The organism is Enterococcus sp. DIV1421a, assembly GCF_051711025.1.
GTDB classification, from domain to species: domain Bacteria; phylum Bacillota; class Bacilli; order Lactobacillales; family Enterococcaceae; genus Enterococcus_B; species Enterococcus_B hirae.
In genome coordinates this window covers 518,015-575,685 of the sequence record NZ_JBIOLU010000001.1, presented here as the reverse complement: position 1 = coordinate 575,685, position 57,671 = coordinate 518,015, and the positions used below count along the sequence as shown (strand labels likewise).

Here is a 57,671-nt window from a genome sequence, read left to right as displayed (position 1 = left end):
TTTCAAGTGAATTTTTTTTGATCGTCAAATTTCTTCAACTTTTAAATCAGAAGGTCATGAAGCAAGATCATACAGACCATCGTTTATTTCAATATAAAAATACAACTACAGAACTAGTTCGCTATCATTAATAACGACAAATAAATAACCAATAAAAAAATCGGTATAACATTTTAAAAATTAGTAATCTATATTTACAGTGAAAAAAAAGGCGACTTAGATAGCAAAAAAAGGAATAATGTGCCAAATAATTGACTTGATTTAAGAAAAAAATCATTTCCTATCCGCTTTTTTCCTAACCATAATTTTACATTTATTAGAAATCCCACTTAGTTTTTTTATAAAAAAGAACGAAACCTCTAGTTGTGCCAAACTCCTTTAATTTTCAACAGTTTTATGAGTCCATCTGTTTTAGCACTTGGTGGCTGTCATTTGTTCAACAAAAAAACCTCAAAACTAGTAGAATCTACTAATTTTGATGTTTAAAAATTGGTTGAAGAACCAGATCTTGATGCTTCTTCTCAGTTATTGAATAGTAAAATAGATCCAGAATCGACATCCCCGTATCCGCTATTTTTAATGATGTTCCTTCCTCTTCTTTTCAAATTCCTTACGAAAAAAAGCAACGATCTCAAAATAAAAAATCTTTGAGATCGTTGCTTTTATAAATGATGCCAGCTGCAGGGATCGAACCTGTGACCTACGCGTTACGAGTGCGTTGCTCTACCAACTGAGCTAAGCTGGCGTTTCCATATGAAATTATATACGTATTTTAAAAATTTGTAAAGGCACAAGTGTAAATTTCGTTCTATTTCATGATTTTTTTCATAAAACGTGGTATAATTGATATGAAAGGCAGGTTTTATGAAAATGGCAACGTTTGGAAAATTTGATACAACTATCGTACCGTCAGAATTTGGGGAAAAATTTACGATCGACACTCACGTGACATTTATGATTCATGGAACACCGCAAACTGGAACAATTTCAAAACAACTGAAAAACTCGGCTGTGGTTGAAATTGACAAAACAGATGAAAATGCCAATTTAATGACGCAAAGCAAAGGTGTAATCATCATCAATTACAAAGAATTGAAGAAAATTTAACACTGACCATCTCTGCGTTTTTTGGGATGGTTTTTTTTATTTGAAAAATTTCATCAACTATCTAGGATCACTTATTCCATTCATGTCATCATAAATGTGCCTATTGTTCTCTCTAACTTAAAAACAGTTTTTTCTCACATCAATAAAGACTTATGAGATGTCAAAAACTATCCTCTATTCTTTTGCTGTTCCTCTTGTTCACTTAAGATTCCGGAAGACTCAATCCGTTTTTTCAAATTCCGTATATTCTTTGATCCATCTTCTTGCAGCTATTCTTTGAATAAACTACTTTCTATCAAAACCATGATAAATTACTAGAATTAATAACAAACAAAAAACCATAATAGAATAAGAAATCCTACTATGGTTTGGTGCCTTAGCGTTTATTATTTTTATTTCGTACCAAATAAACGGTCCCCTGCATCGCCTAGACCTGGAACGATGTAGCCGTGTTCATTCAATTTTTCATCTAATGCAGCTGTGTAGATGTCAATATCTGGATGTGCTTCTTGTAAAGCTTTTACACCCTCTGGAGCAGCTACTAGACAAACAAATTTGATATTTGAAGCGCCACGTTCTTTTAATGCATCGATCGCCATGATCGCTGAGCCACCTGTCGCTAACATTGGGTCAACAACAAATAATTGTCGTGCATCGATATCTTCAGGTAATTTTACGAAATATTCATGAGGTTCAAATGTTTCTTCGTCACGGTATAACCCGATATGTCCGACTTTCGCAGCTGGGATCAATTCTAAAATACCGTCAACCATCCCAATACCTGCTCGTAGAATCGGAATGATCGCTACTTTTTTACCAGATAACGTTTTTTGAGTTGTTTCTGTAATCGGTGTTTCGATTACGATATCTTCTAATGGCATGTCACGTGATACTTCATATGCCATCAACATAGCAATTTCGTCGACAACCTCACGGAAAACTTTTGTTCCACAGTCTTTGTCACGAATAATAGTTAGTTTATGTTGGATCAATGGATGGTCGATTACTTGGAATTTGCCCATTTTTCTGGTCTCCTTTGTTCTGTCGTTTCTTTTTAATTGTAAAACAAAAAGACCCAATTGACTAGTCAAACCAACAACTTTTCAAAAGAAAATAAAATAAATAAAACAACAGTAATCAAAAATAAAAAAAAGCAGTAAAAAATAACAAAAAAGCTTTAAACAATGAATTTTTTTGTTATTTTTACTGTCTTTTAGTCAGATTAATATTACATATATCTGGTTATATAAATAGGATCATCGATCCTTCTGTAACCACTGAGTCGCTAAAAGCATCGCTGCTCTGGTAGCATTGGTTTGGTCCAATGAATTGACCATCACAAAATCGTGGATCATCCCTTGAAAACGAACCTGGGTGACTGCCACACCTGCATCACGTAACTTCCGAGCATAAGCTTCTCCTTCGTCTCTTAAAACATCCGCTTCACCAGTTAAAATCAAAGCTGGTGGTAAGTCTGCCAACTCTTCAGAAGTCGCTCGTAATGGTGATGCTGTGATTTCTGACCGCTCTGAATCATCAGTTGTATATTGGTCCCAAAACCATTTCATTCCTTCTTTTGTTAAAAAATAGTTTTCGGCAAATTCTTGATAAGAATCAGTAGTGAAATTGGCATCCGTCACCGGATAAAACAAAAGTTGTTTTTGGATGGGCAACCCTTGGCGTTCTTTGGTTAAAATAGTCATTACAGTTGCCATATTACCTCCAACTGAATCGCCCGCTACCGCTAATTCAGATAAATCTAACCCTTTTGATTCCGCTAGTTCACTTAGCTTTTGTAAGACTGCATAGCTTTGTTCGATCGCTGTTGGATATTTTGCTTCCGGCGAGCGGCTGTACTCTGGAAAAACGACGACCGAGTTCGTGCGAACGGCTAATTCACGAATCAACTTGTCATGAGTTTGTGCGCTACCAAAAACCCAACCAGCTCCATGAATATAGAAAATCACTGGTAATTTATCAGTATTTCCTTCTGGACGGACAAAACGAACGTTGATGGACCCCCATTGACCAGTATCAACCGTTAAATCTTCAATGTCGACTGGTAGTTTATCAACGGGCGATTCTTGGACTTTTTCTAATAGCGCTCGTCCTTCTTCAGGTGGTAATTCGTAGATTCTTGGGTGGGGAGCATTTGCATCACTAAATTCGATTGCTGCTTTTTCTAATGAGATTCGTTCGGTCATCATGGTTCCTCCCTAGATTATAATAAAAAGCCAAATTACACCTCATATACTAGTGAGCCCCAATGAAAAAGTCAAAAAATCAGTTTGTTTGTTTTCTCTCAAACTCAGTCAACATAAGCATTCCCCATACGTCCCCCAGTACCTCCGTCTTAGTTTATCCCTTCATTAAAACAAAACCTCAACACTTCCATACCTAATCCATCTCAGTCCTATATCTCAGGCTATTTTAAATAGATCTCACCAATGTATTCGTGCTGCATCGATAGAAGAAAACTTTTGCCTAAATAAAACTAAAACACCCAAAAGAAGCGATTCCAACAACTTTCCCTTGAAAAAGTACCCACACACAATAAGCCATTTCAAAAAATAATCCAAAGAATTCCAAAAACAGGAGAAGCGATTTTGGATTCTTCGGATTATTTTTAATACACAGTAAATTTCAGCAAACTAAGAATTTTGAAACAGTTGCTTTTTTATGTCTGCTGATGGTACTTCTTGCGTTAAGCGACTCGTTTTGTAGTGATTATTCCTTTTATTTATTATATAAAGGATATTTTTCAGTCAATTCACGCACACCAGCTTTGACTTCAGCTAATTCGGCTTCATTCTCTTTGGCTTGTAAAGCTTTGACGATCAATTCCGCCACCTTCGCAGCATCTTCTTCTTTGAAGCCTCTTGTAGTAATTGCTGGAGTACCGATACGGATACCGCTAGTCTTGAACGGGCTAAGTGTTTCAAATGGAATTGAATTTTTGTTAACCGTAATATTCACACTATCTAAAATACTTTCGGCTTCTTTCCCGTTTAACTCTAATCCACGGACATCAATTAAAACTAAATGATTATCCGTTGCGCCAGAGACCACTCTTGTACCGATTGCTTGATTGAAGACTTTTGCCATCGCTTTGGCATTAGCAATAATCTGTTCACTGTATTCTTTAAATTCAGGTGTCAATGCTTCTTTGAATGCTGCTGCTTTCCCTGCAATGACATGCTCTAGTGGTCCACCTTGGATGCCAGGGAAAACTGCACTATTGATTTTTTTCGCTAATTCTTCATTATTGGTCAAAATCATACCACCACGTGGTCCACGTAATGTTTTATGAGTGGTTGTCGTAGTAATGTCCGCATAAGGGATTGGACTTGGATGGACACCAGCTGCAACTAAGCCAGCGATATGTGCCATATCAACCATTAATTTCGCACCTACTTCATCAGCGATTTCTCTAAATTTTTCAAAATCAATGATTCTACCATAGGCACTTGCTCCGGCAACGATCAATTTTGGTTGATGTTTTCTAGCTAAAATCCGCACAACATTGTAATCAATAACTTCTGTTGTTGGATCAACGCCATAGGCTACAAAATGGTACGTTTTTCCACTAAAGTTCACAGGAGAACCATGAGTCAAATGTCCACCTGCTGAAAGATCCATCCCTAAAATCGTGTCACCAGGTTCTACTAAAGCAAGATATGCTGCCGTGTTCGCTTGTGAACCAGAATGAGGTTGAACATTGACAAATTTTGCACCGAATAATTCTTTTGCACGATCGATCGCTAAACTTTCAACGATATCGACAAATTCACAGCCACCATAATAACGATGCCCAGGGTAACCTTCTGCATATTTATTTGTCAAGATACTTCCTTGAGCCGCCATCACTGCTTCAGAGACAAAATTTTCGGAAGCGATAAGTTCCAAATTATTTTCTTGTCTTTCTTCTTCTTTTGCGATTGCTGCCCATAAATCTGGGTCAAACGTTTTGTAGTCTACCACACACAACAGCTCCTTCTTATTGTTTACTAAGAAATCATGAATCAACTAGCAATCTAGGCACGATCAGCTAAAATCCTTAACTGGTCATTCATGATTGCTTTAAAATATTCTTTCTTACGAATGATTGCTGATTCTTTCTCTTTTGAACATGATCTCTCAGTTTTATTCAAATTTATTCAAGTAGAGTTTACTTTATTGCATTGTATCATAATAAAGTATGGGTACAAGCTACCTACGTTCTTTTTTCAAAATATTTTTGTCCCGCTGATTTTTTTAAGCGATTCATATAAGCATTTCCCAGACCTTCTTCTGGAAATACTGCAACAAAGATCATATCAAGTCCAAGGTTCTTCTCATCTAACCCACGTAATCCTGCAAATAATCCTTTCGTAGCGGCTTCTACTGAATCATCAAAATACATGTAGACTGCTGCTACATCAAAACGAACAGCTTCAGCAATTTTAGGACCTGCAATTACTCCAACACGCAAATGTTCTTCTTTCGCCCATTTTACAGCGGCTTCCCAATCATTTTCTTGGACCATCATGACTTGCGTATCAGGCGAATAGTGCTTATATTTCATTCCTGGTGATTTAGGTGTTTCAGTACTTTGGACTAAATGACGATCAACGGCTACCTTTCCACCGATCACTTTTTCAAGCTGTTCTTTGGTCACCGCTCCTGGACGTAAAATCATGGGTTCACGCTCCGGATCACTGAGATCGATCACGGTTGATTCCACACCAATTCGGGTTGCACCATCATCAATGATCCCATTGATTTTTCCTTTTAAATCATGGTAGACATGTTCCGCAGTCGTTGGACTAGGTTTTCCCGAAGTATTCGCACTAGGACCAACAATTGGTATACCAGCTAATTGGATGACTTCAAGTGTTTTTTTGTTATCTGGCATACGAAAAGCAGCTGTGGATAACCCACCTGTTACAATAGGTGGTAAAGACCCTTTTTTGATCTCAAAAATAAGTGTTAAGGGACCTGGCCAGAAATGATTGACGATTTTTTCCGTTAAAGGATGAAAGTTATCCACAAATTGTTTTACTTGCTCAAACGATGAAACATGGACAATCAAAGGATTATCTTGTGGACGACCTTTGACCGAAAACACTTCGGTTACCGCTTCAGGCAAAAGTGCATTAGCGCCTAGTCCATAGACAGTTTCAGTTGGAAAAGCAACGAGTTCGCCACTTTTTAATGCTTGTGCTGCTTCTGATAATTGTTCTTCATGATAATAGTTTGTTTCCACAGTCTATCCACACCCTCATTTTTCAATATGCTTGATTTATTCTACTTTATCCTCATGTTATCAACAGAGTGTTGATAACTATTTTGTCAATAGTGGATAAGTATGTTGATAAGTCAATAACTCGTTTTCATCCTTGTAAAATCAATGTTTTTTTATGATAAAAAAACATAAAAAATATTTTTCATCCACAATCAGCTCATCAAAGAAACTATTCGTTCATTTCCAAATAAATCTTTATGAATACTTACTTGTTTATTGGGGAATGCCGTTTGAAAGATTTGTTTCACGATCTCCCCTTGGCTAAATCCTATTTCCAAAAATAGTTTTCCCTCTGGTTTCAAACATTGTTTTGCTTCTTTTGCTATTTTTTTATAGATGGCTAATCCTTCATCTTTGGCAAATAATGCCATTTTAGGTTCAAATGTCCGAACACTTTCATCCATCAATTCCCATTCATCGAAACGAATATACGGCGGGTTGGAAATAATGACGTCAAAGGTTTGATCACTGACCGGTGCCAGTGTATCTCCATGATAAAAATGGATCGCCAGTCCAGCTTGTTGCGCATTCTCTTTCGCTACTGAAAGAGCTGCTGGAGATAAGTCCACAGCCGAAACGTCCCAGTTCTTTCTTGCAGCTTTTAAACTGATCGCAATTGCCCCTGTTCCTGTTCCAATATCTATGACCTTCAAGTTTTGTTCTGACGTTTCTTGTAAACATCGTTCAACTAATTCTTCTGTTTCCGGTCTAGGGATCAAAGTGTCCTCTGTCACTTTTAAGCGGTGACCATAAAAGTCAGCATATCCCAACAAATATTGAGGCGGATAATTGTTCATCAAATGCTCCAGATCTTGTTCGATCATCTGTTGATCTTCGCTAGAAATGGGCTCATTCATCTGCAACAACCAATCAAGTTTTTGCCAACCTTTACGTTCAAGAAAAAGAAATTGGATACTATGACCTTCTTTTCCATGATCTTCTAAAAAAGAAGAAGCCCGTGATAGGACTTCTAAATACGTGGTCTTACCCATTTTGCATTTCTTCCAATTTTGATGTTTGGTCATACATGATCAACGCATCCACGATCTCATCCATTTTTCCAGCAAGGATTTGATCTAATTTTTGGATAGTTAAACCAATACGATGGTCTGTCACACGGTTTTGCGGGAAATTATACGTACGGATCCGCTCAGAGCGATCACCCGTTCCAACGGCTGATTTACGGTTTGCATCGTATTCACTTTGTGCTTCTTGTTGGATTTTATCATAGACACGGGCACGTAAAATCTTCATGGCTTTTTCACGGTTTTTCAGCTGTGAACGTTCATCTTGCATTGCTACCACGATTCCAGTAGGTAAATGAGTTAGACGAACTGCCGATGCTGTTTTATTGACGTGCTGACCGCCAGCCCCTGATGCATGATAGATATCTGTTCTGATATCTTTATCTTCAATATCGATTTCTACTTCTTCTGCTTCTGGCATGACCACAACGGTTGCTGTTGATGTGTGGATTCGTCCTTGTGATTCTGTAGATGGCACTCGTTGTACACGATGCGCACCACTTTCATATTTTAATTTTGAATAGACATTTTCTCCAGAGATCATCATGATGACTTCTTTATAGCCACCGATACCAGTAATACTTGCCTCCATCACTTCCGTTTTCCAACCTTGTGATTCTGCATATTTCTGATACATGTTGAATAAGTCACCAGCAAATAACGCTGCTTCATCTCCACCTGCTGCCCCGCGGATTTCCATGATGATGTTTTTATCATCGTTCGGGTCCTTTGGTAGTAATAAGATTTTGATTTTTTCTTCTAATTTTTCTTTTTCTTTTTTCAAATCAGATAATTCTTCTTTGGCCATTTCAGCCATTTCATCATCCAACTTTTCACCTAATAGCTCTTCTGTATCTTTGATCCCTTGTACGACATCTTTGTAACGACGGTAGACATCAACAGTTTCACGAGTGTTTGCTTCTTCTTTTGACAATTGCATAAAACGTTTCGTATCTGAAATTACTTCTGGATCGCTTAGTAGCTCGCCCAGTTCTTCATAACGGTCTTCAATTGCTTGTAATTGATCGTACATCTTTATTCTCCTTCTGTCATAATTGATGGTTCAAAATAGTGTTTCCGACAAACGGGGTAATAGGCTTCATTTCCACCAATTTGTACCTGATCCCCCTCGTAAACTGGTTGACCATCGATATAATGTAAATTCATGATTGCTTTCTTATGGCAGAACCAGCAGATCGTTTTCATCTCTTCGATTTTGTCTGCATAAAGCAATAGATATTTTGATCCTTCAAATAACTCATTTCTAAAATCATTCTTCAAACCAAATGCCATCACCGGAATGTTTAATTCATCAACAATTTTCGTAAACGCAATTACGTGTTTTTTCTTTAAAAATTGCGCCTCGTCGATCAATATACAATATGGCTTATCCTCCATTTGAAAAATGACATCAAAGACATCTGTTTCTTCAAAAATCGGCGTGGCTTCTCTTTTTAACCCAATACGACTAGAGACAACACCAACACCATCTCTGGTATCGATCCCACTTGTCATCAAGACAACTGGTTTATTCTGTTCTTCATAATTATGTGCGACTTTTAAGATCTCAATTGTCTTGCCGCTATTCATTGCGCCATACTTAAAAAATAGTTGTGCCATTTACTTGCTCACCTTCCAGTTTGTTCCTATGGTATTATACTTGATTTTCATTATTTTTTACAGTGAGAATTTTTCATCTGGTAAAAACGTTACTTTATATTAAAACACTCATACATTTAAAACAATAGCTGCGTGTCTTTCAATTCTTCAAGATCAACTAGTGATTTGGGAAACCAGATTTTTTTGCTATACTTAATAAAATTCATCTAACTTATGAAGTCAGGAGTGACCTTATGTCAGAAATCTTCAATCAAATCGCAAACCATTATGATACTCCCGAAAGAAAAGCACTAGCAAAAATTATTCAAGACGAACTAATTTCTCAACTACCTTCCTCCACCAAAGAACTGACTTTTATGGATTATGGCGGAGGTACCGGATTGGTTTCGTTAGCTTTAGCTGACCAATTCAAGCAACTTCTTCTAGTTGATTCCTCTGATGCGATGCTAACAATTGCTGAAGACAAAATTAAGACTAGCGGATTAACAAACGTCTCTTCGGTAACGTTCGATGCCACAACCGAATCCATCGATCAAAAAGTAGATCTTATTTTGATGTCATTAGTCCTACTGCATATTCCTGACACACGTTTGATCTTAGAAAAACTCTACCACATGCTTACGCCAAACGGTCAACTTTTGATCATTGATTTTGATCACAATGATGCGATCAACCATCCAAAAGTCCATAATGGGTTTGACCATGAAGCACTTATGGCTCTACTTGAACAAATTGGGTTTCATTCCACGAATATCTACACTTTTCACTCTGGTAAAAATTTATTCATGAACCAAGATGCTTCTTTGTTTTTTGCTAGCGGAAAAAAATAAAAAATAAGCCACAGAATCCTTAAAATAGGAAAAACTATTTCGGATTCTGTGGCTTATTTTCTGGGCTAGACAACTTGGTCATGACCACTATTGCCTGCATTTTTGCTCATGCTCTTTCTGATACCTGCTCAGAAAGAGACTTAAAAGATTTTGATTTCGTTCAAAGGCCAGTAACGGAAAACTACTTTTCCTTGAATCATGTCTGCATCCACCAAACCAAATATTCGGCTATCTTTAGAGATCAAACGATTATCTCCTAAAACTAAATATTTTCCTTTGGGCACGACATATTCAAAATCACTTGTGAAATGCTGCGAATTTTCAGCCTGTGCTTGGAAAGCTTCACTGTAAGAATATTCATTCTGCAATTTATCTTTCGCAAAATCTTTTTTAAACTCATTTAAATAAGACTCATTATATTTTTTACCATTAATCGTCAATTGATCATTTTCCATTTTCACGGTATCGCCCGGCATGCCAATGATTCGTTTAACGATCATTCGTTCTTCATCTCCAGGTTCTTTCGTCGTGATAATATCAAAGCGTTCATACTTTGAGATTTTCGACGAGATCAATCGTTGACCATCACTCAACGTCGGATCCATTGAATGTCCATTAACGGTAACTGGCGTAAATACATAGACCCGAGCTAATAAAATAGCTGCTAGTACTACGATCAAAATACCCCAATTTTTAAAAAATTCTTTCACAACATACCTCCCGCTTTACTTTTGTTTTCTCTTCGTATTATTCAATTGATTTTTTTATTGTTCTTTTTTATTTTACCTTTTTTAGAAAGTAAAGGAAAGAATAAGAATACATCACGTATAACTCTATTTTTTTCTTTTATTATTCAAAGGGAGATTCTGTCATTTTTCATCCACAATTTTCCAACCTGTCTTGATCAACGTGATCCATTAACTTCGTGAATGCTTTCTTCGTTGACTTCTACTGTAAACCATTGCTTCATTTTCTGGTTGTTCTTTTTTCACGATAAGTTTTAAACGATAAGGCTCATGATACCTTAAGCCTTCTTTGACGAAGTCACCACCTACAATAAACAACCCAACTGGTTCGAGCTTTTCATCCGCCGAATCCATAAGAATCGTTCCAACAGGGGCTAAATCCGAGTAGCTGCGCCCAATACTCAACTGATATTCTTTTTCTGCTACTTTTTTAACGTAATAATAAGGATAAAGTGTGTTACGATCCACAAGATAGCCATCCATTCTTCCTAGATCATTTGTTTTAATCTCACCATTCCCGATTAAATAACGCATGTTTTCAGCTAATCGCAATTGATAATCTTCATCATAAGAAACACTGACTTCTTTCGTGTTCACTTTGTCGATTGCACCGCTATTCAGCATCGCTTCTTCTGTTTGAATATTGAATGCTTCTTCCGGTAAATATTTGACAAACAATTGTGTCACATCCGCTTTGGTATTCTTATCCAGAAAGTAATAAAACACATTCAAAATGATAAAATACACTAACACTAAAAAGCCGATTCCATACAAGAAAAATTGTAAGTAATTTTGGTTTTGCCAAAGTCCATAAATAATCCGTAAAAGATACATCGTTGGGATCACACTTAAAATCGTATAGCCTCGATTTAAATATTTAGGACTAATATCTAAATAACCTAAAAACTTATGCACGCTATTGATAATATCTAATAAAATTGTCATTGTGAATCACCTGCTTGCTGATTATACACTTGTTTTCCATCTGTATTTTGGGTTGGCGTTACATTTTTCACGGTAGCCTCTCCACTATCTTGTCCTTCAGTACTTGGTGTCGTATTACTTGGTACTGTTGACGAACTTGAGCTTGGTTCTGTATGATTTCCTCCATTGATCGCATTCGTATCACTGGTTTCGGATGAACTGCTTCCTTGCTTGTCAGACTTTTCTTTCGAACTACTTGGTTGCTCTGTAGAATACGTATTTTCATTGGTTGAACTCGTATTTTCTTCCCATGTGCTCGATGAATCATTCGTCTGATCCAGTGTTGTCGACGTTTCATTAGATGTGGTCTCTGGTGTTGATGTTGGTGTTGTTTCTTCCACCGAACTTGAACTAGGGGTACGATAACTTGAGCTGTTGACAACACCGGTCGCAGTAGCAACGATTGTTGAAATAGTTAAGACTGCTATTGGTTTCAAAATAGGTGCTACTTTTCGCATCATATCTCTTCCTTTATGTTTTATTTTTCATCACTATTATTTTTTATGCTTGGTCTAAAATTCATTTTTCCACCAAACTGAATATTCGTTTTCAATCGAATCAATCGCTTTTATTTTGACACTTAATTATACTTAACATAAATTTCTTATTTTTTTCTTACGTTTTCTTGAAAATTTTATAATAGAGCTAATTAATTGAAATTTTTGAACTTGCTAAATAATCCTTTGCTTCTTGGTTTATTTTCTTTAAATCACAACCTTGCTGTTTAGCTGCAAAGACACAGCCACAGTAACACTGACGAAAAATGTCATACTCTTTACACATCTGGATCGATCGCTCGTATCCTTTATTTTTCTTAAAATCACTTGGTAAGTAATGAGTTCCATAAATTTTTTGGATATCCATCCCGATTTGGTTGATCAGAGCAGCATTTTTCTTGGGTGAGATCGTTAATGCACTCCCAAAATAATCATAACCAAGTTCTTGGGCTTTTTGTGCTACCAGGTCTAAACGCATATTAAAACAGGCACTACATCTTGCGCCACCTTCTTTTTCTTCCGTAAGGCCTTGCGTAATGACCATTTTATTAAACTCGCTGGGGCGGTACTCATCAACGATCAGCTGAACATGATGATTGGTTTGCTCGTTAAACTGATCAACAAATCGCTTTTGTTCATGGAGTCTTCTTAAATATTCATTTTTAGGATGGATATTAGAATTTGAAAAAAATAAAGTAACCTCTGCAAATTGGCACATAAATTCTAACGTATGTGTGCTGCAAGGAGCACAACAAGTATGGATTAATATTTTTGGTCGAGTTTCTTCTTGTTGCCATTGTTGGATCATTTTTTGTAGTACTCGATCATAATTTATTTTCTGGTTTTTCATTTTTTCAACAATTACCTTTGCATCAATCATTGGGAGACCTCGCTATTCTTCAATTCTTCCATAATTATATGCTATTTGATAGCAAATCAAAAGAAAACGTACATTTTGTTTAAGATTTCTTTGAGTATTATTTATAACCTCGGTATACTGAAAGAAACAACTTTTAAAAAGGAGGATAGTTTCTTGAAATTAACCCTTTTCATGCGGAAATTAAGACGTCGAAGCGAACGTTACGCTTCTAGTCATTTTTCTTCAATCCAAGTCATTGTTTTTTACTATCTTATTATGACCATTGTCTCTTTAGGATTGTTTTACATTCCTTTTTTTCGTGAACCAGATAGTCATGTACCTTTTATCGATATGCTTTTCATGGCGATCAGTACAATCAGTGTAACCGGATTGTCCACATTTGATATTAATTCGGCTTTTAATGATAACGGGGTAATCTTACTTGAAATACTATTCCAAGTAGGTGGATTAGGGATTATGATGATCTCTACTGCTTTTATTATCTTTTCTAAACGAAGAATCACGTTACGACAGCGACAACTGATCATGACGGATATGAATCAGCCACGATTATCTGGTATTGTTCGTTTGATTCGTATCACCTTTGTAATTTTGTTGTGGTTCCAAGTCCTTTTTGGCGCTTTCTTTTCCATTTATTTCTATTATCGAGGCTACTTTGATCATTGGCGGGATGCACTTTTCTATGGATTTTACCAATCGATTTCTGCTGTGACCAATTCGGGTTTCGATGTCACAGGAAACTCAATCGAGCCGTTTGCACATGACTATCTGTTCCTATTTGTTATCATGTTTTTGATTTTTATTGGTGGGATAGGATTTCCTGTTTTGATGGAATTTCGTGAATGGATTTTGTATAAACGCTCAAAAGCAAAATTACCGTTTCGCTTTTCCTTATTTACAAAATTAGCGGTTTTAGCCTTTATCATCTTATTTGTTGGTGGGACGCTGTTAATCTTTTTACTTGAAAAAGACCATCTTTTTCAAGATTCTAGTTTAAGTGTCAAGTGGATCAATTCTATGTTTTACTCTATGACTACTCGTAATGCTGGCTTACAAATCCATGATTTGGGTAATTTCCAAATCACTACATTGATCGTTTTTTCTTTATTAATGTTCATTGGATGTAGCCCCAGTTCGGTAGGTGGTGGGATTCGTACAACGACCGTAGCAATTATTGGTCTTTATCTCTACTCTTTCCTTAAAAGCGAAGACAACATCAATATTTTTGGTCGTCGAATCGATAATGATGATGTGCGTAAGTCAGTCGTTGTATTTATGTTATCTCTTGGTATGTGTTTTTTCTGTATCGTCTTTTTATCAGCTACAGAAAATCAGCCTTTAATTGCAATTATCGTTGAAGTAACTTCAGCCTTCGGAACCACTGGCTTATCCCTGGGAATTACTGGGAACTTGTCAGTAATTGGGAAAATCACGATCGCAGCTTTAATGTTTATCGGTCGTATCGGTATGTTGTATACTTTGATGTTATTTGTTCCAAAAGAAACACGAGATTTAGGCTACGAATACCCTACTGAAAAAATCATCATTGGGTAAAATTTCAGACAATCGACAAACCTTGAAAGGCTGAATCTGTATTTAGTATACAAAAATGCATCCTGTGTCGCTCTAATAAAAATAACCCAAAGTAGTCAGAAAATAGAAAAGCTATTTTCGGCCACTTCGGGTTATTTATTTGTACTGAAAGCTTTGTTCTTATTTGTCTAAGAGGATAATAAACTTCCTAAAACAAAAGCAATTAAATCAAAAGCATAATGCACTGCCCAACTAGTATTCAATGACTTTGTTTTTAAATAGGCTTGGTTAAACCAAAGTCTAATTCCTCCTTGAACTAAGATGACTTGCACAATCGTGAACAACGCTGAACTTCCTAGATAAGTTTCAAAATGAATCAGTCCAAAAATAATTGCTGTGAGCAATGATGCCACCTTAGTATTGATCCTCATTTTTTTACGTAAAGTATCAAAAATAGTGATCGAAAATAGTTCTTCTCCCAGTAAAGCAATTGGTAAAATAAATACAAAAAACCACCAAGGATTATCTTGCGCACTATTTGCTTTCGTCTGAATATCTAACAACTGTGCCAGTATTCCCATGATCATCGAAGCCAACATACCATAAATTTGTGAACCAACTAAAATCAGCAAGAATGTTTTTATCAATCGTTTAGGTGTACTAAATAATTGCCTCACACCAACAAAACCAAATACCAGTAAATAGCTTACTAAACCACTAATAACAAGAAAACTAAACTGAATATAATAAAAGTCAACCTGAGTCAACCCATAGAACCCTGCCCCTAATACTCCAAAAGCAATCATTATTCTAAGGACTTGATTATTTGGTTCTGTAATTCTTTTTGTCATATTTCTTGTTCCTCTTCCCTTAAATAATTATCATTTGTTCATTGATTAGTCGCTGACGACCCTTCACATGAGTATTGTTTACGTGTCTTTTATACTGCCCCATCTCCTCAAACAAGCCTTCATCATTGACAGATTTCCAATGATTTATCACGAATGTTTTCCTTTAATTTTCCATAGTATAATCATCTACGAATGAAAATTCTTTTATAGTCCTATATTTAAGACTTTTGGTACTTTGTATCTAAAAATAACCTGACCATAAACACAATAAATATGCGAATAATTAGTTTTTTTGAACTCCACTTAACCTTCATTCGTACTTATTTGTTATAAGAAACGTGCGGATAACACCCCTCGTCTGATTTTACTAATTTCTCTTTCTTTCAGTCGCTTTTCTGGTCACTTTTCCAAAAGTATCTTTCTTAGAATTTTGACAATTTTTTTGCTACTATTACTTCATTACATAAACACATAAAATAATTTTGATGGAGAGATACTATGGAGTATGGTCAGTTAGTACGAAAAATCCGATTAGATAAAGGTTTTTCTCAAAAGGAAATCTATTCAGGAATCGTAACAAAATCTTATTGCATTGAATTTGAAAAAGGAAACCATGACTTGTCTTTCCGACTTCTAGCTCAAGTGTTGGAGCGATTGCTGGTAGATGTGGAAGAATTTATCTTTTTATATGACTATTATCACTCTTCTTCACAAAATTTATGGAAACAATATGAATTGGCTTCTAATACAAAGGACTTAGAAAAGCTCTTTGAGATCTATCAAACGACAACCACTTCAAAAGATATAAAAAGTCAGCTCCTAAACGCTTTAACTAAAATTGGCCATGATCAATTGAGCGACCATCAAATAGACAATGAGACCTTGGAGTTCCTTGTTGATTATTTGAAATCTATCGAAACATGGACACTACAAGAAATCAAAATTTATACCAACACCTTGAATTACTTTTCAGAAGAACAGCAACAAATTTTCTATAAAAATTCATTAAAAAAAATTCAGATCTATCAAGAATATCCCGCTGGCAAAAAAATTTATTTGACGTTGCTTCTTAATAGTTGCGGTCATTTTATTTCCTATGGGAATTTCTTTTTAGCAAAAGATGCGCTTAGTCATTTAAAGGAATTAACCACCGGAACTGAAGATGCAATCTTTAAATTATATCGTATTTATTTTGAGAACATTCTGATTTACTGTACAGAAGAAAAAAGCACAAGTGAAACAATGATCCACTTTATTATCGAAACCTTAGACAAACTGGAGTATTCTTTTTTAAGCGAACAATGTACACTCTTTTTTCAGACGATCAAAAACAACTATTAATTCACTATAGTTATTCCTAAAAAATCAACTGTTATCCGTTGGGGCTATTCTTAGACTAAACGAAACTTCAAATAAACAATCAAGCCTAGTACCAATCGTTGTTAGACAAGAGAATCGCAACCATTTCTTAAAAAAAAGAAAAGCAATTTAACCTTTTTTTGAACATATGGTATGATTAATTGAATTTACTCGTCGTTAAGACGTTTTATGGAGGTTACATAATGGGAGTACGCAGTCAATTTGCGATTGCTGTTGGTAAAACATCACAATGGGCATTAAAAACCTTCTTTAAAGGAGGATCAAGTTTACCGGGTAAACTTGCACTTAAAATCGACCCACACATTTTAGACAGTCTTGCAAAAGATTATCAAGTGGTTGTCGTTACTGGAACAAACGGAAAGACATTGACAACTGCTTTGACAGTTAATATATTACGGCAACAATTTGATGAAGTATTAACCAACCCAACTGGGGCAAATATGGTTCAAGGAATCGTTTCTACTTTTTTGCAAGCCAAACCTAAAAAAGGGCAAAAAAAATTCGCTGTTTTAGAAATCGATGAAGCAAGTTTGAGTAAAGTAACTGAATACATGAAGCCTGAACTATTTTTATTTACAAACATTTTCCGTGATCAAATGGATCGTTATGGAGAAATCTATACCACCTACAAAATGATTGTGGACGGAGCAGCGAAATCACCTGATGCCACAATTATCAGTAATGGAGATTCGCCAATCTTCAACTCTGTGGAAACAATCAATCCTCGCCAATATTATGGGTTTGATCATGAAGAAGACCATGAACAAATGGCTCATTATAATACGGATGGTGTGCTCTGTCCTAAATGTCATCATATTTTACATTACAAGATGATCACGTATGCAAATTTAGGGAAATACTATTGTCCAAACTGTGACTTTAAACGTCCTGAACTTGATTATCGACTAACGGATATGTTGCGCATGGACAATGTCTCAGCTGATTTTACGATTGATGGTCATAACTATGGAATTGAAGTTGGCGGGATGTACAATGTCTACAACGCGTTAGCTGCCACAGCGGTAGCTGAATATTTTGGGGTAACCCCTGAAAAAATCAAGCAAGGCCTAGGATACGACGAAAAAATATTTGGTCGTCAAGAAATCATTGATATCAATGGTAAAAAATGTACACTCGTACTTGTTAAAAATCCTGTTGGGATCAATCAGGTCATCGATATGATCGGCTTAGCCCCTTATCCATTCTCATTAGTTGCTTTATTAAATGCAAACTATGCAGATGGAATTGACGTTAGTTGGATCTGGGACGGGAATTTTGAACATTTTGCTGATATGGATATTCCTGCAGTGATCGCTGGTGGGGATCGTCATACCGATATGTCGTTACGTCTAAAAGTTGCAGGAATCCCTGAAGATAAGATCATCGAAACAAAGGAACTGAATGAAGTCATTAAAAATATCAAACAATTACCGACCGAACACGTCTACATCCTAGCTACCTATACAGCAGTTCTTCAATTACGAAAAGAATTAGCGAATCAAGGATTTATCAAAGGAGGGATGAATCATGCCTAATTATGAATTGAATATCGCCCATCTCTACGGTAATTTGATGAATACTTATGGAGATAACGGCAATCTATTGATGCTTAAATATGTCGCTAAAAAATTAGGTGTGACCTGTCATACCGAAATTGTCAGTCTGCATGAACCATTTGAAGCAGATAAATATGATTTAGTCTTTTTTGGTGGCGGACAAGATTATGAGCAACTGATCATTTCAAAAGATATCCAAGAAAAAAAAGCAGCACTAACAAACTACATTGAAAATGATGGTGTGATGTTAGCTATCTGTGGCGGGTACCAATTCCTTGGACACTATTATGTGGGTGCCAATGGAGAAAAAATCCAAGGAATCAGTGCATTAGACCATTACACCTTAAGTCAAGAAAATAATCGTTTTATCGGCGATATCGTTATCTATAATGAAGAGTTTAATGAAACCTATTATGGTTTTGAAAACCACAATGGGCGGACATTCTTAGGGGAAGGCGAACGACCTTTAGGAAAAGTCGTTCAAGGTCACGGAAATAATGGTGAAGACCAATCCGAAGGTGTCATATATAAAAATGTTTTTGGCTCTTATTTCCACGGACCGATTCTTGCCCGAAATGAGAATCTTGCGGAACGATTGATTCGTTTAGCACTTAAACAACGTTATGGAACAGAACTTGACTTTCCAGTCGAATCTTTAGCATAAAACATAACTTTTGTTACCATAAATATTTGCTGGATTGTGATTGGAAATAAATCAATAGTAACAAGCGCAACATCACAACAGAAATAGCAAACTTTAATAATTGAGCCAAAGAATACGAAAATCACTGCTCTGATTTCTGATATTCTTTGGCCTATTTTTGATCAAGTAATGATTATTACCTTGGGATACGATTGGAAAAGCAAATGACTTCACTGACGATAAGAAAGAATCGTTTGAAAAAACGAACTAACTTTTCTGCCGTTACCTCTTTTCATTAACACTTCAACACTATCTTTTAACTAATGATTTTAGCTAATTTGCCAATCTCTTTTTCTTCTTTATTATTTTTATTATCTTACTCCCCTTAATTAGTTATCATTCGACAAATAACAACTGAATCCAAGACCACTCATTCCCTATCATTGATATCTGATTGACCAATCATTTCTAATCGTTGTTCCCACAATAATTGATTTTCCGGATCTTCATTTTGCTGGTATAACTCAATAAAATCAATAATGATGGAAGCTTGTTCGATATAAGTTTGTAATATTTTTTTCACTTTTTCCTCTTGGATCAATTCTAAATGTTTCGTTGTTTCTGCAATCTTCTTCTGTTTTAAAAAAAACAGCCCTTTCTGTAAATAATTTTGGTCTAACTTTTTTGATAATTCTTCACTTTCTAAATATTTATTTAATATCTCTGCTTCGGCCAATTGTTCTAATTCAATGTAAGCAAATGCAAGCATCACTTTTCTTTTGTCAGATAAATTTTCTGGGGACGTTTCAATAACTACTTCCCAATTTTTTTCAAAAAAAGCTAAATCAAATTGTGCATCTGCGGTGGGGTAATATTCATTGATCTCTTTCAACCATGTAAATTCTTGTTGCTCTGTCAAATAGTCGATCAATTCATGACGCTTTTCTGGATATTCCGTTGCTGCTTGAAGATAGGCTTGCTCTTCGATTAATTTTGCCCATTCCTGCTCCTCTGTCGTGGTAATTTCTTTTTGATCTACTTTCGTAATAAAGTGTGGCCACATTACGCTAATGCCTATGAAAAGACTGAAAACAATCACCACAATAAACCAGATCCTTTTGATCGTGGGAATCAAAGATAGTAATTTTCCTTTGGTTGATCTGCTAGGTTCACCATACTTAATTGCTTTTTTCGTGCGTATCGCTGCTTTACTTTTTGTCGTCTTCTTTTTACTTCGGACTATCTGATATTGCCCACTGATTATTTCTTCTATGGCATCCTTTAACGGAAATTGTAATTCCATTGAATGAAGAAGGTGATTTTTATGATTGTAAATCCGAATACGACAACTACCTATGCTTTTATTAAGGATCGTTTGTTTATTGACCTCTTCTAATAAAATGAGGGCCTCGAAAATCGGTAGACGCTCTTCTTCGATTTCTAGCCTTTTGACATGATCAATCAGTACAGTTTCTCTTGCCATGGATAGACATCCTTTTCATTTACCAAAAGTGATGGACAAAACCGGTATTTTCATTCTGCGTATTCTTTCGATTCCTTTTCAGCTATCTCTATTGGTTGATACCTTTCCACCAAAAAGTGTTTTGTAGCTGAATCAAACACATACCAAATTTGAAACAGCCCTTCATTCTCAAGCGTTTTAGTAGACTTACCTTCTTGATTCAAACTATCAATCGTCCTTGTGACGTTGGCAATCACTTCAATTTGTTGTTCATTCACGTGACGTATAAAATTCTTACTTTTTATAAAACGAGAATGACCAAAAAATTGTGGAAAAAAATCGCTTTGCTTTCTGTTTTCTTCTTCAGCAAATTTCGCTTGTTTTGCTAAAAATTTCTCATAATTCAAATAATTATCCCCGTACTCTGTGAAAGTAAAATACGAGCGTAAAAAATCATTGACCTGTTGTTCCGAGAAATGAGCAACAGGTATACGGTTATTTGTTTCTTGTTGTGTGTTCTTTTTACCAAAAGTATATCCAATACTTACGGCTATACTGCTGCTGATAACCAAACAAGCAATCGTTGTAAATAATTGATGTTTATTTCTGATTTTTACCCGCTCCCTACGATTCGATAAAAGTAAACTGGTGCCAGTTGTGGATCACCATAATACCCTGCAAATGGAGTAATGACGACATCACCATTTTGACTAAATCCTTTTTTCGTAGCGGGTGTACAGTGAATAATCGTTTTTCCACCAGCATCTAAAAAGAATCCTGTATGCCCAAAATCGCCCGACGAATTACCTTTTTCTCCCCAAATAAATAAGTCACCTGCTTGTACTTCGGAATAGTTGATCGGATAGAGAAGTTGTCCTTCCAAACCATAAAGTGTTTCTGTATTTCCCAACGGTACATTTAGTCCCATTTCATTCAACACCCAAATTACGTAAGACGAGCAATCGTGATAAGGAAATACGCCTCTTTGGTTTCCCTGAGAATAATACACACCTTTTTGATGAAGACTTTGTGCTTTAGCTAAAAGAGCCTCATGAAAGTCAGAAAATCGCTCCCACAGCAATCCCATCTCTTGCTTTCCACCCAATTGCACCATTAATTGTTTGATCGCAGGCACCCAATAACGATTGAGCCCCATGGGATCATTTGTCGCATCAATAGGACAATAGACCGCTCCTAATTGTTCGACAATAACTCGTTGCTGGTCAATAATCAGCTTTTTAAGTGTTCGACCAGTTGCTTCGATTCCTTCGTCTAACGTACGATATGAAATTAAACCTTGATCATTCATTAGACCAGCAGGGTTATTTTTTTCTAGGATTCCTTTACTAGTCCCCCAGGCACTTTCATGAATCATGATCGCCGCTAAGATCACCGGTGAGATGCCGTTTCTTTTTGCTTCTTGTAAAATTTTATCTGCTCGATCGCTAAACGCATGACACTTAAGCAGAATTAATTGCCGAAATGTCCATTCATCAAATGACGTGTTTTGATTACCAGAGTCTAATTGGAATGTTTCCGAATATGCTACTTCTTCAAAATAAAAACTTGGATTTACTGATTGTCCATTTTTGGAATATTCAATGGTTACTTCATTTTCTTTCGCTACAGTTCCAATCAATTCCCCCGAAACGACTTCTTGGTCATGATTGACTAATGGTGAAACATTCTTTAAGACAAGCTGTCGATTATTGAATTGGATCACGATTGACTGATCAGTCACAGTCGTTTTCCCGGCCATCGGAGCATATAATTCTATATTTTTCTCAGCTTGTATTTGGATTCCCTGAAATAGCTTTTTTTCTTGGCCATCGAGAAAGTAACCATATCTTTGATTGACCATTAATCGATGATCTTCCTTAAATGGCGATTGTAGTTCCATCAATTGACGATAACGACCAATCGTTGAACCAGCATTCAATCGTTCTTTCAATTCTTCTGTCCATTCAATGATCTGAGTAAAATATTTTGTTGTTAATGTTGCTTCGTTCCCTTTTGCATGAAGGGACCATAAGTTATCATGGATCTCATGGATTTTCGCTTTGATTACTGGATTTTCGAGTTCCATATTCTCATAACAAATACCCAAATAAGACAATACTTCATCAATATTAGAAACCAAATTCATGTCTTGTGTCATCCCTATCTGTCCGTTGATTTTAATAATGTTATGCTGCTGACGAAGCACTCGATTTTTTTCAACATCCAAATGAGTCATGTACGTCCAAATATTTGTTAATTCAAATTCATTGATATTGGGTACACTCGAATAAATGACACTGGTTATCCCTATCGTCAGTAAGAATAGTAATACACAACTAAGAACCATGAGTGATCTAAAAAAATGCCATTTATTGGGCTGAACAGCTAAGAACTTACGACGCTTTTTTCTGAAGGGAACTAACATTTTATTTGTAACGCTCCGTTTTATCGATTGATTCAAGCTACTTGATAGAAAAATTTTCCGATACTCGTTGTCTCGTTTGTTCCAATTAGATTTATTCATCGGATTGTTCCTGTTTTCTTTTTATCCGTTCCTCGGGATCAGTCGTGATTAATTCATATAATCTTGTGGTTGAATCAACGGTATTAGAAAAAGGCACGATTGCATGACCTGCACGTATCAACCCTGCACCTTTTGGCGGATGGATCAAGTGTTTTTGTTGTTGAGTAGAAAGACGAAAAAGAGTAGAAAGTTCGTCCAGATCACTTTTAGCCTGTTTTAGCATAATGATAAATTCAGTGTTGCTTAGCATCCTCCGTGCTTTATCTGAAAGCAGTAACGTCTCCACATTTTGCGTGATCCCTGTAGGAATTGCTCCCCACTTTCGGATACGACTCCATAATTCAAAAAAATAATTTTCACAGTAAGGATCATTTAGCATCAACTGCATTTCATCAATGTAAATCCACGTAGTGATCCCTCGATCCCGATTACGTACCACCCGATTCCATACTTGCTCTAAAACCACCATCATCCCAAATGTTTTTAACTGACTTCCTAACTCTTTGGTGTTGTAGATGATAAAACGCTTATTTAATTCAATATTTGTCGTATGGGAAAAAATCGCTAAAGAACCTTCAATATATAATTCTAAGTCTAATACTAGTGCCTGCGCTTCTTTTTCCGGCTGTTCTTTGAGCAACGTAAACCATTCCTTCGCTAATGTTGGCATTTGCTTGTCCTGAGAATGAAAATAGTTAAAATAAGTCAAGCGAGTCACACGATCAATGATGGAACGTTGTGCGGAATTCAAACCCGATTGTCCACCGATCAAAGCTTCAAATGCTGTTAACAAAAAGTCGGATTTTAATTTTACTGGATCAACTTCCCCACTTAAATCATCTGTGATATCCAATAGATTGATAAATGTATCGGTGTTTGGTGCAATTTTAACAATTTGCGCATCAAAAGTTTGCCCAATTAATGTATCTTCATCTTCAGGATCAATCGAGATGATTTCGTCTGTTGGATTTTTTAGTAGTGTAGTAATTTCTTCATATTTTTTGGCTACCCCTTTTCCTGAGCCTGAACTACCTAAAATCATTCCACTTGGGGTATTCAACCGTTTCCGATTGATCCGAACTACATTTTTCGTTAGCTCATTCATTCCATAGTATTTACCCTCCTCGTGGTCAAGTTCTTGCGCAGTAAATGGAATAAAGATAGCTACACTTGCTGTAGTCAATGTTCGGCGGGTTGTTATCCAATTTTTTCCAAATGGAAGGACGGAGTTCATCCCTTCTAGTTGTAGATAATCCAAATAATGAAAGCCACAACCATTTTTTCTGGCAATACTCAAAACTCGTTCGGCTATATCAGTCAATTTTTCTTTTGTGTTTGTTCTGAAATAGACAAAAACCGAAACGAAAAATAAATTCTGTCCTTCTTTTAACAAATCATCTAATAATAAATTAGCTTCATTGATACTATTGGTTAATTCATATGGAATACTTGTATAAGGATCGTAGCCTTTTTGAGTTGCTTTTCTTTGTGCAGCGACTTTGTCTCCTTCCATATAGGCTTTTTTTATTTGAACCAGATGATTGGCTTGCTCAGCCCCGACTGGATCAATGTGGATCGATAACGTGATTTCTTCAGGTATTTCCATCAATTCTGCCATGAGTTTATCTGACAATCTAGCTGGATAGTCTTTTAGGTAAAGAATCTGGGCATATTCCTCATTGATTTCAAAATAGTTTTTCTTTTTAAAATTAAAACTGGAAGGAGCAATCACAGCTTTTGTTGAAAGATGATTAAAGACTAAATCGGAATAGTTAAATTGAAAGTGTTCCGATGTTTTCAACAACTGATTGACCAATTTTAAACGCTTTAAACCGTCTAATGGGTCAACCGTTGAGCCAATTTCTTCCAAATTTCCGATTAAATTCTTTTCGATTCGTCCCAATAATTGTTTTGCCTGCTCTAAGTGATTGGCTGGAGTACTGAAAGTCAAATAGTTTTCTTTTGTAAAACGATTCTCCCCTTCATTGATTTTTTGAAGAAGCATCTGATTGACTTCTTCACGATAGCTATCATGTTGATCGCCTTTACTCTCATAAAAAAGCTTATCCGTCATCTCATCAAGCTCAACTCTTTTTTTTAAGATCGTGATTGTCAGATGGATCGTATCATCAAGACTGTTCAATAGTTCGCCATATTTTTGGAAAATCAACAATTGTTCGTCTTGTTGAGCAATTTGATAATTCACATCTGAAAATCGAACACTTTTGGAATAATAATTAGGCACAATTTCACAAATGCCACTTTCAAACATTTTTTCATAACGCAACAAATCTTGGACATTACGCTTTGGCGCTAACTTTTTTTGATATTGCCCTCTTTTTTTCTTTTGTTTTTGCATCAAACGAATAAATTTTTTATTATTAGTTTCCGTACTCAACTTGTTTTCTTTCGGCACGCTTACTCCTTTGACCCACCATGGCATTTGAATACAACTCCTCTACAATAGGATAAGTATAATAATTCGCCAATTGAAAATAATTCCATCGAATCTGCACATACTTTTCTAAAGGTAAGTGATTAGGTGTCAGCCAGCCCACTGACAAGATAGGGGCACTGAGTACCATAAAAGCGATCCCGATATCATCAATCGGATACTTCCAACTGACATAATTTAAAATGCCCAGAGGAACGATCAAAAGCAACGTTACAACAGCAGAGATAAATTGTCTTAACGAAACGCCAAAAAACAATTTTTCTTGGTAGGTTAAAATTTCTTTTCGAATTGGTACTTCAATCATCGATTTTATTTCCCTCCAGTTAAAAATGATTCTCTAGGCAGTTGCAAGAATGATTTTTGCCCATTTATTGGTATAAAATAAACTAGCACATAATGTTAGACAATTCCCTGATATCCCACTGATCACTGCAATCATTCCCTGTTTTTCATCAATTGAAAACACAGAATGTACGAGCAGTGGATAAAAACTTAATATAATAAATAAGAGGATCCCTTGCAGGGAGGAAGCACAAACTAATTTCAAAAAATTTTTACCAATCGAACTAACTTCTTCATTAAGAAACGTCACAAGAGGTAATGGAGAAATGCTAAAATACAAATAAATTTCAAAAAAACGCATAAAAATAACCAGTTTTGTTAGCACACTTGTTAGTACGGATAAAATCAACGGGATCAACAAAATAATTAACAACGTAAGTTTTTCAAAAAAGCCCCAATGGTAGATTCCCTCAATCAATGAAAGAACATCAACAGCCTTACTTCCACCTTCTCGAATCCCAATTTGACTGATACCATTACTGATTGTTGTACTAATTTCAACGATCATATGGATAAATATTGTTAAATGGCGCATGATCAACAGGCTTACTCCTAATTTAAGAAAGAGCGGGAGGAACAACTCCATGCCACCAAAACCGGAATAATTTCCATAAATTTTTTGTGCCATTTGTTGAAACTCCAGCAATAGTAAAAAGCCTAGTACAGAATAAGCAATTGGTTTGATCACTCCATTCATAATTAACTCACTGTATTGATAGATATCAGGTAGATAAGTTTCTAGATTTTGTAGTAGCATATTTTTAGGGTCGTTTGAAAAATTTAATTGATCAGCAATTGTTTGTAGTAAAAATTTGATTGCACCGTCCAGCTTAGCCACTTCCTTAGATTGAAATAGTTGCTACCCAAGCGCCAGCTGCAACGATAACAGCCCCACCAACGATCTGAAAAAGAGCATTTTGCATTCCGGGACCATTATGTTCTTTGATAGCCGCACCGAGTTGAATAATCCCCCATACAGTGAGCAGACTGCCAGAAGCAAGTACTCCTTTTGAAAACAACGACATCGCTTGCTCAAAATAGTCCATATTATTCTTTCTCCTTTTCTATCGCTTGTTGATTCATAATGGTTACTTGGTAACTAGCATGTACCCGCTCAAAAGAATCACTGATACTCAAACTGACAGTGTAAGTTCCTGGTTTGTTGACATCGACGTTTTCAGTCACTTCGACATCTGTTAAAGATAATGTTTCTTCTTTGTCGTAAACCTCAATTCCTGCTAGCGGATCAAATGCCTCTCCAATAGCTAGCACCTTATCGGCTATGCCTATAAATCGTGGTGGTTCATTGATGACCGTGATTTTCCCATAACCACTGGTTGTTTTGCCATTTGTATCAGTGACTTTAAGAGGAAGCAAATATTTTCTTAATTTAGATGTATCGATCCGATTCCATGCTGCTTCATCTATTTCAATATTTAATCGTTCTAACGGATCTTCTCGATCTGAAACAACCAGTTGTGCAAAATAATCTTCTTTCTTCAAAGCAGAGAAAACGTTGACTTGAAGATCCGCCTGGATGATTTTAGGGGCTTCATTCGTTACTTGTACGAGAAGTCGTCTCTCCTCTGCATATTTTCCATATCGATCTTGCACATTGCCAATCCTAAAGAAATATTTTCCTTCTTTATTGGAATCAAAATTAGTTTCTAAGATATTGGTTTTAGTTAATGAGATATCTCCGTCTTCCCTATCCCAAGCTTTCACATAGTCGAAAATATTCAACTCTTGATTTATCTGATGGTCAATCCATTCGGGTATATGGATTACCGGTGCCTCATTTTCAATTTTGACAAACGCTTTCGTTTTCGCTTGAGCCCCATGTCGATCATTGACAGAATAAAGCACCTCATAGCTTCCTTCTTTGTTGATATCTAGATTTGTTTCGACTTCAATCTTTGCGGTTAGATCCCCATCTTCTTGGTCCATTGCGGATACTCCTGCTAACAAATCAACTGGTACACCGATCTGCTGGTACATTGTCGTCTGCTTCAAGTTGATTTTCGGTAAGCTATTAACAAAAAAGTAGATGGTGGCATCTGTAAACATTCCTGCCGAGTCGGTGACACGGATCGTAAATTTTTGCTCGCCTAGCTTCGACGTGTCAATAAAATTATGTTTGACTGTGGGAAAAGCGTCGTTACCCGTAAGAATCTCAAAATAGTCTGCTGGTTCAAATTTACTATATTGCTCAATGACCATGTAAGTGGATGCTAGTGAAATTTGTGGTTTCTGCCAAGTCGTTTGGTCACTCTCACGATTCTTTTCTTTTTCAATAGAAACTGGAGGGGCCTCATAGACTGGGACTTGTTTACTATCCGCTCTTTCTTTTGAAGTTTCTAAAGTTGTGACTTCTGTTTTCTTTTTTTCTTTAGCAAAGGCAACGACTAATTGCGCTACCTCATGCTCTAGTTGTTGAAGTGGCAATTCCGTTCCCTCAGTTTTAGAACTAAGATAGTCAAATTGTTCCATGACTGCGATTGCCGGATCATGATCCTCTTCAAGAAAATAATGAGTGGGTATTTCTTCTTTTTCTATGTTTTTTGTATCAATGATATTTGCTACTTGTTTTTGTTTACTTGCTACTGTTTTTTCCTGATTGTGACTTAGGTAGATGCTAGTAATTCCTGTGATACTTCCACTGATAAAAAGGAACAAAAGTCCATATTTTATCCTGCCTAGATTCTTTTTCGATAACTGATCTACAACGATTGAACGTTTCACCATTCTTTAGACCATCCTTTCTTTTATCTTCTAAACACTTGATCGTTCTTTTAGTAAAAATAAGCGAAATCAGTTTTTCACAACTTTATATGTTTCTGCTTTTTTTGAAGATAGAGATAACTGCTAACGATAATAACCAAGCTTATCCCAAGAACAACCATCTCTAGCGAATGTCTTTCATTCGTTTTTGGCAATATGCTTTGCTTTAATAATAATTTTTCTTTTTTTAATGTAATTGTCTGATCTTTGTTCCTTAAATCATCCTCACGTCCTACTTCATTTTTTTGCTCTTCTTCGTAATATAAGACGTGAGTCGCTGTTAATTGATCGCCATCTTTGAGGATATTTGCCTTCAACTCAAGAAATACTTCAAATGTATCTTCTTTGCTTTTCGCAGTATAGGTAGACGTTGATTCACTGACCACTTCTCCTGTTTTCGTATTCTTATATTGCGTAAAAACAGTATAAGTGTGTCCGATTTCGATTGCCTCGCCTTTGACCCACACCACATCTTTCAACTGATTATCTATTGTTGGATCAAGTATTTTTTCGCCAGCAATATCGGTAAATAAAGAGGTCAACTCTAATGGTTCCCGTTCATTGTAGGCTTCAAGAACAAGTAGCTCGCCATCCTTTTCAACCGTGACAGAAAAATCCATTGGTTCTTCTAATGGTAAATAGCCTGCCAAAGGTTCCACCTCAACAAATTTATAGTTACCATAAGGTAGTGCCTCTACATTGATTTTCCCTTCTTTATCAGTCAAATATTTTTCAATTAAGGTTTCAGTAAATTCTCCATTTTCATCCGCTACTATGTTGTATAAATGAAATGGGACATTTTCTATTGGTTGTTCATTCAACCGATCTCGCTTGATCAATTGAATATTTTGACGAGCTAAGCGATTCGGAATTTCTAAACGAATCAAGGCATCCGCATTCTCTTTTGTGACACTAAAAATGAGTGGTTCTTCTAGTGGTACATATCCTTCTGGTGCTTTGATCTCATGGAGTTCATAGCGATCCACACCCCAAGGCAAACTTTCTGTGGTAATGATTTCGCCTTTGTCATTGGTTTCAAAAATCTCGGTCTGTTCCGTGTCATTTGGTCGCACCATCGAAACAAATTCGCCTTCTCTTTCATTTGCCCAAGTATCAAAAATTTTGAACTGAGCGCCTGCGTAAGGTATGTTCTCGCCTGTTTCTTCATCCACTTTGATGATATGCAATCGAGATTCAATCACTTTATCTTCCAATAAAAAGAAATGGGTATAACCGTCTTCCGTGATCGTCACTTCAAATGGTTCGATCAATAAATAGCCATCCACACCTTTGGTTTCTTCAATGGTGTAGGTGTCATAAGGTAGATTCTCAAACTTGAAATACCCGTTCTTACCAGTGACTTGGATATATTCTTGTCCAGTGGTGTGAGAAGTAGCTGTCAGTTCAACGCCTTCTAAAGGTGGCTTTACCCCCTGTTGCTCTTTCGCCAGTCTGGCAATTACTTCAAAAACGGTTTGAGGAATCAAGGGGCGTGAACCAAACTTATAGCCTTCTACATTTCCTTTGATGACTCGATCAGTCACCGTTTTACTGTGAAGCGCTACGGTTTCATTTTGTCCAGCATACGTGAGGTTAACGGTATGTTTTGTATCATCCAAATTGTAGCCTTCTGGCGGTTCGATTTCTTGGAGATAATAGGTTCCTAACTTTAATCCTTTCACCTCTGCTTGTGCTATGCCATTGACATCTTGCATCGTTAGTTTACTAATAGAAGTCCCATTCTTATCGGTTAATTCGTAAACAGCTCCTACCAATTGAGAAGCCCCTTGTGGTTTACTGCCTGTTTCTTCATCTTCTTTGATCACTTTGAGATTTGCTAGTTGCTCTTTATTATCTAAACTGATCGTGGTGGTCTCATTGGCTTTGATGGTCACTGTCTGAGGTGTGGCATTGAGGACATAGCCATTCGGTGCTTTGATTTCTTGTATCGTGACTTTTGTGTCGACTAACAAATCATTCCAGGTAGCATAGCCATCAGAACCTGTAGTGATTTCTTTGGTTTTTCCATCAGACGTAGTAAAACGAAAAACGGCACCTGCCAATGGTCGCTTGGTCGTTTCATCTACTTTGCGTACACGGGCATTACCGTTTTTTAAAACAGTTATGGTTAAAGAAATTTTTCTATGTTCATTTAATCTGCCAACCATCATATTTTGAGTATATGGGTGTTGATAAATTAGCGGAACACCTTGAAAAGTAGAGGCAATATCATAGTCAAATTCAACTCGACTAGTCGCTTCTGCATTTTTGTTGGCAAGAATCGTTAATTGATTTCCTTTTTTAGAAATACTTAGTCCTTGTGAGACGAAAGATGGTAATGACTGATAATTACTAAAGGCATGGGTCGTGTCAGTTAAGGTGATACTTTCTCCAACTTTTAAGTTTATCGTTTGTTTGTCAAAAGAAGGTGATGTATAGAAATAATTGACATTTTTCATGACAGCAGATTTAAAGGTTTGATAGTCCGTCATCGAAAATACCCCTGAAATACTCAACGGTGTAATCCCTTGTTGTTCCCATGCCAAAATTTGAGTCATCAATTCTTTTTTCAACGTGTGGCCCGAAACCATCAGCCCGTAATACTTAATCAAAGAAATTTTTTTCATCTGTTCAGTGTTTCGCTCAGCGACTGTATAGCCAGAGTTATTTCCAAGATTAAGTGCAGCACCTGGTTCTATGCACAAGGCAATTTCATTGTTGATCCGTTTACCGTACCAGTCATATTCACGTACACCGTTCGATAAGCGAATATCAATATTGGAGATATGAGCATTGGGGTCAACATAAATCGTTTGATTGTTTCGTTGGTGAGCTTGAGTTTCTCCTAAAGCAGCATGAATCGAGTGAGTGATGTAATTCGAAGGAGTTGTCGTATATAATTTGCCGTCTTCAGTTTGAATCAACTGATTCTCTTGAAGAAAACTTATTTTACGATCGTCTTGATCTGTATTTTCTAAATTTCCTGCTAAAACAACAAGTGGTCGGCAAAACGAAACGGATAATAAATGAATGATCAAAAATATGCGTACAACTAACTGGTATTTTTTCATCGAAATTCTCCTGTTTTTTGATAATAAACCTGCTTATCTACAAAAGTTCTCTCATAAACATAGAATTACTACTGACACTAAAAATCAAAATATTCGCTACTGAATCAAGCGAATCACATATTCATTTTTAGTGCGGTCATACCTTAAAACGCCACTTTTTTGTATCTGATTGATCAATTTTGCTTTGTCTCCATTTGTCCATCCATCTTGATGAACAAGCTGTTCATATTCACGCAAAGTAATCTGTTTTCTTTTACTACTACGCATAAAAGTTAATAATCGTTGGAGTTCTGTCATCAAGTTGTCACTCCTTAAAAATTTTAAGGCCACACCATTTTTAGGATAAATGGAAACCTGACTTTTTTAGGAAAAAGCCAACCCATATCCTCACGGTCCTCGGAAAAAACATTACGTAAGAAATTTTTCTTCAAACCGTTAATCACAGTTATCGGTTCCGTCCTCCGTAAGAGATCCTAGTCATACTTTTGCTGTTAGCATGCCAACACTAACAGGACTGTCATTTAGTTGAGCATCGATAAAGATTGACAGCAAATCATCGTTATCAGTTAGATTGCTAACCAGTAATGATGCTCACATATAACGTTTTCAACGAACAAATATGTTTTTTTGCAACGACTAAACTTGCCAAGCTTTTACTTTCATTGGTCGTTCCACGTACTGTAAGTTTTGTTTTGTGTTCCTTCGTTTAGCAAAGATAAGACCGCCAGAAGAAACGGCTGTTTTTATTTGTGGATAAATCTTGTAGTCAGGTAATTCTTTTTTTGTCTCTTGATTGATAAACTGTCCATTCCCTAAATTAGCCCACGTAGAACCATCAAATAATCGAATCGTTAGTGCTTTACTTCGAATTGCTTTTTTTGAACAGATTCGTAACACGTAAATCCCTCCTCACTCTATAATTACGATTTATTTGCGATTCTTCCAAAAAAAATAAAAGACATTGATCAACTTAAGTCAATCAATGTCTTTCAGTTCAGCTTATTTTGTTTTGGGGAAGAGTTAGATCATTACAGTGATCGTAGCAGCAGCTAAAATCAAGACTAGTCCAATAACTGTAACAGTCATTTCTTTCTTGGTTTTCTTTTGTCCTAGGAACCAAATACCAGTCAGTGTCGCTAATACTACGGATGTTTGAGAAAGAATAAACCCTGTTGCTAACCCATTCATATCTGGTTGAGCTGAAATTAAATAAGTTAAAGCAGCGAAGGCAAAGAAAAATCCTGAAAAAATATGTTTATAAGAGACAACTTCGACAAACGCTGATTTTTCTTTAAAACTTAAAACAGCTGAATAAACAACAGCAACGATTACCATACCAATTGCTTGAGGTAAAAAGGCATGCATTCCATCAATTGAAGTTGCTTGAGGAGCTGCGGAATAAGCCCAGTAGCCGATTTCGCCTACTGCTAATAAAAGAACCGCTTTTTTCAATAAGTTACTGCCTTCTGTATTTTTCTTTTCAGTCCAAACAGTCATCCAAGCACCTAAAATAATCAAAACTAAAGCAAAGGCACCCAAGACTTTCGCAGTAGCGCCTGGCCAATTTCCTAAAGCAAACACGCCCCACAATGAAGCCCCTAATAATTGAAAAGCAGTAGTAATAGGCATTGCACGAGAAGAACCAATCAAGGTAAAGGATTGGAATGTAATGATTTGGGCGATTGCCCAACCAACACCAGATAAGATTGAAAAAGTCAGGTCAGATCCTGTTGGTAACTCCATTCCTTTATATAAAGCAAAAACAATTGCAAAAATCAATGTTCCTAATGTTGAACCTAAAATTTGATTGACCGGACGTCCCCCGATCTTAGATGCGATCGTAGGATATAACCCCCAACCAAGTAGTGGGCCTAAGCCAATTAAAAGCGCGGTAGTATTCATGGTAGACTATTCCTCCTTCTTTTTTAAAAAACGACGCCGCTTTCTAAAATAATATTAGCATAAGGTGTCATTTCCCCTGTGCGAATAAACGCATGACACTGATTCAAATCAGCTTTCATTTTACTATGAGGGATAAAAGTAATAGGTGTTTCAGGTAGCCGTTGTTGAATTTCCGATAATACTTTAGGGTTTTCTGACTTGATTTCTTCAGCTAAATAAATACGTTGAACTTCTAACTCTTCAAGCACATTGTTCAAGACTTCCATAAAGCTTGGAATACCATTATCTACAGCCAAATCGATTTTTTCAGTTGTCATCGGCACGGGCATACCTGCATCACCGATACTTAATGTGTCAAAATGTCCCATTTGTGCGATTACACGAGAGATATCTGAATTGATTACTTTTGATTTTTTCATAATAAAAACGTCCTTTCTTAATTCAATTCTTGTTTATATGGAATAGAAGGTTGTGCGCCAAAACGTTGAACAGTCAAAGAAGAAGCTTTATTTCCATAAGTAATTGCTTCCTCTAAATTACTAAAATCAGTTGCTAACATGCTACTCATCGCACCAATGAATGTATCACCTGCAGCTGTCGTATCGACTGCATTCACTTTGAACGCTGGCACGATCCCATTTTTGCTGTTTTTAATCGAGTAAAATGCGCCTTTACTTCCGATCGTGATAATTACAACTTCGATTCCTAATTGATGTAAGTGAGCTGCAGCCTGTTTTAAGCTTTCTTCGTCCGTAATCGAAATCCCTGTTAAAATTTCTGTTTCTGTTTCATTAGGAATAATCATATCTGTTACTTTCAATAACTCTTCAGGCACATTTTCTAATGCTGGGGCAGGATTCAAAATTGTTTTTACTCCAACCTCTTTTGCTAGGTTAAAAGCTTCAATCGTACTTTCTATAGCGCTTTCAAACTGTGCGATGATAAAATCACTTTTTTCGATGATCGCTTTGTTTTGTCTAACTTGTTCTGGTGTAAACGCATTGTTCGCTCCGGCATGGATCATAATACTATTTTCCCCAGCATCATCAACGATGATGTATGCTTGACCAGTCGCTTGGTTTTCAAGAGTTGCTACACCTTGTAAATTGATTTCTTCTTGTTCTAAAAGCTCAGCCATTGTTTTGCCAGCTTCATCGGTACCAATCGCTCCAATAAAATGAGTAGTAGCTTCTGAACGTCTTGCAGCAACTGCTTGGTTTGCTCCTTTTCCTCCGCCAGCTGAAAATGTTTCTTTCGTGTGGATCGTTTCTCCTGGTTTAGGCATGTGTTTGACTCGGATGGTCCGATCTAAATTAATGCTACCGATAACTGTTACAGTGTTCATTCCTTCATCACTCCATATTACGTATTAATTGAATCAAACGCCATTCATCAATAATTAAAACGTTTTAACTCTACACCGAAAATATACCACAGATTGAAAGCTATTTCAAGAACCTATTTTTTCTAATTTTTTATTAGCAATCAGCAGCTTCATTTTTACCAGCATTCCAAAACAAAAAAACTGAACACTTGTGCTGACTTGCTTCAGTTAGATCTTGGTCTAACTTAAGACATTCACAACACAAGGCTCAGTTTTTTTATTTCACAACACCAATCAGAAAAAATGACCATCTGCAAAGTTAACTAATAAATCACTGATTCTTTATTTCGATGCTTTACCTGGTTCAGAGGCAATGATTGATAACTCTCCTTGAACCGTCCATTCTGTCACATCATTTGGTAAAATAAAACTTGCCCCTTTAGTTAATGGGTAAATTTTTTCATTAACAACTAACTCTCCTGCTCCATCGATTACTGTCGCTAATGTATAAGGTGCTTGTTTTTTAAATGATGTAATTCCTTTGATATCCCATTCATAAACATTAAAAAACTCGGTCTCTAAATACGTAACGATCGAAGAATTCCCTTTACGTACTTCTTTCATTTGAATCTGTGGCGTAATAGCTGGAACAGTTGTCACATCAATTGATTGTTGGATATGCAATTCACGCGTATTGCCATTGGCATCTTTACGGTCATAATCATATACACGATAAGTCGTGTCCGAGCTTTGTTGCGTTTCTAAAATCATGATCCCTTTACCAATTGCATGGATCGTTCCACTAGGGACATAGAAAAAGTCGCCTTTTTTAACTGGGACTTTTTTCAATAAGTCATCCCAACGACCCTCTTGGATCATCTCAGCAAGTTCTTCTCTTGTTTTTGCATGATGACCATAAATGATTTCTGCTCCAGGTTCAGCATCAATGATATACCAACATTCTGTTTTTCCTAACTCACCTTCGTGCTTCATTCCATAAGCATCATCTGGATGGACTTGTACTGATAATTCATCTTCTGCATCTAAGATTTTAATTAATAATGGAAAGACAGGCTCAGTTGGGTTGCCAAACAATTCCTTGTGGTTTTGCCATAACTCGTCTAATTTTTGTCCTTGGTATTCACCGTTTTCAACGACACTTACACCATGTGGATGTGCGCTGATCGCCCAATCTTCACCGATTTTATCATTAGGTATATCAAATCCAAATACTGATCTTAAACGGCTGCCTCCCCAAATTTTTTCTTGAAAAACTGGTTTTAAAAACATAGGTTCTTGCATAGTTCAAACTCCTCTCAATGTTCATAGTTATTATAGCATCATTTTTTTAATAACGCTTTCTCTTTCAAAAATTTTTCAACAATTTCATCACGACAACGAATATAAGCTTCACGATGATCCGTTGGATGGATACGGTTTGATAAGAAAATAAATGCTTCTTGTTCAATAATGTCAATTAGTAAGAACGTGCCCGTATAACCAGTATGAAAAAGAATTGGTTGCTGTTGTTCTAATCCTTTTTTTAAATCCCATCCTAAGGAACGATTGCCTTTTTTCGTTGGCGTATGATCTTGTAAAAGTGAGCGAATCGTTTGTTCTTCTAAAAAACGCCCATTTTCAGCTTTCCCTAAATTCAAATACATTTTTACAAAGGTAATACTGTCCTCTAAATCAAGAAACAACCCAGCATTTCCTGCATGCTCAGCGAGTACTCTCGCTTTAGGATCATGTGTAACTCCCCGCAAAACCTCACCTGAAGCGAGTTGTTGTGTGGGAACAATTCTTTTGGAAGGATACGGTAAAAAAGTACTGTGCATCATCCCTAAAGGCGCTAATACTTGTTCTTCAAATAATTCTGTGGCTGGCTCTTGGAAAATCTCTTCAAGCATCAATCCTAATAAAATCGTGCCTGCATCTGTATATTTCACTAATTTCCCTAACTGATCACCAGGTTGAAGCTTTAAATAGGCTTCGATCAGCTGTTCTTGAGAGAGTTGATCTCGATTAGGAATCCAAGTTTCAATATTTGATGTATGAGTCAGTAAATGTCGTATCGTGATTGTTTCATTTTCAAAAGCCGGTAAATAATGGTGTAACGGTTTGTCTAAGTCGATTTTACCATCTTCCCACAAGCGTAACACTAGACTGGTGGTAGCGATCACTTTTGTTAAAGAAGCCACATCAAATAATAGATCTGCTGTCATTGGTTGGGTTTCAGGTACGATCTGTGCATGACCTGCTGAAAAAGTTTCAACATGCTTATGCTTAATAAACGCACCAACAACCCCAGGATAATAACCTTCTTCAAGTTTATTTAAAATCAACTGTTTCGTTTCTGGGTACATTTTATTCTCCTTCTCTGTCGAAGAAATCAATTTTTGTTCATCATGCTAAGTCAAATCATATAGCTTTCTCCAAGAGGATGCAAGTAGATAAAGGTCGTGAAAACATCGGGTAGCTCCGATGACAATAAGAAAGAATTTTTTGAAACAGCTCCTCATGTTTTGAAAAATTCAGGCTTATTTCAAGGAGCTGATGTTTGAACGCCGTGGATAAAGGTTGTGAAAAGAGCGTTTTGCCCTGAGTAATAAGGAGGAAAATCTCGAAACAGCTTTCCATGTTTTGAGATTTTTTGACTTATTACCGAAGGGCAGCTCTTTGAACACCGTGGATTAGGTCGTGATAGAAGCGTTCAGCTCCAATGACAATAAGAAAATTTTTTAAATCAACTTTTCTTCTATCCTCTTGTATCTTAGAGAAACTTCTTTAGTTGAAGAGTTGTTTCTGGTATCTCTTTATATATTGAACAAAAAATCAGCTTTCGATTTCCGTTGCTGCTTGTGATGCGCTTTTCCAACAATGAACAAAAGCAAAAGCCCCTAAACATCAAATCGTTAGGAGCTATTTCTACCTATTCAATTATTTGTCTTCGCTTTATTTTTTGGCTTTTTTTGTATCGATCACAAACCACCATTCGATACCAATCGCATCATAAATTGTTAACACAGTATGTCTTTGATCAATAAAGAAGTCAACTGCAGTTTCATTTAAATGCTGAATCAACTGTTCCATGCTTTCTTGATCAATCACGAATTTCAAGAAATCTAAACCTAATACTTCATGAGTCGGCAATGCTAATGCCTCACTATTTGCTTCTGAGATTCCTACATGGAAGTTCCCTTCATTTAAAACATGTAATCCGTTCTTTTCTTCCCGAACTTTTAGTCCCAGTAAATCACTTAAAAAACGGCGTTCTTCTTCGCTATCAAAAACGTTTAAATGGATTTTTTCAAAGTAAGAATTAGCGGATAATTTTTTGTAACGCTCTTCTGACTTACGTAATAATGACTCTTGATCCATTGCTTCTGGTTGATTTCGTTCTTGAACATTGTCCTCTTCGTGATAAATTTCTAATTCGTTACCTTCTGGATCCTTAAGTAAGATCCCCATGCGCCCTCGATCTTCTAACGCATCTTCAATTGGATAGTTTGTTTTACGGATACGGGAAAGGATATCAGCCATTTCTGCTACCGTTGGAATAATCAATGAAAAACGTTTCAGTTTTTTGATTTCCCCAATGTAATCATGCGCTCTAGGACTTTCTTCTAGCAATAGCATCTCACTATTTTGCTCTTGTGTCCCTAAAATAGCTAATTCATTTTCTTCCCGTTTCAAATCAAAACCGATCGTATTTTTGTAAAAATCAATCATTTTATCTCTATCTTTAACCCGGATTGCTACACTTTTTAGGTAAGTAGTAGACCCCAATTTAAATTCTTTCATTTTTCTTGCTCCCCTCTACGTCCAGCTTTATTTTAACGATGCTTCACATTTCTTTCAAGCAATAAATGGGTTTTTATTAAAAAAAATGTGAGAATTTTCGCATTTTCCACGCAATACTGCAATTATTTTTAAATAACATTCATTATAATAAATAAAACGCATGGAACGCTTCAGATGCTCTTTCCATGCGTTTTACTATTAATGAATTGTTAAGAAACAGCTTCTTCGGAAAACTGGCTGTTATATAAATCAGCATAAAATCCATCTTTTTCCATCAATTGATCATGATTTCCTGTTTCAACAATTGAACCATGGTTCATGACAATAATGTTATCGGCATCTCGAATGGTTGACAGACGGTGAGCTACTACAAAGCTTGTTCGATTTTCTAATAAACGATTCATCGCTTTTTGGATCAAAATCTCTGTCCGAGTATCCACACTAGAAGTTGCTTCATCAAGTATCAATACATCCGGATTAGCTAAAAATGCCCGAGCAATCGTGATTAACTGTCGTTGCCCTTGGGAGATGTTGCTGGCATCTTCATTTAATACCGTTTGATAACCTTCAGGCAGTTTGCGAACAAAGTCATCAACATGGGCAGCTTTGGCTGCTTCAATCACTTGTTCGTCAGTTGCATCATCGTTTCCGTATTTGATATTGTCGTAGATGCTACCTGTAAATAGCCATGTATCTTGCAGAACCATTGAAAATTGAGCACGTAAGTTATCTCGAGATAAATCTCTCGTATCTACCCCGTCATAACGGATACTTCCGCCAGAAACATCATAGAAACGTTCTAACAAGTTGATCAAGGTCGTTTTACCAGCACCAGTTGGACCAACAATTGCCACCATTTCTCCAGGTTTCACATCCAGATTAAAATCTGTCATCAATAGTTGATCTTTGGTATAACCGAATTGAACATTTTCAAAACGAACTTTATATGGTGTATTCTCTTCAACAGGTAACCCAGATTTTTTATCAGACATTTCCTCTTCATCTAGCACTTCAAAAACCCGTTCCGCAGATGCAACAGTTGACTGGATCGTATTCATTAAACTTGCAAGTTGAGTAATCGGCTGTGAGAATTGTGTCGTATATTGTAAGAACGCTTGAACGTCCCCAAGTGTCATATTCCCATTTGCAACTTTGACCCCACCTAATACAGCAACAAATACATAGCCAAGATTTTTAACGAAGTTCATCAAAGGCATAATGATGGCAGAGATAAACTGCGCTTTCCACCCAGCAGCATATAACTTGTCGTTTTCTTCTTCAAAAACTTCTTGGTCTTTGGCTGTATGATTGAAAGTTTTGACGATCGTATGACCACCATAGGTTTCTTCTACTTGGTTGTTTAAGAGACCTAAACTTTTTTGTTGATCTGCAAAAAAGACTTGGGATTTTGGTGCAATGATCATCACGACGATCAAACTCAATGGAATCATCAGTAAAGCCACTAACGTCAATTGCCAACTAATAGAAAGCATCATAACGATGACACCGATCAAAGTAACTGCACTTGTTACAAACTGTGTTAAGTTTTGTTGAAGGGTACTGGCAATATTATCCATATCATTGATTGCACGAGACATGATGTCTCCATTTGTATGTGTATCATAATAAGAAATCGGTACTCGATTCATTTTTGCTTCTAGATCATGACGTAACTCATAAACTGTTCGTTGTGATACTCGTGTCATAATAAATTGTTGCAAGAAATTGAATACTGCAGAAATCAAATACATCACAATAACCGTGGCGATGATTTGAGCAATTTTATCAAAATCAATTGGGAATTTAGAAATTTGTTGCCCCGCTTGCATTTGTTTTGCACCAGCCATCACCCCATTAAAAATCTCAGTAGTTGCTCTCCCTAATACTTTTGGTGTTTGGATCTGGAAAATGACTGCTGCAATCGCTAATACAAATACAGCAATGATCGCAACCGAGCGTTTTGACATATAGCCAAATAAACGTTTCACTGTGCCCCAAAAATTCTTTGGTTTTTCTCCTTTTGCCCCAATGTTTCGACCGGGTCCGTGACCGCCGCCAGGCATTGGTCGTTGAGAAGGTTTGGTCGTTCCTTTACTCATGCTAGATCCTCCTCTCTTAATTGTGAATGAACGATTTCCTGATAGGTTTCATTCGTTTTAAGAAGTTCATCGTGTGTGCCTTTGCCAACTAGTTTTCCTTCATCAAGGACTAAGATCATATCCGCATCCATTACTGTACTTACTCGTTGTGCAACTAAAACCGTAATACTTTCTTTCATATTTTGTTTTAAAGCTTGACGTAATTTTGCATCTGTTTTAAAGTCCAAAGCCGAGAAAGAATCATCAAATACATAAATGTCAGCTGGTTTGACTAATGCTCGAGCAATCGCCAAACGTTGTCTTTGCCCACCAGAAAAATTCCCTCCGCCTTGTTCAACATGGCTGTCTAAGCCCTCTTCCATTTCTGAAACGAAGTCTTTGGCTTGGGCGATTTCTAACGCTTTCCAAATCATTTCATCAGTAGCATCTGCTTTACCGTACTGCATGTTTTCTCTGATCGTGCCAGAGAACAACATGGCTTTTTGTGGAACAAAGCCCATCAATTCACGCAAATTATACTGAGTCATATCGGTAATACTTACACCATCAATCTTGATTGTTCCTGATTCGACATCGTATAGTCGTGGGATAAGGTTGACTAAAGTAGATTTACCCGAACCAGTTCCACCAATAATCGCAACAGTTTCGCCTGATTTTGCTGAAAAATCAATATCTTCTAATGCCAGCTTCTCAGCTCCATGGTACCGGTAGTTGACATGTTCAAATGAGATTGTGGCAGCTTTACCTGCAGGAGTCACCTCAGTTGGGTTCTCAGGATCTGAGATACCTACTTTTTCATCTAATACTTCATTGATCCGATCAGCAGAAGCTTGCGCTCGAGGGACCATGATAAAAATAGCTGAAAGCATCATAAAGCTAATTAAAATTTGCATAGCATACGTCATAAATGCAATTAGGTTTCCGACTTCTAACGTCATATCTGCTATGTAGTGTCCACCAAACCAAGTAATTGCTACGTTTGTTCCACTCATAATCAAAGTCATCATCGGCATCATCAATGCGACAATCGTGTTGACTTTAATTGCTGTATTTGTATAATCTTTGTTCGCTAAATCAAAACGATTTTCTTCAAAACGTGTCTTATCAAACGCTCGGATTACCCTTACCCCTGTTAATCCTTCACGAAACACTAGGTTCAAACGGTCTGTCTTCTTTTGCATGCTCTTGAATAGTGGTACCGCAAAAAACATGATTCCGCCGATCACCACTAGCATGATTGGAATAACTACTAAGAAAATTTTGGTTAGTTGATGATCTTTTTGATAAGCAAGAAAGCTTGCGCCAACCAACGTGATCGGTGCATTGATCATCATTCTTAAAAACATTTGCGTAACCATCTGGATTTGTGTCACGTCATTAGTTGTACGGGTAATCAAGGATGCTGTACCATATTTGTCAAATGCATCTTTTGTTAAACTTTCAGATTTTTTATAAACATCGGTACGTAATTGCTTTCCTAATTTTTGTGACTCACGTGTAGCAAAAAAGGTATTTGCGATTGCTGCGATGATACTAATCAAAGAAAAACCGATCATAACAAAACCTGTTTGCCAAATATAATCAACATCACCTCGTGCTACACCTTTATCAATGATATTTGATGTGAGCGTCGGCAAATAAAGATCTGATAAAACTTGGATAACCATGAACAACGTGGCTGCAATAGCTGAAGTCAGTGAAATCCGTTTGACGATTTTTAGCATGTAATTCCCCTCTTTCTATCGATATACGCCGTCTTTCAACCATGATAGTTTTAATTTAAATTCTTTAATGGCATGATCCACGGAGTAATTTTCGTTTTTTGAAAATGATTTATAGGCATGAGCAATCGTAGTAAAGACGATATTCATGATCAATTGGATCAGTAGTTCCAGTTCATGATCATCGTTTACTTTCAGTGTCGTTCGATCAATCAATCCAATTAATTCTTTTGCCTCTTTTTGATGTTTTGCATGTGAATGACGCTGATCATCTTTTGTATGTGGCACGACTTTACGAGAAGCACGATAGTCCAAGTTCATGAAAAGATTACGATAAAAAGAAGCATTTTCCCCGACTAAAATCTCCCGAATGATTTTAGTAAAATAAAGCTCGAATCCTTCGAATAAATCCCCATCGACATCTTTTATCAGTTGGAACATATCTTTTGAACTATCACGTCGAACAGTTTCAAAATAATAATAGTAAAGATCCTCTTTGTCTTCAAAATACTGATAAAAACTACCTCTAGGGATTTCTGCGATCTTCACGATATTTGCGATGGAAGCATCTTTTAATGGTACTCTGGAAAATTCAATCCTAGCTGCTTCTAATAAACGTTTCTGCTTTTCCTCTGGTAGATGAAAAAAAGTTTTCGTAGGCATCTTTTTCCTCCTTCCTAAAATGACACACTGTCACATGACACTATGTCATTATAACACCAAGAAGATGTTTTGCAATGCTTTTCCATATTTTTTTCATGAAAAGACTAAAAAAATTCATAATTAAAAATCGAACCTTAAAAAAACTTGATAGCCTTTTCGCTTTCAAGTAAACTAGCTATGTTAGTCAGATAACAAGTCAGCTTAAAGGAGAGAATATTATGGCATCAGTTTTAGTAGTAAAAGGGCACCCATTAACTGCACAGGAATCACGTTCAGTTAAAGCATTAACAACTTTTTTAACTAGTTACAAAGAAAATCATCCGGAAGATGAAGTGACTGTTTTAGAGCTTTATCGTGATGATATCCCAGAAATCGATGAAGAATTACTTTCAGGATGGGAAACACTTCGGGCAGGTGCTGAGTTCTCTACTTTGTCTGAAAGTCAACAACAAAAAATTGCTCGTTTCAATGAATTGACCGACCAATTTCTTGCTGCAGACAAGATCGTTATTGCGAATGCTTTATGGAACTTGAATATTCCAACAAAATTAAAAGCTTGGTTTGACACCGTCAATGTCGCTGGCAAGACATTCCGTTACACTGAAAACGGACCAGAAGGATTAGTTTCTGGTAAAAAAGCTTTGCACATCCAATCCAACGGAGGCATTTATAACGGTCAAGACTTCGCTTCTCAATATGTCAAAGGCATCTTAAACTTTGTCGGTATCGATCAAGTGGATCAATTATTTATTGAAGGTATCGACTATACCCCTGACCGTGCAGAAGAATTGATGCAATCAGCTTTAGATAAAGCTGCAGCATTTGGTCAAACGTTCTAATAAAAGCTACTTGCACGTTTACTATAAAGTTAGTCCCTTACTAACTTTGATTGTTGCATAGCGAGTACCTAAAAATTTCTTAAAAAAATTAAAAAAAAACGAAGAATCTCGAAAATAGTTAAACTATTTTCGCTTTCTTCGTTTTTTTAGTCATGTGTTTTTAGTGCACAATTGGTTAGTCACTTTGTTTTTCTTCATATAAACTAGAGATAGTTGTATACCATTCAAAAACATGTGAGATAACCACTTTTGCTGCAGCATATACTGGAATACCTAAAATCACACCGACGATTCCAAACAGCTTCCCAGAAGTTAATAAAACTAATAAGATCGTGACCGGATGGATCGCCAATTGATTTCCTAAGACTAATGGAGAAATCAATCGTCCTTCAATCGTTTGTTCTAAAGCAAACACGATCAATACTTTGATCAACATGATCGGTCCCGCCACGATTCCTAAGAATACGGCCGGGATCATTGCTAAAAATGAGCCTAGATAGGGAATCAAATTTAAAAAGCCGGCAATGATCCCTAAGGTGACTGCATAATCAAGTCCAATGATCGCAAATCCAATCATAAACATGATCGCTACTGCAAAAGCCACCGTCAATTGTCCACGGATATAAGAAGAAACTTGATCGTTCATTTCACTTAATACTTTCAAAGTTGGTTTTCGCATACGTGTTGGTAGGAAATTCACAAAATAAGGGGCAAGTTGCTTGCCATCTTTCAATAAATAGAAAAGGATAAACGGCATAGTTAGCAAAGCAACAATAATCGTAGCAACTGCTCCCACAAAACTTCCTAAACTTTGAACCGTACTTTTTGAAATATCTTGGAGCATATCACCTGCTGAACTCATGAACTTATCGCCAGTAGCTTCCAATTGTTCCCTAAATTGGTTGAATAGAGGATCTCTTAGTATTTCTGTCAATTTATTATCGATCGTATCCACATATTGAGGAAAATGATTGATAAAACTCACGGTTTGCTCTTGGATTTTAGGAATGATTACCACTGTTCCCCAAGCAATCAGTGCCACGACTAATACAAATAACCCGATGATGCTATAGAGCCTTGGAACTTGGCGCTTTTCCAAATAGTCAACAACTGGATTCATCAAATAATACAAAATTGCCGCTAAAATAATGGGTAAGCCAACGATCGCCAAGAATTGCCAGATCGGGGCAAATAGATAGGACACCTTAGTAAATAAAAAAACGATCAATAAGATCAAAAGTACTACTAATAACGCAGTAACGACTTGATTATTTAAAAACCATCGCCAAAACCAAGAGACTGGTTTTGATCGCTTGTTTTTTCCTTCCATAATCTCACCTACTTGTATTTGATTTGTGTACCGACATGAATCTCAGGTAACTGATGTGGTGTTAAGTAAAGACCGTTCACAATACTATTTTCCTCAGAATAATGATCAAAAATCAGCGTAACATGCCCTACTGTGTTTAAATTTTCATTTGCCAATCTTCCCACATGTTCAATCTGATATTCTTGTTGATCAAAAAAAAGTGAATCCCCTTTTTTTAATGAAAATTTTTCGGTAGAAGTAATCTTTTGGATCACTGAATAGTTACGTAGTGTAGTTGTTGCTGTTCGATCAAATAAAATCAAGATCGGTTCTTGTTCACTTACTGCATTTTCTCCGATTTCTTTGATGGTTGCATGAATCATTTTATTCTCTCCTTTGTTACAAATTCTGTCGCTCAACTCTATATTCAGTATAACATATTCTCATTGTTTAACTCTCCTGTTTGAAATGTGCTAAAATAAACAAGGAACCTATTTCATACATTCTAGGAGGGATAAAATGAAAGAAAAAATCATTTTAGGGACGTACACAAGACGTGTGAGTGAAGGAATTTATACCATTGAATTAGATACAGAAAAAGCAGAAGTCTCAGGATTGAAGCTAGCTGTAAAAGAAAATAGTCCAACTTACTTAGCAAAAAGTGAAGCTGGTAATCTTTATAACGTCACAAGTCTGGACGGTTTAGGTGGGATCGGGGCTTATGATCAAGAATTCCATTTTTTGAATGCGGTAACAGAATCAGGCGCTCCTTTATGTTACGTTGCAGTTGATGAATCTCGTCAATTAGTATATGGTGCTAATTATCATAAAGGTGAAGTCAATGTTTATCGTATTTTAGACGATGGAGGTCTCGAAGCAACTGATGCCGTTTTTCATCAAGAAGCAACTGGTCCTCATAAAAATCAAGACCATGCACATGTCCATTATACTGATTTAACTCCAGACAACCGCTTAGTGGTTTGTGACCTAGGAACGGATCGGGTCTATACGTACGATGTATCTGATCAAGGAAAATTAACTATAGTTTCTGAATTTGTGGCAGAACCTGGAACTGGTCCCCGCCACCTTGTCTTCCATCCTGCAAATGAAACAATTGCTTACCTATTTGGTGAACTTGATAGTACTGTTCGTGTGCTTTCGTATAATAAATCCCAAGGCAGCTTTGAAGAAAAACAAAAAATTAGTACACTACCAGATGATTTTCAAGGAGAAAATGGTGGTGCTGCAATTCGTATTTCAGATGATGGTCGATTTGTATATGCTTCCAATCGTGGCCATAACTCAATTGCAGTCTTTGCAGTTTCTGAAAAGGAGCAACTGTTGGAATGTATCCAAATTATTTCTACTGAAGGCGATTTCCCTAGAGATTTCGCTTTAGATCCTACGAACGACTATGTCTTATGTGCCAATCAAAATACCGATAATCTTACGCTTTTCGCGCGAAATAAAGAGACTGGTTTACTAGAATTACGCCAAAAAGACATCTATGCACCAGAATGTGTCTGTGTTTATTTTGAAAAGGAGCAGTAACATGAACAAAGATGAAGTATTGGATCGATTACGGGAAGAGTTAGAAATTCCTTTTTTCCAAGGAAAGTTAGAAGAAAAAGAATATAGTGAAGCAGATTATCAAAAATTAAAACAAGATTTACTTCAATATTTTGATGATTATGTCAGAAATGTTGAAAATTAAATAAGTGATCGGAAAAGCGTTACTTGATTTGCTCATGACGAAAACTCGAAACAAGTTTTTCACGTTTCGAGTTTTTTTGCTTAGTGCTGAAACTCCGCCGGGTATATTATTTGTTCATCTGAACTACATTGTTTTCGGTGAACGATTTGTTGAGAGCAGCCTCTATAAGTTGAATTTGAATATGGAGGGATTGAGTTGAACTGAGACAAACGATCGGTAAATAGCAAAAACCGTCAAGTTGGTTAGGCTTGACGGTAAAAGTGAATTATTCGATCGAGTAATTCAAAATTGTTGTTGGTATAGGTTACTTTCATATAATAAGTGATTGACTGATTTTTATCATAAAAAACATATGATAATTAAATTAAAACACTCTATTTTTCAACGAAACTTTATACTGTTTTATTTTTTCAACAATAAATTTGTCATTTTTTGGATGGCTGAAGAAATATTTTCTGTCGCTTGATCCTGTTTTTCTTCAGAAGCATCAAATAAATCATGGTCAACTCCAGACTCTGGTTGGATACTTTGAGTCATTTCTTCACAACCAGCTACGTAGGAAGTATAGGCTTTTTCAAAACTTTTATGAATACCCATTACTTTTGCTGGTGGTCGCAACTGACTGATTTTTTTCAATATCACACGATATTTTTTTGTTCCTTCTTCAAACAAATGAACAATTTCAGCTAACTCTTCTGGAGACAAGTCTTCTGTTTTTTTCTGATCAATCGCTTCTCTGATCACTTGATATTTTGGATGCATCTGTTCACCGATCTCTTCCGTCTCTTTGACCATTCGATCGACTGATTGTACATAATAACCAATATTTGGTAACATTCTTTCTCCTACTTTCGATTTTATTTCTCTTTTATTTTACCTTTTTTTAGCACAATTGAATAGGCTTTCTAACCAGAGTAATAAAGTCATATGTTATTTTTCAAAAAAATTTGTTTGTAAACTGTATTTTTCTCCAGAAACAATATCATATTGAATCATCTCATAAGCTTGATAAAGTTCTGCTTGTTTTTTGTTTAATTGTGCTTCCCGATGCCATTGCCCCTCTTGGTAGTATAGTTCTCGCTCAAATGCTGGTAATTCATTTTGAAGTGCCAACAATAATTGATAAAAACCAGTTGTCTGTTGATTAGTCTGATTCATCAAGTCAGCAGCAAAATAAAAGGGACTTGTAACAGGAGCTTCGGTTTTTTCTAATTCTCCTTGACTATCAAACATCAAAAACTGTGTTTCGTGTAATGTGTGTTTCTCATTACTATTTTGAATGGTGTCAGAATAGATCCCTGGTAAATGATCTCCCCAGAAAACAACTAGTGTTCTTCTTGATAACTTCTTCAGTTCTTCCGTGAACGCTTTTAAGGATTGGCTACTATACGAAATATCTTGAAGATAATTTTCTAAACTACTTATCCCACTATTATCCTCTGTTTTGGCTGTATATTCGAGCTGCTGATATTTTCCATCATAAGGCATATGGGTTTGCATCGTCACAAGATGGATAAATTGGGGTGTATCGTCCTCTTTTAAAAGATCCATCACTTCTTGATAAGCAGAAGCATCAGAAATGTAGGGATTATCTTCAATGGTGTCTGTATACGTCATCGTATTTTCACTAATAAATTCATCAAAACCTAAAACCTCATAAACATCTTTTCTTTTGTACATCGAGGTGTTATAAGGATGGATCGCAGTCGTATGATAATTTTGATCTTTCAATGTTGAAACGATCGAAGGTAATTGATTCATTTTAGGTACTAGCATTGTGTAGGGTGTTGTTAATTGAGCATTGAATAGTCCCATTGAAAAACCAGTTAATGCTTCAAATTCGATATTGGCTGTTCCCCCACCATAATTTTGAGAAAGCATCTGACCACTATAAGTTTGATCAGCCACCGCATAATAATCTGCCAAAGGATCACCGGTAATTTCCACCCCATTCAAACGACTAGGATCTGAAAAACTTTCGCTCATCACATAAATGATGTTCGGTTGTTCTTCTGAGGCAGTTTTATTTTTTTCATCTGCCAGCTTTTGATAGTGTGATGTAATTTCCTTTATTTTTTCTTCGGAGTACCCTTTTGGCTTTTCCATTGGATCGATTTTTAAATTGTATAAGAAACCACCAATAAAACCTGTATTATAATAATTCATCTTTTGACTATAAGGAATCCACAAAGCCGTTTTGTTATATGCTTTACGTAATAAATTATTTGGGTTATTGAAATGACTAATATAAATTAGCGCAAAGATCGTAGTAAATAATGTGATCACTCGGATGGCTTGAAATTTCTTGTCTTTCTTAAAACTCCGATAGATAGCCCAGCAACCACCTGCTACCACCAATAGAATCATTCCTGCTAATAGATAAAACGAGATTGTGCCTGTCATATCTTTTAATAAACCAAACTCTTTGATCATCTTTAGGTCGTCGGGATAAATCGGTTCTTGTCGATAGGTCATTTTTAAATAGTTTGCGTAACCTAATATTCCAATGCCAACAAGATAAAAGAATGTTCCAAAGAGAAAAGAACCTAATACTGCCACTAAAAAAAGGAAGATCATTAATAACACTAAACAAGCTAATAAAAATTTTTCCGTATGCCACGAGAAAGCAAATTTTACAGCTAAATCAAAAGAAAGATCGTTTTGACACCATTGTAAATACAAATTACTTAGTCCAACGACAAAAACGATACTTATCGCCACTAATGTATATTTTAACCAATTTTTCTGTTTGACAGACAATTGATTGAGACTATCTTTTATATGTCTTTTCAAATGGATACTCCTTTAATTCATTTATTATTCGATACCGCTTTCCTTATTTTAATGATTTCCAGATAACAAGTAAAGAACTGTCTGCAAACCCTTATCTTTTTTTATTCGTTGTCCGATTTGATTGCTCACAAATTGTCGACTGCTCAATATCGTATTGTAAAAGCATAACAATAGTATGCAAGTAGCGACTTATAAAAAAGGCGTTAAAAAATCCTCCATGCGTTTATAATCTTAATTAATAGTACTTCATTGACGTACTACTACAGAATAGAACTGAAACCCAATGAATAGCTATTTTTAATCTTTTGTCTTAAATCTTGAAAAAGAACATGCGGTTCATATTCTCTTGATAATAGAAATAACCCGCTATATCCAGAAAATGCGAGAAGCTGTTTTCGGATATAGCAGGTTATTTTTCCATCTGAACTTTACTATGACAACCTTATTTTTTACTAAATGACGAGTTCATTAAAAACAAGCAATGTTACTTCATTCATTGGTGTGATCTTCAACAAAGTTTTTAGGCTTATTTCCAAAAATCATCTAACACCGAGATAGGTAAGTGTCGTTTATGCTGCGTTTTGTTCCACCAAGCTTCAATTTTTTGTTTGGCATCTGTTGGAACTTCTTTACCTTCTAAATAATCATCAATCTCAGTGTAAGTAACACCTAAAGCAACCTCATCGGCGATCAACGGCTTGCCATCTTCCAAATCAGCTGTTGGGATTTTGGTATAAAGTTTCTCAGGTGCCCCTAGTTCTTGTAATAATTGTTTTCCTTGACGTTTGTCCAAGCGGAATAATGGTAACAAATCGGCGCCACCGTCGCCATACTTTGTAAAGAAACCAGTAATGTTTTCAGCTGCATGGTCCGTTCCCAAGACTGCTCCTGCATGCCCACCTGCAATTGCATACTGTGTGATCATCCGTTGACGAGCTTTGATATTTCCTTTATTGAAGTCACTGACTTCGATCCCTGCAGCGACTAATTCAGCAACTTGCGCATCGACAGCAGGTTTGATATTCACTCGTAGGCGAACGTCAGGCTGGATAAATTCAACTGCAGCTTTCGCATCCTCTTCGTCTACTTGTTCGCCATAAGGTAAGCGTACAGCGATAAATTGATAACGATCGTCTTGTGTTTCTTCACGCATTTCTTCCATTGCTAATTGAGCCAAACGTCCCGCTAACGTAGAATCTTGTCCCCCACTGATTCCTAAAACAAAGGTTTTTAAGAAAGGATATTTCTTTAAATAAGCTTTCATGAAATCAATACTAGTTCGAATCTCACCTTGTGGATCAATGGTTGGTTTGACACCTAATTCTTGGATAATCTCTTCTTGTAAGCTCATTCTTTTTCCTCCTTAATATTCATTGTATAAAGTAGCTACGTTTTTCTTCATCCGTTCCATCGTAGCCATTTTATGATTCCAACAATCTGTTGATAAATCAACTGGGTATTTTTGTGGATTAAGGTCACGTTTGTACTCTTCCCACAGTGAATCAAGGTTATCACGTGTATATGCTTTGATTTCATCTAAAGTTGGTAATTCATAGACCCGTTCGCCCTTCACGAAAATATCTTGTAAGATAGGTCGAGCTGTAAAGTCACGCACCGTTTTATTGATAAAGGTATGCACAGGATGAAACATAAAAATCTCTGCTTCCTCTCTAGGATCTTCATCCCAAAGCGTAACGTAGTCTCCTTCTGATTTGCCATCAAAATTGCGAGTGATTCGCCACACTTGTTTCTTGCCAGGAGTTGTTACTTTTTCTGCATTGCTGGAAAGCTTGATGGTATCGATCATTTTGCCCTCTTTATCTTCAATTGAAACCAATTTGAAGACTGCACCAAGCGCAGGTTGGTCATAGGCTGTAATCAATTTCGTTCCTACACCCCAAACGTCGATTTTAGCTTTTTGCATTTTTAAATTTAAAATCGTTGCTTCATCTAAATCATTTGAAGCATAAATTTTAGCCTCAGTGAAACCAGCAGCATCTAATTGTTCACGAACACGCTTCGAAATATACGCCATGTCGCCACTATCGATACGAACCCCAAGGAAATTGATTTTATTACCTAATTCTTTTGCTACACGGATCGCACTAGGCACACCAGATTTCAAGGTATCGTAAGTATCAACTAAGAACACGCAGTCTTTATGAGTTTTCGCATAAGCCATAAACGCTTCATAATCATTTCCATAAGATTGAACAAGTGCATGCGCATGCGTTCCACTTGCAGGAATCCCAAAGATTTTCCCAGCTCTGACATTACTAGTAGCGTCTGCTCCACCGATGTAAGCAGCTCGAGTTCCCCAAACAGCAGCATCCAATTCTTGCGCTCTTCTAGTACCAAATTCTAACAATGGATCATCGCCGATCACTGATTTGATTCTTGCTGCCTTCGTAGCGATCAACGTTTGAAAGTTCACCATATTCAGTAGGGCTGTTTCAATCAATTGACAATGTGCTAACGGACCTTCCACTTGGATCAATGGTTCATTGGCAAACACTAATTCACCTTCACGCGCCGAGCGGACAGTAGCTTTAAATTTAAATTCTTTTAAGTATGTTAAAAAACCTTCTGGGTAGATGTCCATTTTGCGTAAGTATTCAATGTCTGACTCACTAAACGTCAAATTTTCTAAGTATTCCACCAGACGTTCTAATCCTGCAAACACGGCATACCCATGGTTAAATGGCATATCACGGAAATAGCATTCAAAAACAGCGTGGAGATCCGCACGACCTAATTCCCAGTACGTTTGCATCATGTTGATTTGGTATAAATCAGTATGCAACGTCAAACTGTCATCTGGGTAAATTTTATTCATCTTTATATTACTCCTCTTGGCAAGTTTTCATTTCTTATCCATTATAACAAAAAAACGCTAGAGTAGAAGAAATCTTGATTATTTTCTGAAAAAGGACAAATGAAAATAAATTTATAACCCAGAACAATAATGAACCAACCTCAAAAAATTTAGACTAAAAAGTGACCTTTTTGGTGGTCGATCTTTTTATGGTTACAGACAATTTTGAAGTGAAATTAAAAGTTGTCCAATCTTCCATGAGTTTTCCGAAAAAACTGACTTTAATCACCGCTTCTCTCATAAAAGACTACAGACATTAGGCTGTTCGCCCTCCGTACAGTGCAGAGGACAAACAGCCTATGTCAATTTTTTTCTTCCCACTTTTAGGTGTCGTGCCTATAGGAATATTTAAAGAAGTGAAAGGTTATAAATTTTCTATTTTTTATAAATGAACAGATAGTGCTAATAAACTTTCCGCCTTCTTGCATAAATTACTTAAATGAACGATGTCGCATTTTCCTACAGCCTTAAGAATCAGCGTTCTAGCTTCTTTGATCGTTTCAGTTGTTGTGTTTGGAGATAATGTGGTATATGTATTGTCGGTAAATAAATGGTTTACAGCCTCTACAGCATTTTGGACAGCTGAATCTACTGAATTGGTACTTTCTAATAACAATTTTTCCGCCTTCTTGCATAAATTACTTAAATGAACGATGTCGCATTTTCCTACAGCCTTAAGAATCAGCGTTCTAGCTTCTTTGATCGTTTCAGTTGTTGTGTTTGGAGATAATGTGGTATATGTATTGTCGGTAAATAAATTGTTTACAGCCTCTACAGCATTTTGGACAGCTGAATCTACTGAATTGGTACTTTCTAATAACAAGCTTTCCGCCTTCTTACATAAATTACTTAAATGAACGATGTCACATTTTCCTGCGGCCTTAAGAATCAGCGTTCTAGCTTCTTTGATCGTTTCAGTTGTTGTGTTTGGAGATAATGTGGTGTATGTATTGTCGGTAAATAAGTTGTTTACAGCCTCTACAGCATTTCGGACAGTTGAATCTGAGACAGTTACTTGTTGAGCTGCATTAACTGTCATGGTATTTATTGTCCCAGCGCTAATGCACAAAAACGAGGTAAATAATAATAGTTTACTATATTTCATCAAATCAATCCTTTTATATTTTATTTTTTATCATGACATCCTAAAGTCTATATTCTCTAACCATTAATAAATGTCGGTATTGATTTTTCTCCAAGTAATCGGATGATTATGTTTATTCTATAATAGATATCTGTATGGGTTTAAATTTGATCATCATCTAAATAAAGCATCCTTGGATTCAATAGAGATCTAATAATACATAGTTACATAAACTTAATTTTCTTTTCCTAAATAAAAAAATATTACACTTTGCGCTTTCTTATATATTTAACGACCTCCCTTTATCTATAGTAATAAGATTTATGTAACGTATCTCCCGACACTTAGCATTATATACTGATAAAGAGGTACCATCATAAATTTTTTTTTATATTTTAATAAGTATTAGGAAAGAGTTATAGTTTGATGTTGGAATTGTTGTAATAAACTTGATAAAAAGTGAAGGAAAATCGAGAATTTCTATTATGCCAAGAGATTCAGTTGATAAAGTAAGTAAAATTGTTGCCGTCAACCTGATGATCGAAGAATAATTTTTTGTGAAAGAAGTTAGTCTTTAGCAAAAAAAACAGGCTCACCGCTTGTATCGTTGGATTCAAGAAGTTAAAAAATATAAAGCAAGTGCGTTTCTTAGAAAAGGGAACGCACTTTTTGATGCTCATGATGACATGAAGAAATTAGAACAAGAAAAGCATTACTTAAAAGAGGAACGAAGCTTATAAAAAAGTTCCTAGTTTTTTTGAAGTCAAACAAGCGTCCGATTCCAGTTCAAAAAAACAGAAAGAAGTTTTCTTCTTTCTGTTGAATTTATCCTAAGATTTCTCGTTACCAACCTCGTGGGACAAAGAGACTCAATTCAGAGACATCACCTCAAACTCAGATGGAAATATTTAAATGTATTAAAACTTACTACAATACTAAAGGGATGCATTTTGCCCTTAGTCATCCATCCCTAGAGACCTTGAAAAAAATTTTTTCTCTTGTTCTCTGAACCAAGTATCTAGTTTTTCTTAACAGCTCCAATTTTGAGACCGGTACACAACTTACTCATTTGCAGAAGACTGTTTTATTTTTCCTCCACTGAACGACCTACTTTCTGTTCAACAATCACGATATCTTTATTTGGTCGTTTGAATTGGACACCTGCTCGTTCTAAGTCTTGTTTTACACCAATATGGACCTTGACGTCTTCACGTTCTGCTTTCAAAATACGACGGATTGCAAAATCAATTTCTTGCTTGGTGATTTTTTTCTTCGTATTAATCATCAATAATTGGGATTTTTCATACGTATCAATGTATAAAATCTGTGTTCGATCAAGCGAATAAAGTTTATAGTATTTGATGGCTTTGCTACTAAAGAAAAAATCTACTACTTTAGGATAAAACGTCTTAATATTTAAATTACTTGTAACTGGCGTTTCGATTAATTTCATCTTATTCCTCTTTTCTATTATTATTTATAACAAGCGCCCAACAAAGGAATCGCTTTCAACACGACATATTTAAAGCAGAAAAATTCGTTTTTCTACTTTACTTATTATAACATAAAAATAAACACAAAAAAATATTCAAAATTTCTTGACCTTCTAGTTACGTCAAGGAATAAGATCATTCTATAAGGAGGTTAAGCATGGAATATACTATAAAAAAAATGGCAGAAATTTCTGGTGTTAGTCCTCGTACCCTGCGTTTTTACGATCAGATCCACTTACTGAAACCATCACGGGTGACTGAGTCTGGCTATCGAATCTACACTAGCCAAGAAGTTGACCGACTACAACAGATTTTGTTTTATCGCTCCCTTGATTTTAAGTTAGAACAAATTGCAGAAATTTTAGATAATCCAGCTTTCGATCATCGACAAGCGTTGATCCAACATCAAGAAATGTTACAAGAAAAAAGAAAACAGCTCGACACACTATTAATGACTATTCAACATACATTGGAGAGTTACGAAGGAGGAAAACCGATGAAAGATCATGAGAAATTTGAAGGATTTAAAAAACAAAAAATAATGGAAAATGAAACAAACTATGGACAAGAAATACGAGAAAAATATGGAGACGACACCGTTGAGAAAGCAAATAAAAAATGGCAAAATATGTCTGAAGAAAAATTTGAAGAAATGCAGTCTTTAGAAAAACAACTCTTAGCTGATTTGACAGCTTATTTACAATCAGACTCTGATCAAAAACTAGCATTGAAACTATTTGAAGAACACAAAAAATGGCTTACTTTTAGCTGGCCTTCTTATAGTTCCGAAGCTCATCGTGGCTTAGGCTTATTGTATATCTCTGATGAACGATTCACCGCTTACTATGATGAGCGTTGTGGAAACGGAGCTGCCCAAGCATTGAATACGATCATTCAAACATACGCGGTTGAATAAGTTGTCTTTGAGTGGACGTTCATTTTAGGATATAAGTAGCGAAGATCTCACTTTATGATCCATCCTGTCAGAATGCAGACACTACATTCTTTCATAATCCATTAACGTCAAAAAGAAACCGAAGCAATCACAAAAATAGGAGAAACTATTTTTGGCTATTCGGTTTCTTTTTTAGGTTTTTGCGTTACTTCGATCTACTTTTGATTCCGCATTAAAACCATTTCGACTATCGCACAATAAATCGATAAGGAATTTTGATTTGATCTTTTTTTTCTTCGATAAAAAGTAGAAAGGCCGTTTCTCCACACTCTCTTAAGCCATGGTCAATCGTAGAAAAAGACATTAGCTCACTGATCAACAGATTATCACGACCAACAAGACGGTTTTTACTTTCTAAGATGGAGCTTTGCAATATACCGGCAGCAACTGTATCTGAATTAGTGAAGACACCATCTACCTTTTTTTCTTTAAAATACGTCGCTGCATTCACCCCTTGTTCATAGTCAATACAGTTCCAAAAAACATTTTCCTCTTTGAAATCGGGAAATATTTTTTTACAAAGTTCCAACGTCACTTTTGTATTAAAACTAAGACGACCACTTCTTCCTAAAGTAACGCCAAGCTTTTCCACGCCCTGTTTTTTTAAATACAATAATGCTTCAGTAATAGATTGTTCACGATCGATAAACACGCAACCAGCTTCTGTTTCTTTTATTTCTTCACAAAAAATGATTGGCCCATACTTTTGATAAGAGAGCAATACATCTAAATTGTTGGCACGAGAAGTAACGATCAAACCATCAAATCGTTTACCTGCAAATTCTTCTAAATACATTCTCTCTCTTTCTGCCTGATAATTTGTTGGTAACAAGGTCACCTGATAATCTTCGTTGAAGGCGACTTCAATGATCCCACTAAGCAATTGATCGAAATAAGGATGATCCGTATAAGGCAGAATAACACCAATATTTTTTGTTTTTCCATAACTGAGCTGTCTGGCACTTGCATTAGGAACATACGATAACTCATTAATGACGGATAGAATCTTGGCACGTTTTGTTTCGTCAACATAAGGATGATTATTGATCACCCGTGAAACGGTAGAGACAGAATAGCCCGTCAGTTTTGCAATATCTCTGATGTTTGTCATGCTTTACTAAAACCACCTATGCAAAAAGATTTTCTTGTAAATAGTCTACCACAGCATGCCCACATTCAAAAAATTGATAGAACGTTCCATCATATTCAAAGCTAATACGTTGCCCACCCAGATACGTATCTTTAGCCAATCCACTAATTTCATCTAAAGGAATTTTTTTCATTACCGTTTTATTTAACCCTTGAGGACTAGACAATTCAAGCATTGTTTCTTTAAATTCAACAAAAGCATAAAAATAGTCATTCGTAGCGCCATTGGTCGTTTTGATATAAGTATTCATCAGTAATTCCTCCTTTTTGATGAATTGAGTATAGCTTATGAAACGCGTCTCATAGCAAGATCTTTGCTTCACCTTCTAAAAAAACGAGCAATACGATACATACTTTTGTCTTCGAATCTTTAAAC

Annotated in this window: 52 protein-coding genes and 1 tRNA gene; 10 read left to right on the top strand and 43 right to left on the bottom strand. The window is 36.2% G+C overall.

Annotated elements, in window-relative coordinates:
* Window positions 1-672: 672 nt before the first annotated feature.
* A tRNA-Thr gene (locus IGK21_RS02750) sits at window positions 673-745 on the bottom strand.
* A gap of 119 nt (window positions 746-864) precedes the next feature.
* On the opposite strand from IGK21_RS02750, the gene IGK21_RS02745 reads away from it, so the two are divergent.
* The gene (locus tag IGK21_RS02745; protein ID WP_010719992.1) at window positions 865-1,107 is read left to right on the top strand and encodes a hypothetical protein; all 243 of its coding nucleotides are present in this window, start codon (window positions 865-867) and stop codon (window positions 1,105-1,107) included.
* 392 nt (window positions 1,108-1,499) lie between these two features.
* Here the strand turns inward: IGK21_RS02745 and upp are convergent, their stop codons facing one another.
* The 7 genes from upp to IGK21_RS02710 form a co-directional block, all read right to left on the bottom strand.
* Window positions 1,500-2,129: a uracil phosphoribosyltransferase gene (gene upp / locus IGK21_RS02740; RefSeq protein ID WP_010719993.1), complete on the bottom strand. Its 630-nt coding sequence runs from the start codon at window positions 2,127-2,129 to the stop codon at window positions 1,500-1,502.
* Window positions 2,130-2,363: 234 nt separating this feature from the next.
* Entirely contained in the window at window positions 2,364-3,311 is a 948-nt protein-coding gene (locus IGK21_RS02735) for an alpha/beta hydrolase (protein WP_034699612.1), read from the bottom strand.
* A gap of 532 nt (window positions 3,312-3,843) precedes the next feature.
* Complete coding sequence (gene glyA / locus IGK21_RS02730) at window positions 3,844-5,088, bottom strand: serine hydroxymethyltransferase (RefSeq protein ID WP_034699610.1); 1,245 nt, start codon at window positions 5,086-5,088, stop codon at window positions 3,844-3,846.
* A gap of 232 nt (window positions 5,089-5,320) precedes the next feature.
* Complete coding sequence (locus tag IGK21_RS02725; protein WP_034699608.1) at window positions 5,321-6,352, bottom strand: L-threonylcarbamoyladenylate synthase; 1,032 nt, start codon at window positions 6,350-6,352, stop codon at window positions 5,321-5,323.
* Between the two features lie 191 nt (window positions 6,353-6,543).
* Entirely contained in the window at window positions 6,544-7,383 is an 840-nt protein-coding gene (prmC, locus tag IGK21_RS02720; protein ID WP_034699606.1) for a peptide chain release factor N(5)-glutamine methyltransferase, read from the bottom strand.
* The gene (gene prfA / locus IGK21_RS02715; protein WP_034699602.1) at window positions 7,376-8,449 is read right to left on the bottom strand and encodes a peptide chain release factor 1; all 1,074 of its coding nucleotides are present in this window, start codon (window positions 8,447-8,449) and stop codon (window positions 7,376-7,378) included. Before prfA ends, prmC begins: the two co-directional genes overlap by 8 nt.
* A 2-nt stretch (window positions 8,450-8,451) precedes the next feature.
* A complete protein-coding gene (locus IGK21_RS02710) occupies window positions 8,452-9,036 on the bottom strand; it encodes a thymidine kinase (protein WP_010719999.1) in 585 nt (194 codons plus the stop codon).
* Between the two features lie 233 nt (window positions 9,037-9,269).
* On the opposite strand from IGK21_RS02710, the gene IGK21_RS02705 reads away from it, so the two are divergent.
* A complete protein-coding gene (locus IGK21_RS02705) occupies window positions 9,270-9,866 on the top strand; it encodes a class I SAM-dependent methyltransferase (protein ID WP_034699599.1) in 597 nt (198 codons plus the stop codon).
* A gap of 140 nt (window positions 9,867-10,006) precedes the next feature.
* On the opposite strand, the gene lepB is transcribed toward IGK21_RS02705, so the two are convergent.
* The 4 genes from lepB to IGK21_RS02685 all read right to left on the bottom strand — a co-directional run bounded on the left by lepB (window position 10,007) and on the right by IGK21_RS02685 (window position 12,973).
* A complete protein-coding gene (gene lepB, locus IGK21_RS02700) occupies window positions 10,007-10,576 on the bottom strand; it encodes a signal peptidase I (protein WP_010720001.1) in 570 nt (189 codons plus the stop codon).
* A gap of 207 nt (window positions 10,577-10,783) precedes the next feature.
* On the bottom strand, window positions 10,784-11,557 hold the full coding sequence (locus IGK21_RS02695; RefSeq protein WP_010720002.1) for a DUF6681 family protein: 774 nt from the start codon (window positions 11,555-11,557) through the stop codon (window positions 10,784-10,786).
* Complete coding sequence (locus tag IGK21_RS02690) at window positions 11,554-12,054, bottom strand: hypothetical protein (protein WP_025480242.1); 501 nt, start codon at window positions 12,052-12,054, stop codon at window positions 11,554-11,556. The genes IGK21_RS02695 and IGK21_RS02690 overlap by 4 nt, the downstream gene beginning before the upstream one ends.
* A gap of 187 nt (window positions 12,055-12,241) precedes the next feature.
* The gene (locus IGK21_RS02685) at window positions 12,242-12,973 is read right to left on the bottom strand and encodes an epoxyqueuosine reductase QueH (protein ID WP_034699597.1); all 732 of its coding nucleotides are present in this window, start codon (window positions 12,971-12,973) and stop codon (window positions 12,242-12,244) included.
* A 171-nt stretch (window positions 12,974-13,144) separates the two neighbouring features.
* On the opposite strand from IGK21_RS02685, the gene IGK21_RS02680 reads away from it, so the two are divergent.
* Entirely contained in the window at window positions 13,145-14,527 is a 1,383-nt protein-coding gene (locus IGK21_RS02680; protein WP_148282908.1) for a TrkH family potassium uptake protein, read from the top strand.
* 167 nt (window positions 14,528-14,694) lie between these two features.
* Here the strand turns inward: IGK21_RS02680 and IGK21_RS02675 are convergent, their stop codons facing one another.
* Window positions 14,695-15,357: a CPBP family intramembrane glutamic endopeptidase gene (locus tag IGK21_RS02675; RefSeq protein WP_034699594.1), complete on the bottom strand. Its 663-nt coding sequence runs from the start codon at window positions 15,355-15,357 to the stop codon at window positions 14,695-14,697.
* Between the two features lie 498 nt (window positions 15,358-15,855).
* On the opposite strand from IGK21_RS02675, the gene IGK21_RS02670 reads away from it, so the two are divergent.
* The 3 genes from IGK21_RS02670 (at window position 15,856) to IGK21_RS02660 (ending at window position 18,957) form a co-directional block, all read left to right on the top strand.
* The gene (locus tag IGK21_RS02670; protein ID WP_181914815.1) at window positions 15,856-16,698 is read left to right on the top strand and encodes an Rgg/GadR/MutR family transcriptional regulator; all 843 of its coding nucleotides are present in this window, start codon (window positions 15,856-15,858) and stop codon (window positions 16,696-16,698) included.
* Window positions 16,699-16,919: 221 nt separating this feature from the next.
* The gene (locus IGK21_RS02665) at window positions 16,920-18,272 is read left to right on the top strand and encodes a Mur ligase family protein (RefSeq protein ID WP_010738405.1); all 1,353 of its coding nucleotides are present in this window, start codon (window positions 16,920-16,922) and stop codon (window positions 18,270-18,272) included.
* Window positions 18,265-18,957: a type 1 glutamine amidotransferase gene (locus tag IGK21_RS02660; protein WP_181914814.1), complete on the top strand. Its 693-nt coding sequence runs from the start codon at window positions 18,265-18,267 to the stop codon at window positions 18,955-18,957. The genes IGK21_RS02665 and IGK21_RS02660 overlap by 8 nt, the downstream gene beginning before the upstream one ends.
* A gap of 409 nt (window positions 18,958-19,366) precedes the next feature.
* Here the strand turns inward: IGK21_RS02660 and IGK21_RS02655 are convergent, their stop codons facing one another.
* The 20 genes from IGK21_RS02655 to IGK21_RS02560 form a co-directional block, all read right to left on the bottom strand.
* On the bottom strand, window positions 19,367-20,419 hold the full coding sequence (locus tag IGK21_RS02655) for a hypothetical protein (protein WP_181914813.1): 1,053 nt from the start codon (window positions 20,417-20,419) through the stop codon (window positions 19,367-19,369).
* Between the two features lie 50 nt (window positions 20,420-20,469).
* Complete coding sequence (locus tag IGK21_RS02650) at window positions 20,470-20,805, bottom strand: hypothetical protein (protein WP_438718870.1); 336 nt, start codon at window positions 20,803-20,805, stop codon at window positions 20,470-20,472.
* Between the two features lie 206 nt (window positions 20,806-21,011).
* Complete coding sequence (locus IGK21_RS02645) at window positions 21,012-22,922, bottom strand: peptidoglycan amidohydrolase family protein (RefSeq protein WP_181914812.1); 1,911 nt, start codon at window positions 22,920-22,922, stop codon at window positions 21,012-21,014.
* Window positions 22,915-25,365, bottom strand: coding sequence for a VirB4-like conjugal transfer ATPase, CD1110 family (locus IGK21_RS02640; RefSeq protein WP_181914811.1), 2,451 nt, complete (start codon window positions 25,363-25,365; stop codon window positions 22,915-22,917). The genes IGK21_RS02645 and IGK21_RS02640 overlap by 8 nt, the downstream gene beginning before the upstream one ends.
* Window positions 25,304-25,681 (bottom strand): PrgI family protein, encoded by a 378-nt coding sequence (locus IGK21_RS02635; protein WP_181914810.1) that lies wholly within the window; start codon window positions 25,679-25,681, stop codon window positions 25,304-25,306. Before IGK21_RS02635 ends, IGK21_RS02640 begins: the two co-directional genes overlap by 62 nt.
* 33 nt (window positions 25,682-25,714) lie before the next feature.
* The gene (locus IGK21_RS02630; RefSeq protein ID WP_010720015.1) at window positions 25,715-26,557 is read right to left on the bottom strand and encodes a hypothetical protein; all 843 of its coding nucleotides are present in this window, start codon (window positions 26,555-26,557) and stop codon (window positions 25,715-25,717) included.
* A gap of 4 nt (window positions 26,558-26,561) precedes the next feature.
* Window positions 26,562-26,765: a hypothetical protein gene (locus IGK21_RS02625; RefSeq protein ID WP_010720016.1), complete on the bottom strand. Its 204-nt coding sequence runs from the start codon at window positions 26,763-26,765 to the stop codon at window positions 26,562-26,564.
* A gap of 1 nt (window position 26,766) precedes the next feature.
* On the bottom strand, window positions 26,767-28,464 hold the full coding sequence (locus tag IGK21_RS02620; protein WP_181914809.1) for an immunoglobulin-like domain-containing protein: 1,698 nt from the start codon (window positions 28,462-28,464) through the stop codon (window positions 26,767-26,769).
* A 74-nt stretch (window positions 28,465-28,538) separates the two neighbouring features.
* A complete protein-coding gene (locus tag IGK21_RS02615; RefSeq protein WP_181918538.1) occupies window positions 28,539-31,571 on the bottom strand; it encodes a SpaA isopeptide-forming pilin-related protein in 3,033 nt (1,010 codons plus the stop codon).
* 96 nt (window positions 31,572-31,667) lie between these two features.
* Entirely contained in the window at window positions 31,668-31,868 is a 201-nt protein-coding gene (locus IGK21_RS02610; protein WP_010720019.1) for a hypothetical protein, read from the bottom strand.
* 339 nt (window positions 31,869-32,207) lie between these two features.
* Entirely contained in the window at window positions 32,208-32,468 is a 261-nt protein-coding gene (locus IGK21_RS02605; protein WP_010738415.1) for a hypothetical protein, read from the bottom strand.
* 123 nt (window positions 32,469-32,591) lie between these two features.
* Window positions 32,592-33,473, bottom strand: a complete 882-nt coding sequence (gene rbsU, locus IGK21_RS02600; protein ID WP_010720021.1) for a ribose/proton symporter RbsU — start codon at window positions 33,471-33,473, stop codon at window positions 32,592-32,594.
* A 23-nt stretch (window positions 33,474-33,496) separates the two neighbouring features.
* Window positions 33,497-33,892: a D-ribose pyranase gene (gene rbsD, locus IGK21_RS02595; protein ID WP_010720022.1), complete on the bottom strand. Its 396-nt coding sequence runs from the start codon at window positions 33,890-33,892 to the stop codon at window positions 33,497-33,499.
* Window positions 33,893-33,909: 17 nt separating this feature from the next.
* Entirely contained in the window at window positions 33,910-34,818 is a 909-nt protein-coding gene (gene rbsK, locus IGK21_RS02590) for a ribokinase (RefSeq protein ID WP_010720023.1), read from the bottom strand.
* A 321-nt stretch (window positions 34,819-35,139) separates the two neighbouring features.
* Window positions 35,140-36,099 (bottom strand): mannose-6-phosphate isomerase, class I, encoded by a 960-nt coding sequence (manA, locus tag IGK21_RS02585; protein ID WP_010720024.1) that lies wholly within the window; start codon window positions 36,097-36,099, stop codon window positions 35,140-35,142.
* A gap of 38 nt (window positions 36,100-36,137) precedes the next feature.
* A complete protein-coding gene (locus IGK21_RS02580; protein WP_010720025.1) occupies window positions 36,138-37,163 on the bottom strand; it encodes a serine hydrolase domain-containing protein in 1,026 nt (341 codons plus the stop codon).
* A gap of 589 nt (window positions 37,164-37,752) precedes the next feature.
* On the bottom strand, window positions 37,753-38,601 hold the full coding sequence (locus IGK21_RS02575; RefSeq protein ID WP_181914807.1) for a VOC family protein: 849 nt from the start codon (window positions 38,599-38,601) through the stop codon (window positions 37,753-37,755).
* A 209-nt stretch (window positions 38,602-38,810) separates the two neighbouring features.
* Window positions 38,811-40,700, bottom strand: coding sequence for an ABC transporter ATP-binding protein (locus tag IGK21_RS02570; protein WP_010738420.1), 1,890 nt, complete (start codon window positions 40,698-40,700; stop codon window positions 38,811-38,813).
* The gene (locus tag IGK21_RS02565) at window positions 40,697-42,424 is read right to left on the bottom strand and encodes an ABC transporter ATP-binding protein (protein ID WP_034699574.1); all 1,728 of its coding nucleotides are present in this window, start codon (window positions 42,422-42,424) and stop codon (window positions 40,697-40,699) included. Before IGK21_RS02565 ends, IGK21_RS02570 begins: the two co-directional genes overlap by 4 nt.
* A gap of 15 nt (window positions 42,425-42,439) precedes the next feature.
* Complete coding sequence (locus IGK21_RS02560; protein WP_181918537.1) at window positions 42,440-43,084, bottom strand: TetR/AcrR family transcriptional regulator; 645 nt, start codon at window positions 43,082-43,084, stop codon at window positions 42,440-42,442.
* A gap of 218 nt (window positions 43,085-43,302) precedes the next feature.
* Between IGK21_RS02560 and IGK21_RS02555 the strand changes: the two genes are divergently transcribed.
* Window positions 43,303-43,923 carry an NAD(P)H-dependent oxidoreductase gene (locus tag IGK21_RS02555; protein WP_063626569.1) on the top strand — a complete coding sequence of 207 codons (621 nt, stop codon included), beginning with the start codon at window positions 43,303-43,305 and terminating at the stop codon, window positions 43,921-43,923.
* A 175-nt stretch (window positions 43,924-44,098) separates the two neighbouring features.
* Here IGK21_RS02555 and IGK21_RS02550 read toward each other — a convergent pair whose 3' ends face one another.
* Both IGK21_RS02550 and IGK21_RS02545 read right to left on the bottom strand, forming a co-directional pair.
* Window positions 44,099-45,253, bottom strand: coding sequence for an AI-2E family transporter (locus tag IGK21_RS02550; protein ID WP_010720031.1), 1,155 nt, complete (start codon window positions 45,251-45,253; stop codon window positions 44,099-44,101).
* Window positions 45,254-45,261: 8 nt separating this feature from the next.
* A complete protein-coding gene (locus tag IGK21_RS02545; RefSeq protein WP_034699568.1) occupies window positions 45,262-45,615 on the bottom strand; it encodes a PTS glucitol/sorbitol transporter subunit IIA in 354 nt (117 codons plus the stop codon).
* 136 nt (window positions 45,616-45,751) lie between these two features.
* Between IGK21_RS02545 and IGK21_RS02540 the strand changes: the two genes are divergently transcribed.
* On the top strand, window positions 45,752-46,783 hold the full coding sequence (locus tag IGK21_RS02540) for a lactonase family protein (RefSeq protein WP_181914806.1): 1,032 nt from the start codon (window positions 45,752-45,754) through the stop codon (window positions 46,781-46,783).
* A 1-nt stretch (window position 46,784) separates the two neighbouring features.
* Window positions 46,785-46,946: a hypothetical protein gene (locus IGK21_RS02535; RefSeq protein WP_010720034.1), complete on the top strand. Its 162-nt coding sequence runs from the start codon at window positions 46,785-46,787 to the stop codon at window positions 46,944-46,946.
* Window positions 46,947-47,348: 402 nt separating this feature from the next.
* Here IGK21_RS02535 and IGK21_RS02530 read toward each other — a convergent pair whose 3' ends face one another.
* The 6 genes from IGK21_RS02530 to IGK21_RS02505 all read right to left on the bottom strand — a co-directional run bounded on the left by IGK21_RS02530 (window position 47,349) and on the right by IGK21_RS02505 (window position 55,151).
* The gene (locus tag IGK21_RS02530; protein WP_010738426.1) at window positions 47,349-47,783 is read right to left on the bottom strand and encodes a hypothetical protein; all 435 of its coding nucleotides are present in this window, start codon (window positions 47,781-47,783) and stop codon (window positions 47,349-47,351) included.
* Between the two features lie 93 nt (window positions 47,784-47,876).
* A complete protein-coding gene (locus IGK21_RS02525) occupies window positions 47,877-49,727 on the bottom strand; it encodes an LTA synthase family protein (RefSeq protein WP_178306425.1) in 1,851 nt (616 codons plus the stop codon).
* A gap of 538 nt (window positions 49,728-50,265) precedes the next feature.
* On the bottom strand, window positions 50,266-51,090 hold the full coding sequence (nadE, locus tag IGK21_RS02520) for an ammonia-dependent NAD(+) synthetase (protein WP_010720037.1): 825 nt from the start codon (window positions 51,088-51,090) through the stop codon (window positions 50,266-50,268).
* Window positions 51,091-51,102: 12 nt separating this feature from the next.
* Window positions 51,103-52,575, bottom strand: coding sequence for a nicotinate phosphoribosyltransferase (locus IGK21_RS02515; protein ID WP_010738428.1), 1,473 nt, complete (start codon window positions 52,573-52,575; stop codon window positions 51,103-51,105).
* A 421-nt stretch (window positions 52,576-52,996) separates the two neighbouring features.
* Complete coding sequence (locus tag IGK21_RS02510; protein WP_181918535.1) at window positions 52,997-53,719, bottom strand: hypothetical protein; 723 nt, start codon at window positions 53,717-53,719, stop codon at window positions 52,997-52,999.
* 1,063 nt (window positions 53,720-54,782) lie between these two features.
* Complete coding sequence (locus tag IGK21_RS02505) at window positions 54,783-55,151, bottom strand: DUF1827 family protein (RefSeq protein ID WP_034699551.1); 369 nt, start codon at window positions 55,149-55,151, stop codon at window positions 54,783-54,785.
* 197 nt (window positions 55,152-55,348) lie between these two features.
* Here IGK21_RS02505 and IGK21_RS02500 point away from each other — a divergent pair, with 197 nt between their 5' ends.
* Window positions 55,349-56,107, top strand: coding sequence for a MerR family transcriptional regulator (locus tag IGK21_RS02500; RefSeq protein ID WP_034699548.1), 759 nt, complete (start codon window positions 55,349-55,351; stop codon window positions 56,105-56,107).
* 226 nt (window positions 56,108-56,333) lie between these two features.
* Here the strand turns inward: IGK21_RS02500 and IGK21_RS02495 are convergent, their stop codons facing one another.
* The gene (locus IGK21_RS02495; protein ID WP_010738433.1) at window positions 56,334-57,257 is read right to left on the bottom strand and encodes a LacI family DNA-binding transcriptional regulator; all 924 of its coding nucleotides are present in this window, start codon (window positions 57,255-57,257) and stop codon (window positions 56,334-56,336) included.
* Window positions 57,258-57,273: 16 nt separating this feature from the next.
* Complete coding sequence (locus IGK21_RS02490; RefSeq protein WP_088745028.1) at window positions 57,274-57,546, bottom strand: hypothetical protein; 273 nt, start codon at window positions 57,544-57,546, stop codon at window positions 57,274-57,276.
* Window positions 57,547-57,671 lie beyond the last annotated feature (125 nt).

Bases quoted from the DNA above. Each gene is read 5' to 3' on its own strand.
- prmC (WP_034699606.1), bottom strand. From the start codon at position 7,383: ATGGGTAAGACCACGTATTTAGAAGTCCTATCACGGGCTTCTTCTTTT.
- IGK21_RS02745 (WP_010719992.1), top strand. From the start codon at position 865: ATGAAAATGGCAACGTTTGGAAAATTTGATACAACTATCGTACCGTCA.
- IGK21_RS02580 (WP_010720025.1), bottom strand. From the start codon at position 37,163: ATGTACCCAGAAACGAAACAGTTGATTTTAAATAAACTTGAAGAAGGT.
- IGK21_RS02635 (WP_181914810.1), bottom strand. From the start codon at position 25,681: ATGATTGAAGTACCAATTCGAAAAGAAATTTTAACCTACCAAGAAAAA.
- IGK21_RS02705 (WP_034699599.1), top strand. From the start codon at position 9,270: ATGTCAGAAATCTTCAATCAAATCGCAAACCATTATGATACTCCCGAA.
- IGK21_RS02640 (WP_181914811.1), bottom strand. From the start codon at position 25,365: ATGCCATGGTGGGTCAAAGGAGTAAGCGTGCCGAAAGAAAACAAGTTG.
- IGK21_RS02510 (WP_181918535.1), bottom strand. From the start codon at position 53,719: ATGAAATATAGTAAACTATTATTATTTACCTCGTTTTTGTGCATTAGC.
- IGK21_RS02500 (WP_034699548.1), top strand. From the start codon at position 55,349: ATGGAATATACTATAAAAAAAATGGCAGAAATTTCTGGTGTTAGTCCT.
- IGK21_RS02490 (WP_088745028.1), bottom strand. From the start codon at position 57,546: ATGAATACTTATATCAAAACGACCAATGGCGCTACGAATGACTATTTT.
- IGK21_RS02565 (WP_034699574.1), bottom strand. From the start codon at position 42,424: ATGCTAAAAATCGTCAAACGGATTTCACTGACTTCAGCTATTGCAGCC.
- IGK21_RS02515 (WP_010738428.1), bottom strand. From the start codon at position 52,575: ATGAATAAAATTTACCCAGATGACAGTTTGACGTTGCATACTGATTTA.
- IGK21_RS02560 (WP_181918537.1), bottom strand. From the start codon at position 43,084: ATGCCTACGAAAACTTTTTTTCATCTACCAGAGGAAAAGCAGAAACGT.
- IGK21_RS02575 (WP_181914807.1), bottom strand. From the start codon at position 38,601: ATGAAAGAATTTAAATTGGGGTCTACTACTTACCTAAAAAGTGTAGCA.
- IGK21_RS02615 (WP_181918538.1), bottom strand. From the start codon at position 31,571: ATGAAAAAATACCAGTTAGTTGTACGCATATTTTTGATCATTCATTTA.
- IGK21_RS02685 (WP_034699597.1), bottom strand. From the start codon at position 12,973: ATGATTGATGCAAAGGTAATTGTTGAAAAAATGAAAAACCAGAAAATA.
- rbsD (WP_010720022.1), bottom strand. From the start codon at position 33,892: ATGAAAAAATCAAAAGTAATCAATTCAGATATCTCTCGTGTAATCGCA.
- upp (WP_010719993.1), bottom strand. From the start codon at position 2,129: ATGGGCAAATTCCAAGTAATCGACCATCCATTGATCCAACATAAACTA.
- IGK21_RS02540 (WP_181914806.1), top strand. From the start codon at position 45,752: ATGAAAGAAAAAATCATTTTAGGGACGTACACAAGACGTGTGAGTGAA.
- IGK21_RS02625 (WP_010720016.1), bottom strand. From the start codon at position 26,765: ATGGACTATTTTGAGCAAGCGATGTCGTTGTTTTCAAAAGGAGTACTT.
- IGK21_RS02535 (WP_010720034.1), top strand. From the start codon at position 46,785: ATGAACAAAGATGAAGTATTGGATCGATTACGGGAAGAGTTAGAAATT.
- IGK21_RS02550 (WP_010720031.1), bottom strand. From the start codon at position 45,253: ATGGAAGGAAAAAACAAGCGATCAAAACCAGTCTCTTGGTTTTGGCGA.
- IGK21_RS02710 (WP_010719999.1), bottom strand. From the start codon at position 9,036: ATGGCACAACTATTTTTTAAGTATGGCGCAATGAATAGCGGCAAGACA.
- rbsU (WP_010720021.1), bottom strand. From the start codon at position 33,473: ATGAATACTACCGCGCTTTTAATTGGCTTAGGCCCACTACTTGGTTGG.
- IGK21_RS02610 (WP_010720019.1), bottom strand. From the start codon at position 31,868: ATGACAGAACTCCAACGATTATTAACTTTTATGCGTAGTAGTAAAAGA.
- IGK21_RS02695 (WP_010720002.1), bottom strand. From the start codon at position 11,557: ATGACAATTTTATTAGATATTATCAATAGCGTGCATAAGTTTTTAGGT.
- IGK21_RS02660 (WP_181914814.1), top strand. From the start codon at position 18,265: ATGCCTAATTATGAATTGAATATCGCCCATCTCTACGGTAATTTGATG.
- IGK21_RS02545 (WP_034699568.1), bottom strand. From the start codon at position 45,615: ATGATTCATGCAACCATCAAAGAAATCGGAGAAAATGCAGTAAGTGAA.
- IGK21_RS02570 (WP_010738420.1), bottom strand. From the start codon at position 40,700: ATGAGTAAAGGAACGACCAAACCTTCTCAACGACCAATGCCTGGCGGC.
- IGK21_RS02620 (WP_181914809.1), bottom strand. From the start codon at position 28,464: ATGGTGAAACGTTCAATCGTTGTAGATCAGTTATCGAAAAAGAATCTA.
- IGK21_RS02735 (WP_034699612.1), bottom strand. From the start codon at position 3,311: ATGACCGAACGAATCTCATTAGAAAAAGCAGCAATCGAATTTAGTGAT.
- IGK21_RS02690 (WP_025480242.1), bottom strand. From the start codon at position 12,054: ATGCGAAAAGTAGCACCTATTTTGAAACCAATAGCAGTCTTAACTATT.
- IGK21_RS02530 (WP_010738426.1), bottom strand. From the start codon at position 47,783: ATGTTACCAAATATTGGTTATTATGTACAATCAGTCGATCGAATGGTC.
- IGK21_RS02495 (WP_010738433.1), bottom strand. From the start codon at position 57,257: ATGACAAACATCAGAGATATTGCAAAACTGACGGGCTATTCTGTCTCT.
- IGK21_RS02665 (WP_010738405.1), top strand. From the start codon at position 16,920: ATGGGAGTACGCAGTCAATTTGCGATTGCTGTTGGTAAAACATCACAA.
- IGK21_RS02670 (WP_181914815.1), top strand. From the start codon at position 15,856: ATGGAGTATGGTCAGTTAGTACGAAAAATCCGATTAGATAAAGGTTTT.
- prfA (WP_034699602.1), bottom strand. From the start codon at position 8,449: ATGTACGATCAATTACAAGCAATTGAAGACCGTTATGAAGAACTGGGC.
- IGK21_RS02555 (WP_063626569.1), top strand. From the start codon at position 43,303: ATGGCATCAGTTTTAGTAGTAAAAGGGCACCCATTAACTGCACAGGAA.
- IGK21_RS02675 (WP_034699594.1), bottom strand. From the start codon at position 15,357: ATGACAAAAAGAATTACAGAACCAAATAATCAAGTCCTTAGAATAATG.
- manA (WP_010720024.1), bottom strand. From the start codon at position 36,099: ATGCAAGAACCTATGTTTTTAAAACCAGTTTTTCAAGAAAAAATTTGG.
- IGK21_RS02680 (WP_148282908.1), top strand. From the start codon at position 13,145: ATGCGGAAATTAAGACGTCGAAGCGAACGTTACGCTTCTAGTCATTTT.
- nadE (WP_010720037.1), bottom strand. From the start codon at position 51,090: ATGAGCTTACAAGAAGAGATTATCCAAGAATTAGGTGTCAAACCAACC.
- IGK21_RS02645 (WP_181914812.1), bottom strand. From the start codon at position 22,922: ATGAATAAATCTAATTGGAACAAACGAGACAACGAGTATCGGAAAATT.
- IGK21_RS02655 (WP_181914813.1), bottom strand. From the start codon at position 20,419: ATGGCAAGAGAAACTGTACTGATTGATCATGTCAAAAGGCTAGAAATC.
- IGK21_RS02505 (WP_034699551.1), bottom strand. From the start codon at position 55,151: ATGAAATTAATCGAAACGCCAGTTACAAGTAATTTAAATATTAAGACG.
- rbsK (WP_010720023.1), bottom strand. From the start codon at position 34,818: ATGAACACTGTAACAGTTATCGGTAGCATTAATTTAGATCGGACCATC.